Consider the following 56,374-nt stretch of genomic DNA (forward strand, 5'->3'; position numbering starts at 1 on the left):
GCGCCAATGGTACTACTGCCTAAGCAGTGGAAGAGTAGGTCGTCGCCAGGCATTGAAGCCTGTGTGGGAAGAAGAACCCATTCATGATTTCGTCCCAACGGGACACGCAACCCTCGCCATAAGCGGGGGTTCTCGCGTCTCCAACGGACACTCCATCAAAGCCCACTTTGATGGTCCTTGGCGCGGGGTGGAGCAGCCCGGTAGCTCGTCAGGCTCATAACCTGAAGGTCACAGGTTCAAATCCTGTCCCCGCAACCAACCCTCACCAAAGCCCCAGACCACCCGGTCCGGGGCTTTCGTGCGTTTGGGCCCGCACGCCAATCCACAGCGCAACCGCATTGCAGAACCGCCCGGACTTGCGCTGCCAAATCCGCGGGATTGGATTGACTTGACCGCCGCTGTATATCCGCTCAAGTCGCCTCAAGACGCAACGCCGCCGAGCGACGGCCACGAGCATCATCGAACCTGACGGCGGCCGCACCACCGCAGGTTGAAAGCTAAAAGATCTGCTGATTTTCACCCGCGTATGGCTGGGCTGCGACCGCCTCGTCCAAGCATCGCAGCCCGTCGGTCGCGACCAAGCCATTCAGAGCTACGAGGGCGGAAAAGGCCTATCATCCGCGCCGTTCTGATCGTTGCGTGCGCTGACCCGGACCAACGCGCCGGGGCCGCCGCTGACGGGGGCAGGAGATCGATAGAGCAGGGTCGCTATGGCGCGGGCATGCTGTCCAGATCAGGATAGAGCTGGAGCGTTTCGTGCCGGTGTTCGCTCGAAGCACCGTGGGGTCGCGGAGGGAGCGAGTAGTAGGTGACGGTGGCCCGCCGATCGAGCCGGGCGATAGGAGCGCTGCCGCTAGCATTGGCGCCGTAGGATGCGCTGAGAGGCGGTACGGCGTCGAAACATACGCATCCACGATCGAAGCTCCCTGCGTGCTGGCGGCCGACCTAGGAGCCCTTAAAGACGGCATGTCCTTGTGTCCGAAGGTGTATCCCCGAAGTATGGCGTAAGATCCCCGCAAGACCTTCAAACATGTCCCGGTTGGCAGGCCTCGGCACCGCCATCATCTGGCTTCGCCATCGGCGCATCGCCCGCTCGCAGGCGAAGTACGTGTTTGCGCGGGTTTGATGGCGGAAAGGTCAGGCCGGCGCGCGCATCGCGATGCAAAGGTCCTGCTGGGACTGCCGGGCTGTCCTCCGAACCTGAGCGCCTCGTGGTCAATGAAACGCCGCGGCTTGGGGAAAGACGACCTCGGGCCGTCCGCAGCCGATCGACTGCGGATCGCCGCCGGGCGGCACCCGGGTCGGCGTGATAATGCTGTTGTACCTCCGGCAAGCCGATGCGCGGGCCATCGCCGGAGACCTCAGAGGATTATAATGAAAGCGACACCGCCTGCTAATGTTCAAGACCGGGTAAGCGCCACATGCGAAAACATACCCAGAGCAGCCCAGCGGCATGCTCCTCGTTTCCATCTCGGTCTCAACTGCATATCGCAGGAGAAAATGGTGCCCAGAAGAGGACTCGAACCTCCACGACCTTGCGATCGCCAGCACCTGAAGCTGGTGCGTCTACCAATTCCGCCATCTGGGCACGGGGTAGGTGGCGGCCTTTAGGGGGCGGCCATGTGCCTTGTCAACACGCCTTTTGGGGGGCAAGGGGGCGATTGTCAGGACAGCGACGAAAAAAAAGGCCCGAGGCGCATGCAGGACAAGCTGGTTACGATCTTCGGCGGCGGCGGTTTCGTCGGTCGCTATGTGGTGCAGGCGCTGCTGCGCGGCGGCGCCCGGGTGCGTATCGCCGAGCGGGATCCGCGTCATGCCTGGTTCCTGCGCCCGCTGGGCGGCCTCGGCCAGACGCAGTTCGTCGCGGCGGACGTGACCAAGCCGGAGACGGTCGCGCGCGCCGTCGCGGGCGCGGATGCGGTGATCAACATGGTCGGCATCCTGTCCGGCAATTTCGAAGCGCTGCACGTCGGTGGCGCGCGCAACGTCGCCGAGGCAGCGGCTGCGGCGGGCGTCGAGACGCTGGTTCATATGTCCGCGATCGGCGCCGACCCTGAGGCGCAATCGGGCTACGGCAGCAGCAAGGGCCGCGGCGAGGCGGCGGTGCGCGCGGCCTTCCCGGGCGCGGCGATCATCCGCCCCTCGATCGTGTTCGGGCGTGAGGACCAGTTCATCAACCGCTTCGCCGGCATGGTCGCCAAGTCGCCGGTGGTGCCGGTGCTGCGCGCGCCGGTGAAGTTCCAGCCGGTCTTCGCCGCCGACGTCGGCGATGCGATGGCGAACGCGACCGGCGCGGCCTATGCGGGCCGCACATTCGAGCTCGGCGGGCCGGACGTGATGACGATGGGCGAGATCATCCGCTGGATCGCCGCGACGCTCGGCCGCAGCCCCTCGATCGTCGAGCTGCCGGATGCTGCCGGCGCCTTGCTCGCCGCGCTGCCGCTGGCGCCGATCACCAAGGACCAGTGGCTCATGCTCCAGCATGACAATGTCGTCGCAGCGGGGACGGAGGGGCTGGCCGCCCTGGGCGTCGACCCGACGCCGTTGCAGGCGGTCGCGCCCGACTGGCTCGTCCGCTTCCGGCGCACCGGTCGCTTCGGTCGCCGGGCTGCAACACTCGCCGCATAACGCGGACGGCCCCACCGCATCCCCGTTCGCCCCGAGCCTGTCGCCACCCCGCCCCACAGGTGCACGGGTGGCATCGACCGGACCGGGCGACCGGACATCCCATTACCGCCCCCGCCTTAAGGACCGCGCATGGACCTCCTCACCGTCATCCTCCTCGGCATCGTCGAGGGGGTCACCGAATTCCTGCCCGTCTCCTCCACTGGGCATCTGATCCTCGCCGGCACGCTGCTCGGCGTCCAGGACAAGGCGACCGCGACCTTCGACATCGTCATCCAGCTCGGCGCGATCCTGGCGGTCGTCGTCCTCTACTGGCGGCGGTTCTGGGATGTCGCGGTCGGCCTGTTCGCTAAGAAGCCCGGCGCCTTCGCCTTCGTGCGCAACATCGTGCTCGGCTTCCTGCCGGCGATGGTCATCGGTCTCGTCGTCTACAAGGCGGTGAAGGCGCTGCTGGAAAGTCCGACGGTCGTCGCGGTCGCGCTGATTGTCGGTGGCATCGCGATCCTCGTCATCGAGCGGCTGGTGAAGCAGGCGCGGATCGAATCGGTCGAGGCGATGCCCTGGTCGACAGCGCTGGGTGTCGGCGTCGTCCAGTGTCTGGCGATGATCCCGGGCGTCAGCCGCTCGGGCGCGACGATCATGGGCGCGCTCAGCATGGGGGTCGATCGGCGCGCGGCGGCGGAATTTTCCTTCTTCCTCGCCATTCCGACGATGCTCGCCGCCTCCGCCTACGATCTGCTGAAGTCGGGCGCGACGCTGGGGCAGGGCGAGTGGCTGAGCATCGCGATCGGCTTCGTAGTGTCGTTCGTCGTCGCCATTGTGGTGATCCGCTGGTTCGTCGGCATCGTCAGCCGGCACGGCTTCGCCCCCTTCGCCTGGTATCGCATCATCGTCGGCGCGGTGGCGCTCGTCGCGCTCCAGTTGCGTTAGGAGTTAAGGCGGACCTAATTTGGCGCGCTGCGACCTTGATGAGAGTCGATCGCAAAGATAATTGCCGATTTTAGGTCAGCAAATAAGCCATATCGGTCATTTTGCGCATGACATGGGCCACTCCGCTTCCTATTGCGGTCGTGAGGAGGCCTTATGGCGCACGATTCCATGCTGAAGTTCGTAGGCAGGCCGCAGGCCTATCCCGCCAAGCGTGACGCTGCAGCGCGGGCGGAGGATTTCGCCGAAATCGCCGCGCGCTATGCGCCTCCGGCGGCGGAGGATCAGGCCGGGCGCTGCTCGCAATGCGGCGTGCCCTATTGCTCGGTCCATTGTCCGCTGCACAACCATATCCCCGACTGGCTGCGCCTGACCGCCGAGGGGCGGCTGCGCGAAGCCTATGAGCTCAGCAACTCCACCTCGACCATGCCCGAAATCTGCGGCCGCATCTGCCCGCAGGACCGATTGTGCGAGGGCAATTGCGTCGTCGAATTCACCGGCCATGGCGCGGTGACGATCGGATCGGTCGAGAAGTTCATCACCGATACTGCGTGGGAAGAAGGCTGGGTTGAGCCGCTGGTGCCGGGGCCCGCGCGCGGCCAGTCGGTCGCGGTGATCGGCGCGGGGCCGGCAGGCCTGACGGCGGCGGAATATCTGCGTGGCCATGGCTATGAGGTCCACGTCTACGACCGGCACGACCGCGCCGGCGGGCTGCTGACCTATGGCATCCCCGGCTTCAAGCTCGAAAAGCCCGTCGTCATGCGCCGCGTCGAGCGGCTGAAGGCGGGTGGCATCGTCTTCCACGAAGGCTTCCGCGTCGGCGAGGATGCGAGCCTGGACGCATTGCGCCAGCGTCATGACGCAGTGCTGATCGCGACCGGCGTCTACAAGGCGCGCGCGCTCGACGTCGCGGGCGGCGACGACAGCCGCGTCGTTGCGGCACTCGACTATCTGATCGCATCGAACCGCAAGGGCTTCGGCGATGCGGTGCCGGCGTTCGATGGCGGCGCGCTGAACGCCGAGGGCAAGCATGTCGTCGTGATCGGCGGCGGTGATACCGCGATGGACTGCGTGCGCACCGCGATCCGCCAGGGCGCGGCGAGCGTGAAATGCCTCTATCGCCGCGATCGCACCAACATGCCCGGCAGCCAGCGCGAGGTCGCCAATGCCGAGGAAGAGGGCGCCGAATTCGTCTGGCTCTCCGCCCCCGCCGCCTTCGACGCCGACGGCACGGTGCGCGCGCGGAAAATGCGGCTGGGCGCCGCCGACGCCAGCGGCCGCCGCGCGCCCGAACCCGATCCCAGCGGCGACTTCACGTTGCAGGCCGATCTGGTCGTGAAGGCGCTGGGCTTCGATGCCGAGGATCTGCCAACGCTGTTCGGCGCGCCCGAACTGGGCGTCAGCCGCTGGGGCACGGTGCTGGTCGATGGCAAGACGCTGATGACGAGCCTCGACGGCGTGTTCGCCGCCGGCGACATCGTCCGCGGTGCGAGCCTGGTCGTCTGGGCCATCCGCGACGGCCGCGACGTCGCCGCGACGATGCACAAGTGGCTGAAGGCCAAGGCGAAGGCCGGGAGGGTCGCGGCGTGAAGACCATGAGGATCGCGGCGGCGCTGTGCGCCCTGATGCCGGGCGTGGCATCGGCACAGACCGCGCCATCGGCGCCGGTCGTCGCCACAGAGACGGCCCCGGCTTCGCAAGAGGCGCTTGTCGAGGCGCGCAAGGTTGCCGCGCGATTGTTGCCACCGGGCGTCTACAAAACCGTCATGTCGGGGTCGATGCAGGCGATCACGGGCAGCATGGGCGACGCGCTGAAAGCGATGCCGCTCCGCCAGATCGCGGAACTGGGTGGCCTGACACCGGCGGAGGCCAAGGCGCTCGACAAGGTCAACATCGCAGAGGTGATGGCGATCTACGATCCGTATTGGCAGCGGCGTCAGGAACTAACGATGCAGGCGATGTTCGGTGCGATGGGCGACTTCTTCACCACGATGGAGCCGACGCTGCGGGAGGCGATGGCACACGCCTACGCCGATCACTTCACCGTTGCCGAACTGACCGACCTCGACCGATACTTCTCGACCCCGACCGGCGCCAAATATGCCGCCCGCGCGACGACGATCATGACCGATCCTGCGGTGATGGCGTCGATGAAGGATATCATGCCCAAGATGATGCAGCAGATGCCGCATTTCATCGAAGCGGCGCAGAAAGCCACCGCCGGCCTGCCGCCGGTTCGTAAGCTCGACACTATGACACCCGCCGAACGCGCCAAGCTTGCCAAGGCGCTGGGTGTCGATCCGAGCAAACTCCACGATCCCAAGGTGACGTCATGATGACCGACCCCATGAAGACCGACCCCATGAAGGCCGACCAGCGCGCCTATCTCGCCGAACACGGCATGTACCGCCCCGATAGCGAAGGCGATGCCTGCGGCGTCGGCCTCGTCGCCGCCACCGATGGTCGCGCATCGCGGCGCGTCGTGCAGTCGGCGGTCGATGCGCTGAAGGCGGTGTGGCACCGCGGCGCGGTGGACGCCGACGGCAAGACCGGCGACGGCGCGGGCATCCACATCGACCTGCCGCATCGCTTCTTCGACGATGCGGTCGTCGCCAGTGGCCACAAGGTGCTGCCCAACCGCCTCGCGGTCGGCATGATCTTCCTGCCGCGTACCGATCTCGGCGCGCAGGAAACGTGCCGCACGATCGTCGAGAGCGCGATCATCGAGGCGGGCTACACGATCTACGGCTGGCGCCAGGTGCCCGTCGACGTGTCGGTCATCGGCATGAAGGCGCAGGCGACGCGGCCCGAGATCGAACAGATCATGATCGCCGGTCCGATGCCGGACGACGTCGATGCCGCCGAATTCGAGAAGAACCTGTATCTGGTCCGTCGCCGGATCGAAAAGCGCGTCATCGCCGCGCAGATCCAGGGTTTCTACATCTGTTCGCTGTCGTGCCGCTCGATCGTCTACAAGGGCCTGTTCCTCGCCGAGAGCCTGTCGGTCTTCTACCCCGATTTGCAGGACCAGCGGTTCGAATCGCGCGTCGCGATCTTCCACCAGCGCTATTCCACCAACACCTTCCCGCAATGGTGGCTGGCGCAGCCGTTCCGCTGCCTGGCGCACAATGGCGAGATCAACACGGTTCGCGGCAACAAGAACTGGATGCTCAGCCACGAAATCCGCATGGCGAGCCTCGCGTTCGGCGAGCATTCGGAAGACATCAAGCCCGTGATCCCGGCGGGCGCCAGCGACACCGCGGCGCTCGACGCGGTGTTCGAGACGATCTGCCGCTCCGGCCGTGATGCCCCGACCGCGAAGATCATGCTCGTGCCCGAAGCATGGCAGAAGGACACCGACGTCCCCGCCGACCACGCCGCCATGTATCAGTATCTCGCGTCCGTCATGGAGCCGTGGGACGGCCCCGCTGCGCTCGCGATGACCGATGGCCGCTGGGCGGTGGCGGGCGTCGACCGCAACGCGCTGCGCCCGCTGCGCTACACGCGCACCTCGGACGGTCTGCTGATCGTCGGATCGGAAACCGGCATGGTCGTCGTTCCCGAATCGACGATCGTCGCGAAGGGCCGGCTGGGGCCGGGCCAGATGATCGCGGTCGACCTGGACGAGGGCCGGGTGATGAACGACCGCGAGGTCAAGGACCGGATCGCCGGCGAGCATGACTATGCCGCGATGATCGGCGAATTCCACACGCTCGACGATCTGCCCGACGTGCCCGACGCGCTGGTCCGCTACGATCGCGCGAACCTCACCCGCCGCCAGGTCGCCGCCGGCCAGACGCTGGAGGATATGGAGCTGATCCTCGCGCCGATGGTCGAGACGGGCAAGGAGGCCGTCGGCTCGATGGGCGACGACACGCCGCTCGCCGTCATCAGCGACAAGCCGCGGCTGATCAGCCAGTTCTTCCGCCAGAACTTCAGCCAGGTGACGAACCCGCCGATCGACTCCTTGCGCGAACGCTATGTCATGTCGCTCAAGACGCGCTTCGGCAACCTCGCCAACATCCTCGATACCGAGGATCAGCGCGACCGCGTGCTCGTGCTCGATTCGCCGGTGCTCACCGGCCAGCATTGGGCGCGGCTGCGTGCGCACTTCGCGCGCACCGCGACCGAAATCGACTGCACCTTCGACGCCGATGGCGGCCCCGAAAAGCTGCGTGCTGCGATCCAGCGCATCCGCAACGAGGCCGAACAGGCGGTGCGCCAGGGCAAGAGCGAGCTGTTCCTGACCGACGAGCACGTCTCCGAAGACCGGATCGCGATCGCCGGCGTGCTGGCGGCGGCGGCGGTGCATACGCATCTCGTTCGCCGGGGCCTGCGCTCCTACGCCTCGATCAACGTGCGTTCGGCCGAATGCCTCGACACGCATTATTATGCGGTGCTGATCGGCGTCGGCGCGACGACGGTGAACGCCTATCTCGCCGAAGCCGCGATCGTCGACCGCCACACCCGCGGCCTGTTCGGCGACCTGTCCTTGGACGAGTGCCTCAAGCGCCACCGCACCGCGATTGAGGAAGGGCTGCTCAAGATCATGAGCAAGATGGGGATCGCGGTGATCTCCTCGTACCGCGGCGGCTATAATTTCGAAGCGGTCGGCCTCAGCCGCAGCCTGGTCAACGACCTGTTCCCCGGCATGCCCGCGAAGATCAGCGGCGAGGGCTATAACTCGCTCCACTACAGCGCGATCGTTCGCCACGAACAGGCGTGGGACGAAGGCGTCGCGAAGCTGCCGATCGGCGGCTTCTACCGCCAGCGTCATACGGGCGAGACGCACGCCTATTCGGCGCAGCTGATGCACCTGTTGCAGACCGCGGTGTCGACCGACAGCTATACGCAGTATCTGCAATTCAGCCGCGGCGTCGCCGACCTGCCGCCGGTGTATCTGCGCGACCTGCTCCAGTTCAACTTCCCCGCCGAAGGCGTGCCGGTCGACCAGGTCGAGGCGATCACCGAGATCCGCAAGCGCTTCGTCACCCCCGGCATGTCGCTGGGCGCGCTCTCTCCCGAAGCGCACGAGACGCTGGCGATCGCCATGAACCGCATCGGCGCCAAGGCGGTGTCGGGCGAGGGCGGCGAGGACGTCAAGCGCTTCAGCCCGTACGAAAACGGCGACAACGCCAATTCGACGATCAAGCAGATCGCGTCGGGCCGCTTCGGCGTGACCGCCGAATATCTCAACGCCTGCGAAGAGATCGAGATCAAGGTCGCGCAAGGGGCGAAGCCCGGTGAGGGCGGGCAGCTGCCCGGTTTCAAGGTGACCGAATTCATCGCCAAGCTGCGCCATGCGACGCCGGGCGTGACGCTGATCAGCCCGCCGCCGCACCACGACATCTATTCGATCGAAGACCTCGCGCAGCTGATCTACGACCTGAAGCAGATCAACCCGCGCGCGCGCGTCTGCGTGAAGCTGGTGAGTTCCTCAGGCATCGGCACCGTCGCGGCGGGTGTCGCCAAGGCGCATGCCGACGTCATCCTCGTCGCCGGCCACGTCGGCGGCACGGGTGCGAGCCCGCAGACCAGCGTCAAATACGCCGGCACGCCGTGGGAAATGGGCCTCAGCGAGGTCAATCAGGTCCTCACCCTCAACGGCCTGCGCGGCCGAGTGCGCCTGCGCACCGATGGTGGCCTCAAGACCGGTCGCGACATCGTCATCGCCGCGATCCTCGGCGCGGAGGAGTTCGGCATCGGCACGTTGTCGCTGGTCGCGATGGGCTGCATCATGGTGCGCCAGTGCCATTCGAACACCTGCCCGGTCGGCGTCTGCACGCAGGACGAAGCCTTGCGTTCGAAGTTCGTCGGCACGCCCGAAAAGGTCATCAACCTGATGACCTTCATCGCCGAAGAGGTGCGCGACATCCTCGCTCGCCTGGGCGTGCGCAGCCTCGACGAGGTGATCGGCCGCACCGAATTGCTCCGCCAGGTCAGCCGCGGCGCCGAGCATCTCGACGACCTCGATTTGAACCCGATCCTTGCCAAGGTCGATGCGACCGATGCCGAGCGTCGCTTCAGCCTGTCGACCTTCCGCAACGACGTGCCCGACAGCCTCGATGCGCAAATCATCAAGGATGCCGCCGCCGTCTTCAGCCGCGGCGAGAAGATGCAGCTGACCTATTCGGTGCGCAACACGCACCGCGCGGTCGGTACGCGCCTGTCGAGCGAGATCACGCGCCGCTTCGGCATGAGCAAGCTCGCCGACGGCCACGTCACGATCCGCCTGCGCGGCTCCGCTGGCCAGTCGCTCGGCGCCTTCATGTGTAAGGGCATTACGCTGGAGGTGTTCGGCGACGCCAACGATTATGTCGGCAAGGGCCTGTCGGGCGGCACGATCATCCTGCGGCCGGCGGTGTCGTCCCCGCTCGCCAGCCAGGACAATACGATCGCGGGCAACACCTGCCTCTATGGCGCCACCAGCGGCACGTTGCTCGCGGCGGGGCAGGCGGGCGAGCGCTTCGCGGTGCGCAATTCGGGCGCGACCGTGGTGGTCGAGGGCTGCGGCGCCAACGGCTGCGAATATATGACCGGCGGCGTCGCGGTGCTGCTCGGCACGGTCGGCCAGAATTTCGGCGCCGGCATGACCGGCGGTATGGCCTTCGTCTACGATCCGCACGCGACCTTCGAACGCCGCGCCAATCCCGACAGCATCGTCTGGCAGCGTCTCGCCTCGGCGCATTGGGAAGGCGTGCTCAAGGACCTCGTCGAACGCCACGCCAAGGCCACCGACAGCAAATGGTCGAAGAGCCTGCTCGCCGACTGGGACCGGATCGCCGGTGATTTCTGGCAGGTGATCCCGAAGGAAATGCTCTCCCGCCAGACCCACCCGCTCGACGACACGGTCGAGGCGGTGGCGGCGGAATAGGGATCGACAACATTTCGTCATCCCGGCGCACGCCGGGATCCATGGAAGGCGGTGAGGCCGCGGTAGCGCGCATCATCAGCCGCATGCATCCATGGATTCCGGCCGGCGCCGGAATGACGAAAACGGGAAGCGTCCTTATCCCACCACCGTCGGCTGGCCCTGCATCTCGCGTCCCTGCTCGCCCAAGGCGTTGCGCAGCACGATCCCCAACGCCTCCTCAACGGTGACCTGCCAACGCGCAGCCAATGCGCGTAACCCGGCTTCGATCTCCGCATGGTCGATGTGGATCACGCCATCGATGATGCGAACACCGTCATCGAAGGCCATCACTGCTTCCCTCCATCCGCCCATGCTTCTAACACCGCAGGCATGTGGCAGCTCTACCAATTCCCCCTGTGCCCGTTCAGCCGCAAGGTGCGGCTGCTGCTCGGTGAAAAGGGCATCGGCTATCAGCTGGTGCGCGAATCGCCGTGGGAGCGGCGCGACGAGTTCATGGACATGAACCCCGCCGGCGAAACGCCGGTGATGGTCGACGCCAGCCGCCCGGGTGCGCCGCTGATCGATTCGATGGCGATCTGCGAATATTTCGAAGAAACGGTCGACAAGGCGGCGACGATCAACGGCACCGCCGCCAACCGCGCCGAGATCCGCCGGCTGGTGACGTGGTTCGACACGCATTTCTATCGCGACGTCACCGGGCCGCTGCTGCACGAGCGTGTCGTCAAGCGCCTCGCCCACCGCGCCTCGCCCGATGCCAAGGGCCTGCGCGAGGCGATGAAGGCGGCGGTCAGTCATCTCGATTACACCGATTACCTGCTCGATCACCGCAACTGGCTGGGCGGCGCGACGATGAGTCTCGCCGACCTCGCCGCCGCCGCGCAGATTTCGGTGGCGGACTATTTGGGCGGCATCGACTGGAAGGGGCATGACCAGACCGCGCGCTGGTATCGCGGCTTCAAGAGCCGTCCGAGCTTCCGGCCGTTGCTGTCCGAGCGGATGGAGCTAATCGGCCCTCCGGCGCATTATGACAATGTCGACTTCTGATCCGCTCGGCCCCGACCCGCTGACGTTCGCCGAATTCGAGCGGGTGGACATCCGCGTCGGTACGATCGTCGCCGCCGAGCCCTTCCCCGAAGCGCGCAAGCCCGCGATCAAGCTGCGCATCGATTTCGGCGAGGGCATCGGCATCAAGCGGTCGTCGGCGCAGATCACCACGCACTACACCCCCGAAGACCTGATCGGGCGTCAGGTCGCCGCGGTGGTCAACTTCCCGCCGCGCCAGATAGGGCCGGTCATGTCCGAAGTGCTGACGCTCGGCTTCCCCGATGCGGACGGCAAGGTGGTGCTGATCGCCCCCGATCAGCCGGTGCCGAACGGCGGCCGCCTCTTCTAATTAAGTCCTCCCCCGCCAGGGGGAGGTGGCATGCCGCAAGGCATGACGGAGGGGGAGGTCAGCGAAGCGCTTCGGTACTGGCGGCGTGAATGCCCGCCCCGTCACCGCCGTAGGTAGCACCCCGCATCGCGTCGCTTCGGCCAAGCTCTCATGCATCTGCCCAAACCCAGCCGTCACCCCAGCGCAGGCCGGGGTCTCCCGGTGAAGGCGTCCGCCAAAAGCTGCCAAAGACCACAGCCTGCGCCGGGGTGGCACCTACGGGCAGGCCGAGTTTCCCGCCCGTTCCGACAAAGGTGCCGCGAATCAGCTCCGCAGCACCGCACCCTGTTTCGCCGCCGCCGCGACGATCTTGTCGGCGATCGCCTTCAGCGCCTCGTCGGTGAAGCTCTTGTCGGCGGGCTGGAGCACCGCCTCCACCGCGACCGACTTGAACCCCTCGTCGACGCCGGCGCCGGTGAACACGTCGAACACGCGTGCCCCCGTGATCGCCGCCTTGTCCGCTGATCGCACCGCGCGCACCAGCGCGTCGGCGCTGACGCCCTGCGGCACCAGGAAGGCGAAGTCGCGGCGCACCGATTGCAGCGCCGGCGGCGCGAAGGCCGGGCGCATGAAGCCGCTCATGCGCTTGGCGGGTAGCGCATCGAGATACACTTCCACCGCGGCGACTGCGCCGTCGAGGTCGAACGCCTTGAGCAGGCTGGGGTGCAGCATGCCGAAGCGCGCCAGCACCGTCTTCGGCCCCAGCCGCAGCGTGCCAGACTGGCCGGGGTGCCACGCGTCGCCGGCCTCGCCCATCACCTGCAGATTGTCGACCGGCGCCCCCGCCGCGGCGAGCAGCGCCAGCGCCTCCGCCTTGGCGTCATAGGCGTCGAAGCCCGTCGCCTTGCCGCCACGCCAGCCGCGCTCGCGCGCATGGCCGGCCAGCACAACGCCCACGGTCGGATGCTCGCCATCGACCAGGTAGCGGCGGCCGATCTCGAACAGCCGCACGGTCGCGATGCCGCGCTTCAGGTTGCGTGCGCTCGCCGACAGCAGGCCGGGCAGCAGCGACGGCCGCATGACCTTCAGGTCTTCGCTGATCGGGTTGGCGAGGCTCCACGTGCCTCCGCCGAACGGCGCGGCCTGCGCTTCCGACAGGAAGCTCCACGTCACCGCCTCGTCCAGCCCGCGCGCGGCGGCGGCGCGGCGGACGCGGCGTTCCAGCTTCTGATCGGGCGTGGCGGTCGGGCGCGCGACGCCGGGCGTGCGCGGCAGCGCGACGGGCGCGACCTTATCGATCCCCTCGATGCGGATGACTTCCTCGACCAGATCGGCGGGGCCGTCGATATCCCGGCGCCACGTCGGCACGGTGACCGTCCAGTCGCCGTCGACCGTGAAGCCGAGCCGTTCGAGGATGTCGCGCTGCCGCTCCGGTGCGACCGCGAGGCCGCCCAGCGTTTCGGCGCGCGACGGATCGTAGCGAATCGTCCGCGGCGCCACCGGCGGTTCGCCCGCCCGCGTCACGCCGCTCGCCGTGCCACCGCAATAGTGCTGGACGAGGAAGGTCGCGATGGCCAAGCCGTCGTCGAGGAACGCCGGGTCGACGCCGCGCTCGAACCGCTGGCGCGCGTCGCTGGTGAGCGTGAGCGCCTGGCCCGTCCGTGCGATCGCGTCGGGCGCGAAATAGGCGCATTCGATGACGACGTCGGTCGTCTCGGCTGTGACGCTGGAATGCTCGCCGCCCATGATGCCGCCGATGTCATGAACGCCCGCCTCGTCGGCGATGACGGTCATGCCCTCACGCAGCGTATAGGTCTTGCCGTTCAGCGCCTCGATCGTCTCCCCGTCACGGGCGGACCGCGCGACGAGGCCGCCGGTCAGCTTCGCGCGGTCGTAGACGTGTAGCGGCCGGCCCAGATCGACGGTCATGTAATTGGTGATGTCGACCAGCGTCGAAATCGGCTTCTGCCCGATCGCGGTCAGCCGCTGGCGCATCCATTCCGGCGCCTGGCCATTGGTGAGGCCAGTGACCGCCTGCGCATAGAAAGCCGGGCAGCCGGCGGCGTCCTCGATCCGCACGTCCGGACCGGGGCCTTGCGCATCGATCGCGGGCACGGTCGGCGGCACCAACGTGCCGAGGCCGGCGGCGGCGAGATCGCGGGCGATGCCGTGGACGCCCATGCAATCCTGCCGGTTGGGCGTGATCGACACGTCGATGACCGGATCGTTCAGCCCGGCATAGTCGGGGTAGGGGGTGCCGACCGGCGCGTCCTCGGGCAGTTCGATGATGCCGTCATGGCCCTCGCCGATCTCCAACTCGCGCGCCGAACACATCATGCCGTTCGATTCGACGCCGCGAATCGCCGCGACCTTCAGCGTCACGTCCAGGCCGGGAACATAGGCACCCGGCGCGCCGAACACGCCGACGAGGCCGGCGCGTGCGTTGGGCGCGCCGCAAACGACCTGCATCGGACCGTCACCGGCATCGACGCTCAGCACCTGCAGCTTGTCGGCCTGCGGGTGACGCTCGGCGGACAGGATGCGCGCGACGCGGAACGCCTGCAGCGCCTCGCCCGGATTGTGGACGCCCTCCACCTCCAGCCCGATGCGCGTCAGGCCATCGACGATATCGTCGAGGCTCGCATCGGTGGTCAGGTGGTCCTTGAGCCAGGAGAGGGTGAATTTCATGTCGCTTTACCTTCGTCATCCCGGCGAAGGCCGGGATCCATGGACCCGGGCGGTGTGAGGCGCGCGGTCCGTGTCCCAATTGTTGTCCCGCTGTCCATGGATCCCGGCTTTCGCCGGGATGACGGACTAATGGGTGTCAGCCTACTGAGCCCCGACGCCGCCCGACAGCGTCGGCACGTCCAGGCTGGAAAAGCCGTAATGCTTCAGCCAGCGGATATCGCCGTCGAAGAAGGGCCTAAGGTCGTCCATGCCGTATTTGAGCATGGCGAGCCGGTCGATCCCGCAGCCGAAGGCGAAACCCTGCCATTCGTTGGGGTCCAGCCCGCACGCCTCGATCACCTTCGGATGGACCATGCCGGACCCGAGCACCTCCATCCAGCCGCCGCCCGATCCACCGATCACGCGCTTGCCCTTCTCGATCGTATAGCCGACGTCGACCTCCGCCGACGGTTCGGTGAACGGAAAATAGCTCGGGCGCAGGCGCAGCACGATGTCGTCGCGCTCGAAGAACGCCTTCAGGAACGTCTCCAGCGTCCACTTCAGGTGGCCGAGCGTGATGCCCTTGTCGATCACCAGCCCTTCGACCTGATGGAACATCGGCGTGTGCGTCGCATCCGAATCGGAACGATAGGTACGGCCCGGCGCGATGATGCGGATCGGCGGCTGCTGGTTCAGCATCGTGCGGATCTGCACCGGCGACGTATGCGTGCGCAGCAGCGAGAAGGTCGTGCGCTCGTCGAAGCTGCCGTCCGCCTTCGCGTCGATCCCCTGTTGCAAATAGAAGGTGTCGTGCATCGCACGCGCCGGATGCGTCTCCGGAATGTTGAGCGCGCTGAAATTATGCCAGTCGGTCTCGATTTCCGGCCCCGTCGCGACCGCGAAGCCCAGGTCGGCGAAGATCTCGGCCAGTTCGTCCATCACCTGGCTGACCGGGTGGACGGTGCCGGCGAGCGGCGCGTCGGCGGGCAGCGTCATGTCGAGCGTTTCGCTCGCCAGCCGCGCATCCAGCGCCGCGCGCTCCAGCGCCTCTTTGCGCGTGGCGATACCGGTGGCGACCGCCTCGCGCAGGCCGTTGATCCGCGGGCCTTCGACCTGGCGCTCCTCGGGGCTCATCTTGCCCAGCGTCTTCAGCAGCGTGGTGACGCTGCCCTGCTTGCCGAGCGCCTCGACCCGCACCGCCTCGAGCGCATCGAGGCTTGCGGCGGATTCGATCGCGGCGATCAGTTGGCCGCGCAGGGTGTCGAGGTCTTGCGTCACGTCATGCTCTCTTTCGTCGGGACCGGCAGCAGCGGGGCAAGCCCCAATCCGACGCCGAGATCGCCCCAGTCTTCGTTCTGCGCTTCGATCAACTCGATCTTCCACGCGCGCCGCCATTCTTTCAGCCGCTTCTCGCGCACGATGGCGGCTTCCATCGTGGCGTGTACCTCATACCAGACGAGGGCGTGGACGCCGTATGCCTTGGTGAAGCCGGGGATCAAGCCCTCGCGATGCTGGATGAGGCGTGCGAGCAGGTTTGAGGTGACGCCGATGTAGAGCGTGCCATGTCGACGGCTGGCAAGAATGTAGACGCAAGGCTGGAAGACGTCGCGCATGATGGGTTGCCCCTTCTCGCCCCCACCCCTCGTCATCCCGACGAAAGTCGGGATCCATGGAGGGGGTGTGGCCGATGGTAGCACGCAAACGCGAACGGCCCGAGTCCATGGATCCCGGCGTGCGCCGGGATGACGAAGGGAGAACCAGAACCAAAAAGGGCGCCGGTGTTGCCACCGACGCCCCTTCGCATTCCGTCCGTCAGGCGCGTTACGCGGCCTGGGGCAGAGCCGCCTTCGCCTGCGCGACGATCGCGGCAAAGGCCGCCGTCTCGTGCATCGCGATGTCGGCCAGGACCTTCCGGTCCAGGTCGATGTTGGCGAGCTTCAGGCCGTGCATGAACTGCGAATAGGTCAGGCCTTCCGCGCGGACGCCGGCGTTGATGCGCTGGATCCACAGACCACGGAAGGTCCGCTTCTTCACCTTGCGGTCGCGATACGCATACTGGCCGGCCTTTTCGACGGCCTGGCGAGCGATACGGATCGTGTTCTTGCGACGGCCGTAATAGCCCTTCGCCTGGGACAGGATGTTCTTGTGCTTGGCGCGAGTGGTTACGCCCCGCTTGACGCGTGCCATGTCCTGATCTCCTTACTTGAGGCCGTACGGCGCCCAGGCCTTCACCGTCGCGGTGTCGGCCTTCGACAGCACCTTGGTGCCGCGGTTCTGGCGGATGTACTTGCTGTTGTGCGAAATCAGGCGGTGGCGCTTGCCGGCGACGCCGTGCTTCAGCAGGCCGCTGGCGGTCAGCTTGAAGCGCTTCTTGACGCCGCTCTTGGTCTTGAGCTTGGGCATTTTGGTCCTTTCGCTATGAGCAGGCATGGACAGCCGCGGCAGCCCTTGATGGCCGGGCAGTCCTGTAGCGCCTCGCTCGGGAAGCGGGCCCCTTACCGCCGCCGCGCGCAAAACGCAAGGACGGGGGGACCGATGCGGAACCGGAACGAGGGCGCACGCGCTTGGCCCCTCGATGGAGACGCCCGCTTCCGCCCCGTCCCAGACGATCCCGCCCGCGCGCCGCCGCCGTGCGTGGCGAATCGCGCGCAACATCGTGCTCGCGGTCATCGCGCTAATCGTCGCGATCTGGCTTGTGCTCTATATCACCAAGGGCCGCTTCCTGCGCGCGTCCTTCGAACGATTCGTCGGCGGCCAGACGCATCGCGCGGTGCGGATCGACGGCGACTTCCAGCTCTATTTCGCGCCGTTCAAGATCAAGTTCGTCGCCGAGCGGATGACGATCGCGAACCCCGCCTGGGCCAGCCGCCCCTATCTGTTCGATGCGGCGCGGATCGACACGCGAATCGCGCCACTGTCGCTGCTCTGGGGCAAGCGCCGGCTCTATTGGCTCGATCTCGTCGACGGCAAGGTCGACCTCGAATGGAAGCCCGACCACAGCACCAACACCTGGACGTTCAGCGACAAGAAGGGCGGCAAGCCGCTCGATTTCCCGCGTATCGATGTCGCCAACGTGCGCGGCACGACCGTGCGCTACGTCGACCCGCGCATGCAGGTGACGGCCGACCTCGCCATCGCCGACATCCGGTCGACCGATGCGCGCATCGGCAAGTCGGTCGGCGTCACCGGCACCGGCCGTATCCGCACGGCGCCGTTCACGCTGACCGCGCGGCTGCTGACCCCCGATGCGACGGTGAACCGCGGCCAGAACCAGCTCGTCGCGCGGATGCGTGCGGCGGGGAACGTGATCGACGTCGCGGGCACCTTGCCCTCGCTCGCCGAGATCGAGCGCGTGCCGCTGTCGGTCGCCGCGCGCGGGCGCAACATGGCCGATCTGCTCGGCATCATCGGCGTCGCCATCCCCAATACGCGCACCTATCGCATCCGCGGCCAAATGGTGAAGGACGGCGCCGACTATCGCTTCACCCGCCTCACCGGCGTGGCGGGGGCGACCGACCTTGCCGGCACGCTCACCGTGACGACGGGCGAGCGGCTCCACCTCGACTCCACGCTCGCGACCAAACGCCTCGACATCATCGATGCCGCGCCCTTCATCGGCTATAATCCCGATATCGTCGCGACCAGGGGCGCGGAGGCCGCGGCGGCGGTGGCCGGGGCGGCGAGCGGCCGGCTGCTGCCCGATGCCGCGCTGCCGATCGCGACGATGCAGCGCTTCGATGCTGACCTCAAATGGACGGTCGGCGTCGTGCGATCACGCAACGTGCCGATCAGCAACGTCGACCTCACGCTGGCGCTGAAGGACGGGCGGCTGGCGCTGTCGCCGCTCACCTTCGCGATGGCGCGCGGCAATGTGGCGAGCGACGTGGTGTTTGACACGCGCGCCCGGCCGTCGGCGGTCCGCTACGACATCCGCCTGACGCCGACGCCGCTCGGCCGGCTGCTGAAGGGCTATGGCGTCGCAGAGGCGGGGACGACCGGCACGATCCACGGCCGCATTCGGCTGGACGGGCGCGGCGACACGATCCACGATTCGCTCAGCACCGCGCGCGGGCGTATCGCCTTCATCATCCCGCAGGGCGATCTGACGACCGGCAATGCGCAATTGTCCGAACTCGATATCGGCACCTTCGTGCAGAAGATGTTCGAGGATAAATTGAAGGAGCCGGTGCGGATCAACTGCGGCCTCGTCGGCTTCACCGTGCGTGGCGGCGTCGCAGCGGCGGACCCGATCCTGATCGATACGTCGAAGAACGTGATCCTCGGCCGCGGCGGCTTCAGCTTCCGCACCGAAGGCGTCGACCTCGCCATCCGGGCGGACGGCAAGAAGTTCAGCCTGTTCTCAGGGCAGTCGCCCGTCGGCATCGGCGGCACCTTCGCGCATCCCAAGCTCGACGTGATCAGCAACCAGCTGCTCGGCCGCGCCGGCGCGGGACTGGGGCTGGCGGTGGTCGCGACGCCCGTCGCGGGCATCCTCGCCTTCGTCGATGTCGGCGACGCCAAGGCCGCCGCCTGCGGCCCGGTGCTCGCCGGCGCCACCGCCGCGGCGCAACGCACCACCAAGGGCGCGCCCCGCGACGACGTCGGCCACGGTACGACCGCCAAGGAGGAAAACGGCAAGGCCTCCGGCGGCGAACGCAAGACCCAGCGCAAGAAGTTCCTGGGGATTTTCTGACGGGCGAGGGGAGGCTTCTAACAATCCGTCATTCCCGCGTAGGCGGGAATCCAGACACGCTACCCTCGCGCCTCCAGCCGCAACATCAGAGGGTATGGATTCCCGCCTCCGCGGGAATGACGGGCCGTGTGAGGCGCGCGTCCCGCACACCGACGGCCAAGGCGCGCTCTCCCACTTCCGTCATCCCGGCGAACGCCGGGATGACGGGTGGAAAGGGCGCCCCTCCACCACGCCGTCATTCCCGCGCAGGCGGGAATCCAGACACGCTGCCCTCACGCCTCCAGCCGCAACGTCAAAGGTTAAGGCCCGCCCCCGCCGCGGGAATGACGGACCCGTCAAACCTCAGTGATCATGCCCATGCGCCGCGCGCAACGCCTCCAGCACGTCGTCCGTCCGTGCCGGGTCGCCGATCGCCAGCACATGGCCCGCGCTCGTCGCGGTCAGCGGGTCGCCGTTCCAGTCGCACATCCGTCCGCCCGCGCCCTCGACCACCGGCACCAGCGCGGCAAAATCATACAGTTGCAGCCCGGATTCCGCGACCACGTCGAGATGCCCGCTCGCCAGCAGCCCGTAATTATAGCAGTCGCCGCCATAGACCGGCCCCTGCCGCGCATGCCCGCCAGAGGCGGCGGCGACGAGCGCCATGTAATGCGGCACGTCGCCATCCGCGAACAGGTGCGGGCTGGTGGTGGCGACGATCGCGCCCTCCAGCTGCGCGCAGGATCGCGTGCGGGCGGGCGCGCCGTTGAAGGTCGTCGGCCGGCCGGCGACGCCCAGCCAGCGTTCGCGCTGCACCGGCTGGTCGATGATGCCGAGCAGCGGCCAGCCATCCTCGACCAGCGCGATCAGCGTCCCGAAGATCGCGCGCCCCACCGTGAAGCTGCGCGTGCCGTCGATCGGGTCGAGCACCCATTGCCGCCCGGTCACGCCGTCCTTGGTGCCATATTCCTCGCCGACCACGCCGTCGCCCGGCGCCTCGGCATCCAGCAGCCGCCGCATCGCCGCCTCCGCCTCGCGATCGGCGCGGGTGACGGGGGAGCGGTCGTCCTTCAGCTCGACGCCATGGTCGGCGCGGAAATAGGGGCGGATCGCCGCGCCGGCGGCGTCGGCGAGGCGCTGGGCGAGCTGGATATCGGCGGCGGTAATCGGCATGATCGCAGCCCTATCGCGGGGCAGGGCCAGGCGCTAGGGTCCGGTCACGTCTTTGCGAGAGGATCCCTTCCATGCGCCTGTTTTCCGCCGCTATTGCCACGATCGCGCTTGTTGCCACCCCCGCCATCGCCGGCCTGCCGGTGGGTGCGAAGGCGCCGACCTTCGCCACGCGCGGCGCGGTCGCCGGCCAGGTCGTCGGCATCGATCTCGCCCAGCAGCTCAAGAAGGGCCCGGTCGTCCTCTATTTCTTCCCCGCGGCCTTCACCGGCGGCTGCAACGCCGAAGCGCATGCCTTTGCCGAGGCGATTCCCGAATTTCAGAAGGCCGGCGCGACCGTGATCGGCATGTCGGCCGACGACGTGCCGACGCTGCAGCGCTTCTCGGCGGAAAAGTGCGCGGGCAAGTTCGCGGTGGCGAGCGCGGGGCCCGCGGTGATCAAGAATTACGACGTCGCGCTCAACGCCGGCGGCCGCGCGCTGACCAAGCGGACCAGCTATGTCATCGGCCGCGACGGCAAAATCGCGTTCGTCCACGACGATATGAACCCTGCGCAGCATGTGGCGTTGACGCTCGCCGCGGTTCGTCGCCTCGCAGCGAAGTGAAGCCACGGAAACTTCCTGATAACATTTCGCGGGTACACATCGCGGAACACCGGAAAGGGCGTAGATGAACGGGCCGTTGGCAGCGCGAAAGGACGGCAAGGGTGATCTATTCACCCGAATCGGCGACTTTCTCGCGTCTCAGGGCCTCAGCCCCGAGCCGGCCCATTACACCTTCGCCTATGATGTCATCACCAATCCCGACGGCGCGATCGCCCAGGCGGTGATGCGGCTGACCGATGGTGGCTTTCGCCTCAGCCGCTCCGACATCGAAAAGCTTGGCGGGCGCGTGATGCTGGGGGCTGCGGTCCAGCCCGAAGCGGAGCCGCCGCGCCCCAGCTATCGCGATCACCAGTCGGAGGTCGAGGACGAGGCGGTACGCCTGGTCGAAGCGACCCAGGCGCAGGTCGACGATTTCGCGACGATGATGCGCGCGATGCAGGACCAGACGCGCGATTTCGGCGCGGACCTCGCCGAAAGCGCGGCGGCGATCGATACGGCGGGGCCGGCCGGCCTCGACGCGATCGCGCGCATCGCCGGCACGATGCTGGCCCGCGTGCGCGATGCCGAAGTGCGGCTCGATCAGGCGACGCGCGAGGCGGAAACGCTCCGCGCCAAGCTTGCCGAAGCGAACGACACCGCGCGCCGCGACGCGCTCACCGGCCTGCCCAACCGCCGCGCCTTCGGCGAGGCGTTCGACCATCGCCGCGAACTCGAAGGGCCCTTCTGCCTCGCAGTCTGCGACATCGACCGGTTCAAGCGGATCAACGACGCGCATGGCCACCAGATCGGCGACCGCGTCCTGTCCGCCGTCGCGCGCACGCTCAGCGAGGAATGCCAGAAATATCTCGTCGTCCGCCACGGCGGCGAGGAATTCGCGATTCTGATCCACGGCCTGACCCTCGCCGATGCCGCCGCGCACCTCGACGGGGCGCGCAGTGTCATCGCCGGCAAACGCTTCCGTCTGCGCGAAACCGACAAGCCGCTGGGCCAGGTGACGCTGTCGATCGGCGTCACCGCCGTACAGACCGGCGAGACGATCGATGCCGCGTTCGAACGCGCCGACCGCCTGCTGTACACCGCGAAGAGCGATGGCCGCGACCGGGTGTGTGCCGCCTGATATTGGCGTAAACCGCGCCATCGCCGTGGCGCAAATTCCCAAATTGATCTGAGCTGCCGAAGAAAACCGCGCAAATCCGCGATTTTTTGCATTTGGCACGATGGCTGCAAAGTCCCTGGCATGCGGCGACGAACGGTTCGCCCGCCGCAGCAAAAGGGAAACAGACCATGTCCATCCGCTTCGATATCGCTCAGCGCGCCGCCGTCTCGGTCGTTGCCGCTCTCGCCTTCGCCGGCCTCGCGATCAGCGCCGCCGTCCCCGTCCTGCCGATCGCCTGATCCGCGCAAGCCCTGAGGAGACGCATCATGTATCGCAGCTTCGCACTCGCGCTGTCCGCCTTCTGCACCACCGTCCTGGTCCTCGCCAGCCAGAGCACCGGCACGATCGGTTGACCGGCTGACGAGCTACCCGGCGGTTGCGACCGCCCCGATCGGCCCGACCGGCGCATCGTCGCCCCGGCTATAGGTGCCGATCAATACCCCGGCGGCGAGCACATGCCCCGCCATCGCCTCCAGTATCGCGGTACGGCCGGGCGTTTCGCCCGGATCGCCGACGCCTGCATCAAGCGCGAACAGCTGGAAGGCATAGCGATGGCTGCCATGACCGGTCGGCGGGTCGGGCGGCAGCCAGCCTTCGCGAAGATAGGAATTGCGGCCGACGTCGCGCTCGGGCGTTCCCGCGCCATCGCTGCGGATCGCGCCTTCCTCCAGCCGACCCGTGTCGGCGGGCATGCCCCAGACCACGGCGTGGACCAACGGTTGCGGCGCCGGTGCGTCGGCATCCTCGACCAGCAAGGCGAGATGCGCCGTGCCGTCGGGCAGCGGCCCCCAGACCAGCGGCGGCGACACGCCATCGCCGTCCGCGGTGAAGCGTTCGGGCAGCCGCGCGCCGTCGGAAAAGGCGGGGCTCATCAGCTCGATCCTCGGGATCGCCGTGCCCAGCGTGCCGCGCGCGATCGCCAGCTTTTCGGCGCCCGCGCGCACGTCGGACAGCGCCTTGCCCAGCCAGGCGGGGATATGTTCCAGCATCAGCCTTGCTCCTGCGGGCAATCGCCGGCGCGCATCGCCGGCGCTTTGTTTGCGGCGAACCAGCGGCTGCGGTCGCCCATCGTGTCGGCATCGTGGTAACATGCTTCCGCGCGCGATCCGTCGGCGCCCAGCACCAGCGTCCAATCGTTGTCGCCGCAATCGTGCGGCATGCAGCCGTGCGCGGCGATGCGGCCATCGGCGGTGCGGAAGATCGGCACGGTCACCGCGTCGCGGTTGACGAATCGCCGGCGAATACGCTCGTCGCCCACCGCATCGTTCAGTGCGCGCGCCACTTCGGTACGGTCGTAGAAGCCGACGCCATCGACGGCATCGGTCGGATATTTGCCGACATAGGCGGTCAGCGCATCGGCATGCGCCTGGCCGGGCAGAGGCTTGGGCATCTGCGTCGGCGGCGGGACGAAGCCTGCGGCGGCGGCATTGTCGGGGGCCTCCGCCTTGCGCGCGCCGCCGCAGGCCGCGAGGCAGAGGATCGGGGCAAGGCCCATGGCGAGAAGGATCGGACGCATCGTCATGGAACGCAAGACAGGCCCCGGCGGTTGCCTGTCGTATGACCGGGTCCGACGCCACCGATCTCGATCGCTTCGTCCGCGCGCAGGAAGGCGTTTGGAATCAGGCGCTTGCCGAGCTGCACGCCGGGCGCAAGGCCAGCCATTGGATGTGGTTCGTCTTCCCGCAGATCGCCGGTCTGGGCAGCAGCGCGATGGCGCGAACCTATGCGATCCGTGGTGCCGACGAGGCGCGTGCGTATCTGGCGCACCAATTGCTCGGCGGGCGGCTGATCGCGATGACACAGGCGGCCATCGCGGCGCCCGGCAGTGCGGAGGCGATGTTCGGCAGCATCGATGCGATGAAGCTGCGGTCGTCGATGACGCTGTTCGCCGCGGTCGCCGACGATCCGACACCGTTCGAAGCGGCGCTGGAGCGCTTCTACGACGGGCAGCGCGATCCCCGGACGCTGGCGCTGCTCAGCGAACGCTGACCAGCGTTACACCTTCGCCGAAAAGATCATCCGGCCCTGGCCCAGCTGCGCGAACACCTGCGACAGGTCGCTTTCGCCAACCGCGAAACAGCCCTGGCTGCGGCCGAGCATGCCGTGCGTGCGCAGCATGTCCTTGTTCGCATACCAAGCCGAATGCACCACGATCGCGCGCGCCAGCGCATTGTCATTGGTGGCGTCGAGCCCAATCAGCCGCTGCGAACGGCCATGCTTGCCGACATAATAATCGTCGGTGACGAACGCGCCTTGCGAAGTCGCGTTGGAATTGGGCTCGTTCGAAAAGCGCTTCAGATAGCCGGTGTGCGCCGGGTCCGATCCGCTGCCGTGCGCGACCAGGAACGACTGGCTCTTGCCCGACACCAGATCGACGAGGTGGAAGCGCGGTTCGGACGAGGACGCCGCCATGTCGGCGATCGCGATCCGGTCGCGGCGTGGGATGCGGCGGCCATGCTGGTTCAGCGCGGCCATCGCCTGGCGCATCAGATCGGGGCGCACGACGCGCGGCGAGGTGATGGCTTGCGCAAACATGCGCGGGCGCGGGGCCGGCAACGGCGGTTCGCTGACCGGCCGCAAATCGGCCTGGCTCAGGCGGCGGGTCGCGGCGGAAACCGTTCCCGGCATCGCCAACGTCGTCGCCAGCACCAATCCGTTCTTCAGCAGTGCACGACGATCGCGCGCGCCATCATTCTGATTTTGCATCGAATTTCCGTAATGCCCCGGTTCTTGCCCGCGAGACATCATATAGCAGCTTCGGACTTAATATTCTGCGGGTCCCAGCCCCAAGTCAGCGTTGCGGTTGCACGCTTCGGCGCGGGTTGGGCTCGATTGATCCGATTTGGCCATGGCACCAGCCGCGATATCGCGCGTTGAGACCCGCGAAAGGCAAACGAAAGTCAAGGGCGAATCGATATGGCACAGCGATCGACACGATGGTTTTCGGCGATGACCGCGGCGGCGCTGGTAATGGCGCTTCCGGCCCCCGCATTTGCGGCGGCGGCCAGCGATGCCCTGGCCCCGGAAGTCACGTCGCTCGCCCCCAATCGCTTCCTCTGGAACGACAGCGGTAGCAGCGAACCGGTCAGCATCGTCGTCTCGATCCCCGATCAAAAGGCCTATGTCTATCGCGGCACGATGCTGATCGGCGCATCCACCGTCTCGACGGGCAAGGACGGCAAGGAGACACCGGTTGGCGTCTTCCCGATCCTGCAGAAGTCGGAAAAGCATAAGAGCAACCTGTACGACAGCGCGCCGATGCCGTTCATGCAGCGCCTGACCTGGGACGGCGTCGCGATCCACGCCGGCATGAACCCGGGCTTCCCTGCCTCACACGGCTGCATCCGCGTGCCGACCGACTTCGCCAAGAAGCTGTTCGCGATCACTAGCCGCGGCACGCCGGTGCTGGTGACGGACGCGTCGGCCGCAGAGGGCTGGACGCTGCCCACCAACGCCGACGCCGCCGCGATGCAAAGCGAAACGGCGACCGCCAACGAGGCGTGGTTGCAGACCGCGTCGCGGTGAGCAGAGGCTGCCAACCTGGAATCCGTCATTGCGAGCGCAGCGAAGCAATCCAGAGCCGGACCAGGACGCCCTGGATTGCGTCGCTGCGCTCGCAATGACGTTCTACCAGGAATGGCCACGACCCTTGCCGCAGCCCCACACCTGACGCACAGCTGGAGCCCATGACCGACCTCGTCACCATCCGCTCCGGCGCATTGACCGCCGCGATCAACCCCGTCGGCGCCGAGCTGACGCATCTGCGCGACGCCGACGGCCGCGAGCTGATGACCAACGCGGACCCGGCCTTCTGGACCGGCCACGCGCCGATCCTGTTCCCGGTGATCGGCATGACGTACGAGAAGGCGATCCGGCTCGACGGCACATCCTATCCGATGGCCAAGCATGGCTTCGCGCGCCACAGCCTGTTCGACACGGTCGCGCAGTCCGACGCCAGCGTCACCTTCGCGCTGACCGACAGTGCCGAGACGCGCGCCTCCTACCCCTTCGCCTTCCGGCTCGAGATCACGTTCACGCTGCAGGATGCGACGCTCCACGTCGAGGCACGCATCCACAACCCCGCGACCGAGCCCATGCCGGCGAGCTTCGGCTTCCACCCCGCCTTCGCCTGGCCGCTGCCCTATGGGCAGGACCGCGCCGCCCACCGCATCGTCTTCGACGCCGACGAGCCCGACGCGCTGCGCGTCATCGCCGCCGACGGCACGATCGCCGCGGGCACGCGCCCGTCACCGCTCGACGGCCGCACGCTGACGTTGCGCGACGATCTGTTCACCGACGACGCGCTCGTGTGGGATCACGTCCGCTCCGACGCGGTGACCTATGGCGCGCCAGACGGCCCGCAATTGCGCATCGCCTTCCCTGACACGCCGATGCTCGGCATCTGGACCAAGCCCGGCGCGGCCTATGTCTGCGTCGAGCCCTGGCACGGCATCGCCGATCCCGAAGGCTTCACCGGCGACTTCCGCGACAAGCCGGGCGTGTTCGACGTGCCGGCCGGGGGCGACAAACACATCGCCATGCAGGTGACGCTGCTCGCCTGAGGAGAGTGACGTCGCAGGTCATCTTCGCTCGCCATGACGGACGACGATAGTGTCGGAACGTCCTGCGCGCGCCTACACCGTCACCTGTTCGCCCAGTTCCAGCACCTTGCCCGGCGGAATCTTCAGGAAGTCGGTCGGATCGCTCGCATTGCGCTGCATGAACATGAAGATGCGATCCTGCCACAGCGGCATGCCGACGTCCGCTTCGGGCTTCAATGTGTTGCGCCCGATGAAGAAGCTGGTCTTCATCGCATCCAGGCTGCGCATCTCGGTCTTGCCGCCGACGCCCAGGTCGGCGGGCACGTTCGGCGATTCCATGAAGCCGTAATTGAGCACGACGATCTCGAAATTATCGTCCAGCCGCTCGACGGTCGCGCGCATCTCGGGCTCCACGACCGGGCGGTCCGTCGTGCGGATGCTGACCACCAGGTTGCGCTCGTGCAGCACCTTGTTGTGCTTGAGATTGTGGAGCAGCGCGCCCGGCGCGGATCGCGGATTGGCGGTCAGGAACACCGCCGTGCCCGGCACGCGTTCGGGCGGCCGCTTGGCGAGCGCGGCGGCGAGGTCGGCGAGCGGGATGCTCTGCCGCGCCTCGAACGCGCGCACGATGCCCTTGCCGCGCACCCAGGTGTAGATCAGCAGGCCGATCGATGCCGCGATGACCAGCGGCACCCAGCCGCCCTCGATCACGCGCAGGATGTTCGCGCCGAAGAAGATGAGGTCGAGGCACAGGAACGGCAGCACCGCCGCCAGCGCCCACACCCGGTTCCAGTGCCACACGTGCCGCGCGACGAGGTAGCCGAGCAGAGTCGTCACCACCATCGTCCCCGTCACCGCGATGCCGTATGCTGCCGCCATCGCCGAGGATGTCTTGAACTGGATGATCAGCACCAGCACGCCGATCATCAGCAGCCAGTTGATCGCGGGGACGTAGATCTGCCCGACGAACGACGCCGACGTCTGCCGCAGCTTCATCCGCGGCAACAGCCCCAGCTGCACCGCCTGCTGCGTCAGCGAAAAGGCGCCGGTGATCACCGCCTGGCTCGCGATCACCGTGGCGAAGCCCGCCAGCACGATCAGCGGCCCGCGCATCGATTCGGGCGCCATCAGGAAGAACCAGTCCTGATTGGTGAACGGCTTGCCCGCAGCGGCGGCGGCCTCGAGGCGCGAGAGGGCAAAGGCGCCTTGCCCCAGATAGTTGAGCGTCAGCGCGGGGAACACGAGCAGCAGCCACGCGATGCGGATCGGCTTCTTGCCGAAATGCCCCATGTCCGCGGTCAGCGCTTCGGCGCCCGTCACCGTCAGGAACACCGCGCCCAGCACGAACAGCCCCACCGTGCCGTGGGTGCTGAGGAACTGGATGCCATAGGTAGGCAGCAGCACGCGAAAGATCGACAGCTCGTCGGCGATATGCCACGCGCCCAGCCCGCCGATCGTCAGGAACCAGACGATGCACACCGGCCCGAACAGCGACGCGACCCGCGCCGTGCCCTTCGATTGCAGGAAGAACAGCGCGATCAGGATCACGATCGTCAGCGCGCGGATCGTGCCTTCGTCAAAGAATGTGGCGGCGCTGGGGATGGTGCGCAGCCCCTCCATCGCCGACAGCACCGACAGCGACGGCGTGATGATCGCATCGCCATAGAACAGCGACGCGCCCGCCGCGCCCAGCACCAGCGCGATGCGGCTGCGCACGCCGATCGACTTGCGCGCCAGCGCTGCCAGCGCCAGCACGCCGCCTTCGCCGTGATTGTCGGCGCGCATCAGGAACAAGACGTATTTGACCGTGACGATCAGCGTCAGCGTCCACAGCGCCAAGCTGAGCACGCCGAGGATTTCGGACGGGTCGATGCCGTCGCCCGCCGATTGCTGCAGCGCCTCGCGAAAGGCGTAGAGCGGACTGGTGCCGATATCGCCGAACACGACGCCCAGCGCACCGACGGTCAGGCCGATCAGCGCGGGATGGGCCGACGCGGAATGCGCGCCCGTGGATTCGGAAGCGGGTGCTTCGACGGCAGCCGACATGGCGCGCTTTTACCCCTGTTCAATCCCCCGGCGCGGGAGGACGGCGCGCTTTACGCCGATTTGCCTGCCGCGCAAGAGGCTTTGGGTAAGGGCAGGGTAACGGCTTGATCGGGTAGGGGTTTGCAGGCATGGGCGGGCCATGGTTCCCTTTTCGTTCGGCGGTCAGACCCTGTGCGCGCTGCCGGATGGCGCCTTATGGTGGCCGGCACGTTCCGCGCTGCTGGTCGCGGACCTGCATTTCGAAAAGGCGAGCTGGTTCGCCGCCCGCGGCCAGATGCTGCCGCCCTATGATTCGCTCGCGACGCTGGCCGATCTCGCGCGCATCGTGACGGCGACGGGGGCGAAGGAACTTTGGTGCCTGGGCGACAGCTTCCACGACAGCGATGGCTGCGACCGGTTGCCCGCCGAAGCGCAGTTACGCCTGCGCGCGCTGACCGAGGGGCTGCGCTGGACGTGGATCACCGGCAATCACGATTCCGGACTGAAGGATCGCTGCGGCGGCACGGTGCTGGACGAAGCGACGGTCGACGGCCTGATCCTGCGCCACGAGGCGGATCCACATGACGGCCGCCCGGAACTGTCGGGCCATTTCCACCCCAAGCTGCGCCTCCACGTCCGCGGCAAGCAGGTCGCGCGCCGCTGCTTCGTCGCGACGCCGCGCAAGATCGTGCTGCCTGCCTTCGGCGCGCTGACCGGCGGCCTCGACGTCGACCACCCCGCGCTGGTCAAGGCCGTGGGGCAGGGCGCCGAGGCCCTGGTGCCCGTCGAACAACGCCTCCTCCGCTTCCCCATCGCGGCCTGACGCACACCCCCCCGTCATCCCGGCGAACGCCGGGATCCATGGACACGATGCGGGCAGCGTGGCGCACATCACCAGCCACGCCAAAACCATGGATCCCGGCCTCCGCCGGGATGACGAGGATGGGGCATCCCGCACCACCCCCCGTCATTCCCGCGAAGGCGGGAATCCAGACGGGCTAACCGCGCGGCTCTATCGCCGTGGTTCAGAGGTTATGGATTCCCGCCTACGCGGGAATGACGGGGAAGGGGAGGCACGAACGCCCGAACCAACAAACACGCCCTCACCGCGCCAGCGCTGGAAACCCCGCCTTGAACGCCGCGACCTTGGGCTTGTCCCAGCGCACGATATACGGGTGCATCGGATTCCGGTCGTAGAAGCGCTGGTGATAGTCCTCCGCCGGGAAGAACCCGCCCTGTTCGATCCGCGTCACGATCGGCTTGGGAAAGCTCTTCGCCGCTCCCAGTTGCGCGATATAGGCGCGCGCCACCGCGGCCTGCCGCGCGTCCTGCGGGAAGATGGCGGAGCGATAGCTCGGCCCCGTGTCCGGACCCTGCCGGTTCAGCTCGGTCGGATCATGAGCGATGGAGAAATAGATGCGCAGCAGCGTCGCATAGCTGACGACACGCGGATCATAGGTCACGCGAATCGCCTCGGCATGGCCGGTGCGCTCGGTCGACACCTGATCGTAGGTCGCGGTCGCGCGGCTGCCGCCCGCATAGCCGGCGATGACGGTCCTGACGCCCTTCACCCGCTCGAACACCGCCTCCATGCCCCAGAAACAGCCGCCCGCGAACACCGCGGTCTGCGTGGCCGTGGTGGCGGGGACATCGATCTTGGCGACCGGCAGCGGCACCGCGCGCTCGGCGGCGGCAAAGCCGGTGGAGGCGAACAGGGCGCCCGCCAGAGCGGCGCCGGGCAGCAGAACTTTCAGCATGACGCTGATATGGTGAGGAAACTGCGTCCGTCCAGAGCCAGGGGCCTGAGCGGTCTGGCGCATTCGTCTCGCCCGGTAAGGCTTACTGCGCCTGCACGATCGGCGACGCGGCCGGGATCGGCTGCGCATGCTGCGCGCTCGCCGGCTGCAGCGTCACGACGCCGATCGCGCCGATCGCGAACCCGCCGAGGAACTTCCAGAAGAAGCGGCTGTTGAACATGTTGCGCATAACGCACCCTTGTCTTGTCGTTCGTTGGGGCGACGACGAACGTCGTCTTGCCCGGTTTCAGCGGCCCAGATGGTCGTCCGGACCGCCACTCTCAAGCGCGTTTATAGAAACGCTGGATTAACGCGGCGTGGCCGCTCCGTTCATCGCCCGTCAGGGTTTGCGGCCGATACGGATGGAGTTATCCGCCAAAAGCCACCCGTCACCCCGGACTTGATCCGGGGTCCCGCTTCTTACTTGCCACAGCCAATGAAGCGGGACCCCGGCTCAAGGCCGGGGTGACGGTGAATGTTGGAACGAGCCGCCCCTCAGCGCAGATCCGCGCACGCCTGCTGGATGCGCGTGCACGCCTCGCGCAGCAGGTCGTCCGACGTCGCGTAGCTGATCCGCATCGCCGGCGACAGACCGAACGCCGCGCCCTGCACCGCCGCGACCTTCGCATCGTCGAGCAGATAGCCGACGAAATCCTCGTCCGTCTCGATTCGGCGCCCGTTCGGCGTCGTCTTGCCGATCAGCGGCGCGAACGACGGATAGACGTAGAAGGCGCCTTCCGGCGTCGGGCAGGTCATGCCCTCGATCTGGTTGAGCATGCCGACCACCAGGTCGCGCCGCCCCTGGAATGCCGCGGCGCGCTCCTTCAGGAAATCCTGCGGCCCGGTCAGCGCCGCCACGGCCGCGGCCTGCGCGATCGAACAGGGGTTGCTGGTCGACTGCGACTGCAGCTTCGCCATCGCCTTGATCAGCCACGGCGCGCCGGCCGCAAAGCCGATCCGCCAGCCGGTCATCGCGTACGCCTTCGAACAGCCGTTGACGGTCAGCGTCCGCTCGTACAGCTCCGGGCACACTTCGGCGATCGTCGCGAAGCGGAAGCCGTCATAGACGATATGCTCGTACATATCGTCGGCGAAGATCCACACATGCGGGTGCCGCGCCAGCACCGCGCCCAGCGCCTTCAGTTCGTCGACGGTGTAGGCCGCGCCCGTCGGGTTCGACGGCGAATTGAGGATCACCCACTTGGTCTTGGGCGTGATCGCCGCTTCCAGCGCCTCCGGCGACAGCTTGTAATCCTGCTCCGGCCCGGCGACCGCGAACACCGGCGTGCCGCCCGCGAACTGCACGACGTCGGGATAGCTCACCCAGTATGGCGCGGGGATCACCACCTCGTCGCCCGGATCGACGCTGGCGACGATCGCGTTGAACAGTGTGTGCTTGCCGCCGACGTTCACCGTCACCTGATCGGGCGTGTAGGTGAGATTATTGTCGCGTGCGAACTTGGCGACGATCGCCTGCTTCAGCTCGATCGTGCCGTCGACGTTGGTGTATTTCGTCTTGCCGTCGCGGATCGCCTGGATCGCCGCGTCCTTGACGAACTCCGGCGTGTCGAAATCGGGCTCTCCAGCGCCCAGGCCGATCACGTCGACGCCCGCGCGCTTCAGCTCGAGCACGCGGCTGGTGATCGCGAGCGTGGGCGAGGGGCTGATGCGGCCGAGTGCGGCGGAGGGCTTCATGGGACGGGCCTTGGATGGCGGAAGGACTGCGCGCGCCTATAGACGCAAGGCCTCGCTTTTCGCAATCGCAACAACCGCCGGCATCAGCCCGCGCAGCGCGTTTCCGACGAAAAATTGCCCGCCGAGGTCCTCTGGCGACACATTCGCCTCCACCGCCCGCCCCGAATCGATCAATCCTGACCGCAGCACGCCGGGCAGCAGGCCGAGCGCCAGTGGCGGCGTGCGCAGCGGTCCGTCGCCGTCGCCGACGAACAGCGAGGTGAAGCTCCCCTCGGTCAGCAGCCCGTCCGGCCGCACGAACACCACCTCGTCCGTCCCCGCCGCCACCCGCGCCGCGTCGTAGAAGCCGCGATCGCTCGTCTTGTGCCGCAGCCGGAAATCGCTCGGGTCGACCGGCAGCGCCACCACCGCCACCCGCAGCGGCGCCGCGAAGGGCGCGGGCATCGCCGCCACCTCGATCGCGGTCGCGCCGCTCTGCGCCAGCAGCAGCCGTACCCGCGCGGGGCCGCGCAATCGAAAGGTCGCCGCCTGCAGATCGTTGCGCGTGCCGTGCCGGTCGAAGCGGAAGCCCAGCGCCCTGGCGCTCGCGGTCAGCCGGGCGAGATGCGCCTCCAGCAGCGGCAACCCCTCGTCGGGATCGAACGCCATCGTCTCGATCAGGTCGAGCGGCGCCTGTCCGCGCGTCACGAACGCGCCCTTGGCGAGGCACTCCGCATATTCCTCGTCGACCCGGCTGTCGGCGACCACGCCCGATCCCAGCCCCAGCGTCGCCATATCGGCCCCCGCCGGCACCGCCAACGTACGGATCGCCACGTTGAACGCCGCATCGCCGTGCGGATCGATCCGCCCGATCGCGCCGGTATAGATGCCGCGTGCTTCGGGCTCGACCGCGGCGATCACCTCCATGCTGCGCTGTTTTGGCGCGCCGGTGATCGACCCGCACGGGAACAACGCCGTCAGCACGTCCACCGCATCCGCCCCATCCGCCAGCGTCGCGGTGACGGTCGACGTCATCTGATGCACCGTCGGATAGCGCTCCACCCGGAACAGTTCGGGCACCGCGACGCTGCCCGCCTGCGCCACGCGCGACAGGTCGTTGCGCATCAGGTCGACGATCATCAGATTTTCGGCGCGCTGCTTGGGATCGCCGGCAAGCGCATCCGCCAGCGCCGCATCTTCGGCCGGCGTCTCCCCCCGCACCGCCGTCCCCTTCATCGGCCGGCAGGTGAGCGCATCGCCCTCCAGCGTGAAGAACAATTCGGGCGACAGCGACAGCAGATGGCGCTCGCCGGTCGCCACCAGAGCTCCATGGCCTGCCGCCGCCTCGCGCCGCAGCCGCGCGTACAGCGCCGCCGGATCGCCCGCGATCGCCACGTCGGTGCGGATCGTCAGGTTCGCCTGATAGATATCGCCCGCCCGGATCAGCGCCGTCACCGCGGCAAAGGCGGCATCATAGGCCTCGCGGTCGCCCCGCGGCTGCGGCGCGCTCGCCCAGGCCCCGGCCGGATCGGGCAGCCATTCCGCGACGTCGCCCGCGCTCAGCGCACGATACCCCTCGAACAGCCCGAACCACAGCAACGGCCCGTCGCCCTCGCGCACCGGCACCGTGCGCAACGCCAGCGCCGCTCCCGCTTCATAGGTCAGATAGCCCGCCGCATGCAGGCCCCGCCGCCGCGCGCCACGCAGCCGTGCCAGCGCCGGCAGCACCGCCTCGCGCGTCGCGGCGACGACGACCTCGACCGGATCGGTATAGAGCCGCGCACCTGCCCCCCCGTCCCGGGCATCATCCAGCAATACGAAGGGCGCAGCGATCATCCCGGTCCAAATGCACAGGCGATGCCGCCGGGTGCAAGCGACGATTGCCGCCCCAGCCCCACGCGCCTATCTCTTTGGGCATGACCGATACGCCCCCCTTACGCGCCGCGATCATTCAGGTGACGCCCTTCCAGCAGAATTGCACGCTGATCTGGTGCACCCAGACGATGAAGGCGGCGATCGTCGATCCGGGCGGCGACCTGCCGCGCATCAAGGCCGCGGTCGCGCAGGCGGGCGTCACGGTCGAAAAGATCCTGCTTACCCACGGCCATATCGACCACGCCGGCGAGGCCAAGCCGCTCGCCGACGAGCTGAACGTGCCGATCGAAGGCCCGCACGAGGCCGACCGCTTCTGGCTTGCCCGCCTCGACGATGACGGCAAGAATTACGGCATGGCCGGCGTGACCTTCGAACCCGACCGCTGGCTGGTCGAAGGCGACACGGTCAGCGTCGGCAACTTGCAGCTGGACGTCTACGAAACCCCCGGCCACACCCAGGGCCATGTGATCTTCCACCACGCGCCCTCGAAATTCGCGCAAGTGGGCGACGTCTTGTTCCAGGGTTCGGTCGGCCGTAGCGACATGCCCGGCGGCAACCACAAGCAATTGATCGAAACCATCGTCACCAAGCTCTGGCCCCTGGGCGACGACACCACCTTCATTCCCGGCCACGGCAACCCGAGTACGTTCGCCCACGAACGCGCCAACAACATGTTCGTCAGCGACCGGGCACTGGCGGCGTAGGCGTTCAACGGCGAGCCGGCTCCCGGATGACGCTGAATTGCGTAACCAACTGAACGCGGAAGGTCGCAACGCCTTTGACTGCCGCCCCGGCGGGGTCGCGTGCCGGTGTGAACAACGTCTTGTTCAGCACCGGGCCGCATGCGGTCTTAACGACGGTTGACGCCGTCCTATCTGTGACCGCCCGGCAGTCCGTAATCGATCCGTCGGGCGATACGGCCACGCGGAATGTTGCGTCGATGTCGGCTTTTCCGGATGTTGCGGCGAGCGTGACGAGATCGCGGTTCGGAATCCATTCGTCCCGGCTTTTGACGGCGATCGGGGGCCGGCCGCCCGGAGCGAATTGCGCAGCGTCTGCCCCCCAGGCGATCAGCTGATCCGCGCTGCAGGCACGAAGGGCCGCAATGGCCTTGGCGGCGTTCGGAATGGATACCGTCCCTGCCACCTTCGACCCGATCGTCAGCGCTATCGTATCTGCGCCTGCCATATCGTCGAGCACAGCCGGCTCTACACCCTCCATGCGCGCCACGGTCCGTCCGTCCGGCAAGACCGACGCGCGGGTAAGGCCCGCCAGCGACGCCTGCGAGGGCGCGAATAGCAGCGAACCAGGCCCAAGCGGTGCCGCACCCTGCCGCTCGCCATTCAGGATGAAGACCCGATAGCTATCGCTGCCCGGTATGGTGTCTACGATCAAAGACGCCGCCGCCGGGTCGCCGCTTCGCTCCAACTGGCAATGGGCCGGATTGATCTTTACGGCCCAGCGGGGGACAGGCTGCGTTTGGGGCGCGCCCGTCTGTAAGGTGAGAAACGCGCCCACCAACACTGTTACCATCATTCCACAGTCCTCCCCGAACTTCGTCGAGAATGGCATAGCGATCTCGCGACCGGCAAGCCGAACGAAGCCGGACGAACCGACGGAGTTTCAGACTGATATCACCCCTCCACCGGCAACAGCTTCCCCGTCTCCGATCAGACGTTTCGGGAAAGCGCAATCGGGAACGGATTTCGGGAATGCAGACCCTGCAGGTCTCCGTCAGCGCGATGGGCGTAGTCTGCTTCCCATTGGAGATTCGTTTTCGGGAACGCAGCAAGAGTGTCGATTAGTCTCTAAATCAGGCTGATGGCATAGGCTTGGAATTCCGTATCGCGGGTCCAGCCTGCTTTTTCATACACTGATTGTGCAACAACATTAGCCACAGCAGTCGAAAGCGACAGCCGCGACGCTCCGACCGCTCGGCCATATTCGCAAGCTGCATTCAGCAGCGCTCGACCTGCCCCGGTGCGGCGAGCAGCGGGGGACACAAATAGATCATTAAGAATGAACGTCCGCGCCATTCTCACCGACGAGAATGATGGGAATAGCTGAGTGAAGCCAACTGCTTGATCTACATCGCAAGCAACGAAGACTACCGATTGTTGGTGCTCAAAACGATCTTGTAGAAATGCTCGTGCGCCATCAGGATCGGAAGCTTGTTTATAGAACTGTCGGTAGGCGTCGAACAACGGAACCAATGCATCTAGATCATTGATAGTAGCCTGACGAACGATCAAAGACGCTGCCTCCTTCAACAACCTCATCGTCACCCTATGTCCCGAGCGCGTGGGCCATGCCAATCTTTAATCTGAGATACCTCAAGCACCAGCATTCACAGAACACCATCGTTTTCAGGAAAGCAGGCGCCGCGCCTTGCGCGCTCAGGTCCAATCATCCCGCCATGAGGCGAACCGCAGCCTCCTGACCGCCAACGCTCTTGCGAACGGCGCCGCCTCGCAAGCGTCACGCCGGCGCTGTCCTACACGCCCCGGCTCGTATATACCCACGCCATGCGCAATCCCCGCCCGCTCGCCACCCGGACCTCCGGGCGGGCTGCGGGGGTGCGTTCCGGACGATTACGTACCGTCCACTTCGTCCACTTCCGCGGCCCCGAATCGCCCCGGAGCCTCCGCGAATCAGACGGTCGGCGCACCGTCGACCGGCACGACCTCCATCACCGGCGCGGCTTCGTAGGTGTAGGCGATCGTCATGCCCCACAGCGCGAGGCCGACCAGGATCACCCAGGTCAGCAGTGCGCCGCCCGCCCGCCAGGGGTTGGGGGCGGGGCGGTCCATGCCGAGGGCGTGGGCGATGCGGCCCGCGACGAACAGGCCGCCGGTGATCGCCAGCCAGCGCGGCGATCCGCCCGCCGCCTCGATCAACGCCATCAGGATCAGCACGAACGGCGTATATTCGACGAAATTGGCCTGGGCGCGGGTGCGGGCGAGCAGCCGCTCGTCGCCGCCGTCGCCGATCAGCACCTTGCCCTTCAGCCGCAGCTGCACGATTCGCATCGCCAGCACGACATTGCCGATTCCGGCGGCGGCGGCGACGGTGAGCGTGACGGGCAGCAGCATCGGCGTAAGTCTCCTCGGGCGGGCCGCGCCGTGATGCCTTGCGCCCGCCAAGCTTGCAACAGCGCGGAAATTCGCTATAGGCCCGCGCTTCGCGATGCGTCCGGTTCTCGGTGGCGTCCGGCGGTCGGCGCCTTGCCGATGGCTGGATCGTGCCGTACGGGGCATCTGATTTCGTACGTCGATTTTAGAACAAGGTGCCGAAATGGCCGTCCCCAAGCGAAAGACCTCTCCCTCGAAGCGCGGCATGCGCCGTGGCCACGACTCGCTCAGCGTCGCGGCGTTCCAGGAGTGCCCGAACTGCGGCGAACTGAAGCGTCCGCACAACCTGTGCACCGCCTGCGGCCATTATAACGGTCGCGAGATCGTCTCGGTCGAGGGCTAACGCCCTCTTTACCCACTGGATACACGCGCAACCATGCCCGACACTTCCTGGATCGCCGTCGATGCGATGGGCGGCGACGAGGGGCTGGCGGTCATGCTGGCTGGCGTCGCCGCGGCACGCCGCCGGTTCGAGGGCATGCGCTTCTTCCTGGTGGGTGACGAGGCGAAGGTGGCCGAGGGGCTGAAGGCCCATCCCAACCTCGCCCATGCCAGCGAGATCGTCCACGCTCCCGAAACCGTGGGGTCGAGCGACAAGCCGAGCCAGGCGATCCGCCGGTCCAAGACCACGTCGATGGGCATCGCCATCGATCTGGTGAAACAGGGTCGCGCCGGCGCCGCCGTGTCGTCGGGCAACACCGGCGCGCTGATGGCCATGGCGAAGCTCGCGCTGCGCACGCTGCCGGGCATCGATCGCCCAGCGCTTGCCGCGCCGCTGCCGACGCTGGGCGACAATGACGTCGTGATGCTCGATCTCGGTGCGAATACCGAGGTGGATGCGCGCAATCTCGTCCAGTTCGCGGTGATGGGTGCGGCCTATGCGCGCACCATCCTCGATCTCGACAGCCCCCGCGTCGCGCTGCTCAACATCGGCAGCGAGGACCAGAAGGGCACCGACGAGATTCGCGACGCCGCCGCCGTGCTGCGCGGCCAGACGCACCTGCCGCTGACCTTCACCGGTTTCGTCGAGGGCAACCAGCTTGCCCGCGGCAACCACGACGTCATCGTCTGCGACGGTTTCGCCGGCAATATCGCGCTCAAGACCGCCGAAGGGACGGCGCGCTTCGTCGCCGATCTGCTCAAGCGCGCGTTCCGCAGCTCGGTCCGCTCGAAGGTCGGCTTCCTGATCTCGCGTCCGGCGACCGAGCTGCTGCGCGACCATCTCGATCCAAATAATCACAATGGCGCGGTCTTCCTCGGGCTCAACGGCATCGTCGTGAAGAGCCACGGCAGCGCCAACGAACGCGGCGTCGCCACCGCGATCGGCAATGCCGCCAAGATGGTGCGCGCCGACCTCACGCGCCGCATCGCCGACGACCTCGGCAATTTCGAGAAAAAGGCAGTCCACGCATGATCCGCTCGGTCGTTCTCGGTACGGGTTCGGCCCTTCCGGAACAGCGTGTGTCGAACGCCGATCTGGCGGAGCGACTCGACACCAGCGACGAATGGATCGTCGAGCGGACCGGCATCCGCTTTCGCCACATCGCCGGCCCGCACGAAACGACCTCGACACTCGCCGCAGCAGCCTGCCGCGCCGCGCTCGACGCGGCGGGGATCACCGCGCAGGACATCGACCTGATCGTCCTCGCCACCGCGACCCCCGACCAGACCTTCCCGGCGACCGCGACCAAGGTGCAGGCGATGCTCGGCATCGACGATTGCGTCGCCTTCGACATCGCGGCGGTCTGCTCGGGCTTCCTCTATGCGGTGCAGGTCGCCGATTCGATGCTGCGCACCGGCGTTCATCGTCGCGCGCTGGTGATCGGTGCCGAAACGTTCAGCCGCATCCTCGATTGGGAAGACCGCACCACGGCGGTGCTGTTCGGCGACGGCGCCGGCGCGATCGTACTGGAAGGGCAGGAGAGCGAGGCCGAGGGCGGTCGCGGCATCCTCGCCACGCGCCTGCACGCCGATGGGCGCCACAACGAATTGCTCTATGTCGATGGCGGTCCGTCGACCACGGGCACCGTCGGCAAGCTACGCATGAAGGGCCGCGAGGTGTTCCGCCATGCCGTCGTCAATCTGGCGTCGGTGTTGCAGGAATCGCTGGATATCGCCGGCCTGACGCCGTCGGCGGTCGACTGGGTCGTGCCGCATCAGGCCAATGCCCGCATTCTCGAGGCGACCAGCCGCAAGCTCGGCCTGCCGGCGGAGAAGGTCGTCGTGACCGTCGATCGCCACGCCAACACCTCCGCCGCGTCGGTGCCGCTGGCGCTGGATACGGCGACGCGCGATGGCCGCATCCAACCGGGCCAGATTGTGGTATTGGAGGCCATGGGCGGCGGCTTCACGTGGGGGGCCGCGGTCCTGCGGATGTAATCCGCCATTTTGAGTAGTTTTTCGTGCAAGCGTTTCCACGCCGTGTAACAAAGTCACTTTCGGACATGTCTGTGCTGGTGTAGCTCCCTCCAAGGGGCTGTTTTGACAGAGTGGAGTGGGAAACGTGTTGATGACACCGGTGGGCACGTTGACGCGAGCGGATCTGGCCGAAGCCCTGCATCGCCAGGTGGGACTGGCGCGATCGGACTCGGCGCGCTTGGTGGAACAGATTCTCGGCGAGATGTGCGAGGCGCTGTCGCGCGGCGAGAACGTCAAGATTTCGGGGTTCGGCACCTTCGTGCTGCGTGACAAGGGCGAACGGATCGGCCGTAATCCTAAGACGGGGGTCGAGGTGCCGATTGCACCGCGGCGGGTCCTCACCTTCCGCGCCAGCCAGATGATGCGCGACCGCATCGTCGCGGCCAGCTGACCCGGATGGTCTCCCGCACCGACAAGGCGCGTGGAGCGTTTCGAACGATCGGCGAGGTTTCGGCGGAAACCGGCCTCGCCCACCATATCCTGCGCTATTGGGAAACGCGTTTTCCCCAGCTCAGGCCCGTCACGCGCGCGGGCAACCGGCGCTATTACCGGCCGGAGGATGTCGCGCTGGTCCGCCGCATCGATACGCTGCTCAACCGGCAGGGCTATACGATCCGCGGCGTCCAGCAACTCCTCGCCGATGCGGATCGCGCGCCGCCGCCAGCGCCCGCCGACGAACAGGCGGACCTGACCGCCATGCTGCTCGCGATCCGCAACCGGATCGCCGATGCGTTACGGCAGGACGAATCGATCAAGCCTCGGTGATGGTTTGGCTTTTGGGGAACAGGCCATCGCGCAGCAGCGATGCGGCCTGGTCGGCCACCGCAGCAATGTCGCGATCCTCGCTCCACACGCCGTACCGCAAGCCTAAAAACACGTTCATTCCCATGATCGCCCAGGCGTGAACATCATCCACATCCCCCCGCACCTCCCCCCGCTCCGCCGCGGCGCGTAGCCGCGCTTCGATTCGCTCCGCTGTGGAGGCGTAGTGGGCGCGGAAACTATCCGAATCGACGAATTCGGCCTCGTCGATGATGCGATAGATTTCCTTGTGGTCGCGGACGAAGCCGATGAATTCGGCAAGGCCTGCCCGTTCCGCCGCCAGTCCATCCGGCGCCGCCCGAACCGCGGGGGCAACATGATCGCGGACCTGCGCCGACATGTCGGTGACGAGCGCACGGAACACCGCGTCCTTCGAATCGAAATAGGTGTAGAAGCTGCCGAGTGCGATGCCGGCGCGACGCGTGATGCCGCTGACCGACGCATCGTGAAACCCGCGCTCGCCAAACTCCACCGCCGCCGCATCGAGCAGCGCGCGCAGCGTCCGTCGTCCCCGCGCCGTCCGCGGTGTCTTGGCGGTGGTGGGTGAGTCGGCGGTGTCGGCTGCGTCTGCCGCTGCTTCGGTCATAATCGTTCCTCCCCCAAAGACCGAAGTTGAAACCCGGTTCAGGTTTCAGTATAGCGGGTGCAAGAGGGCGTACAAGCCGGGTCAACCGGGCAGGCGCCGATCAGGAGGGGAAAGCTATGAATCGGCGTGCATCCACGATCCTCAAGCTCGGCGCGAGCGCCGCGGCGCTGCTGGCGACGCCCGCGATAGCGCAGACGGCCCCGGCCGACGCCCCGCAGAGCGCGGCAGCGGAGACGGCGCCCGATACCAGTGCGACGCCGCCCCAGGATAATGGGGACATCGTCGTCACCGCGCGCCGCCGGTCCGAAACGCTGCAAAGCGTACCGATCGCCGTCACCGCGTTCAGCGCGGACAAGCTCGATAAGATTGGCGCGGTCGATCTGACCGACATTCAGAACGTCACCCCCAACACCACGCTGAAAACCGCCCGTGGCTCCAACTCGACGCTTGCGGCCTTCATTCGCGGTGTCGGCCAGCAGGATCCGGTGCCGGGGTTCGAGGCGGGCATCGGCATCTATCTGGATGACGTCTATCTCAACCGGCCGCAGGCGGCGGTGCTCGACATCTATGACGTCGACCGGATCGAGGTGCTGCGCGGGCCGCAGGGCACGCTCTATGGCCGCAACACGATCGGCGGCGCGGTGAAATATGTCACCAAGCGGCTGCCGAACGAGACCGAGCTGCGCGTGAAGGCCAATTACGGGTCGTACGATCAGGCCGATGGCATCGTTGCGCTGTCGACGCCGATTGGCGACATGTTCAAGGTCGGCGTGGCCGGTGCGCGGCTGAGCCGGGGTGGCTTCGGACGCAACACCAACCTGAATATCGACAATTACAACAAGGACATCTGGGCGGGTCGCGGTACGATCGAATTCGAGAGCCCGGATACGCGGCTGTTCGTGCGGATCACCGGCGATTACACGCACGACCTGAGCAATCCGCGCAACGGCCACCGCCTGATCCCGGGCCTGCTGTCGGGCGCGCCGGTGCTGGCGAACGTGTTCGACACGCGCGCCGGGCTGAACTTCCCCAAGCAGGACATCCAGGCGGGTGGCCTGTCGATGACCGCGAATGCGCAGCTGACCGATCACCTGACGCTGCGCAGCATCAGCGCGTGGCGCAAGGACACGAGCTTCACGCCGATCGACTTCGATTCGCTGCCCGCGACCGACGTCGACGTGCCCGCGGTCTATCGCAACGAGCAGACCAGCCAGGAATTCCAGCTGCTCTATGCGTCCGAAAAGCTCAACGGTCTGGTCGGCTATTATTACCTCGGCGCGAAGGCGGCGACGGGGTTCGGCGTGCTGCTGTCGACGACGCTGCCGGGGTTCGACGCCTATACCGCGGGCGACGTGCGGACCGAGACGTCGTCGATCTATGGCGACTTCACCTATGATTTCACGCCGCAGTTCAGCCTGTCGGTCGGCGGCCGCTATACGTGGGACCAGCGCAACGCCTTCGTCTTCAAGGCGAATTATATCGGCCTGACCAGCGAGTTCGGCGGCACGCCGACCCCGTTCGGCGCTCCGGCGACGAATTTCCGTGGGGTCGCCAATTTCAAGCGCTTCACGCCGCGCGTGTCGCTGAGCTTCAAGCCGGCGACCGATCACCTGCTCTATGCCTCCTATTCGGAAGGCTTCAAGGGCGGCGGTTTCGATCCGCGCGGGTCGGGCACGTCGGCACCCGCCGCTGTGCCGGGCCGTCCGACCTATCAGGAAATCTACAACTACCTGTTGTTCAAGCCGGAAACGGTGACCAGCTATGAAGCGGGGTACAAGGGCGCGGCGTTCGACCGGCGGCTGACCTGGGCGCTGGCGGGCTTCTACGCCGATTACACCGACGTGCAGATCCCGGGTTCGGTCGGATGCCTGCAAAACGGGGTGCAGAGCTTCTGCGGGATTACCACCAACGCGGCCAAGGCGCGGATCAAGGGCATCGAGCTGGAAAGCACCGCGGTGCTGGCGCGCGATTTCGCCGGGATCGGATCGTCGGTCGCGCTCAACGGGGCGGTGGGGTATATCCATGCCCGCTACCGCACCTTCATCGGCCCGACCGGGGTCGATGTCGCCAATGTCCGCGTGTTCCAGAACACGCCCGACTGGACGGCGAGCGGCACGCTGACCGGCAATGTGCCGCTGGGCGATGGCCTCGTTACCGCCAATTCGACCGTGTCGTATCGCAGCCTGACGCACCAGTTCGAGACGGCGAGCCCGTTCCTCGACCAGCCGGGCTATACGTTGCTGGATGCGGGCCTGACCTATGCGTTCGGCGAGGGGCGGCGGTACACGATCGGCGTGTACGGCAAGAACCTGACCGACGTGCGCTACAAGACCAGCGGGTATCAGTATATCGCCAGCACCATCGCCGGCGTGCCGATCCGGAATGCGGCGGGTGGCTATACGCCGACGCTGGGCAAGGAGGGCGTTGCGACGGCCTTCTACGGCAATCCGCGGCAGGTGTTCGTCAGCGTCGGGGCGAAGTTCTAAGGTTTGCAATGTCCCTTCGTCACCCCGGACTTGTTCCGGGGTCCACCGGGCCGCATGGGGACGGCAAGAGGCTCCGGCCTCCCCCCTCGCCGCAGAGTGGACCCCGGAACGAGTCCGGGGTGACGGGTGGGCGGGGCTAGCGCGCGGGAATACCTATGCATGCCATGACACCCACCCCCCGCTACCGTGCGCTCGTGCTGGCGATGCTGCTGGTCGTCTACACGTTCAACTTCCTCGACCGGCAGATCCTCGGCATCCTGGCGGCGCCGATCAAGGCAGACCTGAAGCTGACCGACACGCAGCTGGGGCTGCTGGGCGGGGCGGCGTTCGCGTTGCTCTATTCGACGCTCGCCATCCCGCTGGCGCTGGTCGCCGACCGGACGAGCCGCAGCTGGGTGATTACGATCAGCCTGGCAGTGTGGAGCGGCTTTACCGCGCTGTGCGGGTTCGCGACCGGTTTCTGGCAGTTCTTCGCGTTCCGCCTGGGCGTCGGCGTGGGGGAGGCGGGGGGCGTTGCGCCGTCCTATGCGATGATTTCGGACTACTTCCCGCCGCATCAGCGCGGGCGGGCGCTGTCGATCTATTCGCTGGGCATCCCGATCGGGCTGGCCGCGGGGGCGCTGCTGGGCGGGATATTGGCGGCGCATGTCGATTGGCGCTGGGCGTTCATCGTCGTCGGGCTGGCGGGCGTCGTCATCGCGCCGATCTTCCGCCTGGTGGTGCGCGAGCCGGCGCGCGGGGCGTTCGATCCGGTCGAGGCGACCGAGCGCACGTCGGTGTGGACGGTGTTCGGCATCCTGGCCGCCAAGCCGAGTTTCTGGCTGCTGAGCTTTGCCGCGGCGTTCAGTTCGCTGTGCGGCTATGGCCTCGCCTTCTGGGTGCCGTCCGTCCTGATCCGGTCATTCGGGTTCAGCCTGCTGACCGCGTCGCAATATATCGGGTCGCTGCTGCTGATCGGCGGCACGATCGGCGTGTTCGCGGGCGGATGGCTGGCCGATCGGATGGGCGGGCGCGATCGCGGCGTCTATGCCAAGCTGCCCGCGGTGGCTTGGGCGATCACCGTACCGCTCTATGCCGCGGGGCTGATGAGCGGATCGCCGGCGCTGTCCTGGTTCCTGTTCCTGATTCCCAATGGGCTCAACATCCTGTGGCTGGGGCCGGTGACGACCGCGGTCCAGCATCTGGTGCCGCCGCCGATGCGCGCGACCGCCTCGGCCAGCTTCCTGCTGATCAACAATCTGATCGGGCTGGGGCTGGGGTCGACGATCATGGGGCGCGTGTCGGATGCGATGACCGCGGCCTATGGGGCGGACGCACTGCGCTATGCGACGGTCTATGCGCTGGGGTTTTATGTCGTCGCGGCGGGGTTGATGCTGTGTGCGGTGAAGCCGCTGCGGCGTGACTGGGTAGGGTGAGAAAGAGCCATGTCCGTCATTTTCGCGAAGGCGGGAATCTATAACCGCTTCCGTCTGAGGAGTCATCGCCAGCGTTAGCGCGTCTGGATTCCCGCCTTCGCGGGAATGACGGGGTGGGGGTGTGGCACCCTTGCTCGCTGTAGGACAGCCCCTGTCAAATCGTCGTGTGATGTGAAGATGTTGAACGCACCGGCGTCCAACACCCCTTTCGTCATCCCGGCGGAGGCCGGGATCCATGGACAGCGCGCCATGGCCGTTGGCGCGCCGCCGTTGCCGCCCCGCCTCCATGGATCCCGGCGTTCGCCGGGATGACGGAGAGGGGAGGTTAGCGTTCGCGGGTCGCGGCGAATTTCACCTTGTTGTAGCGGTCGGCGATGTAGCCGACTTCCCAGGCGCTTTTGGCGAGGAAGACGGGGTTGCCGTCGCGGTCCTTGGCCATCGCCGAGCGGTTGAGGTCGGTGAAGGCCTTGAGGTCGGCGGGGTCCTGCGCGGAGACCCAGCGCGCGGTTTCGAAGGGGGCGGGTTCGAGGCCCGCGGCGACCTTATATTCCACCTCCAGGCGGCTGAGCAGCACTTCGAGCTGGAGCTGGCCGACGACGCCGATGATCCAGTTGCTGCCGATTTCGGGGTAGAAGACCTGCGTCACGCCCTCTTCGGCCATGTCGTCGAGCGCTTTACGCAGCTGCTTGGTCTTGGTCGGGTCCTTCAGCTGGACGCGGCGCAGGATTTCGGGCGCGAAATTGGGCAGGCCGGTGAAGCGGACGTCGGCGCGCTCCGACAAGGTATCGCCCACGCGCAGCGTGCCGTGGTTAGGGATGCCGATGATGTCGCCGGGGAAGGCCTCGTCGGCGACTTCGCGATTCTGCGCGAAGAACAGGATCGGCGAATGGACCGCGATCGGCTTGCCGTGCCCGGTGGGGGTGAGCTTCATGCCGCGTTTGAACGTGCCCGAACACAGCCGCATGAAGGCGATGCGGTCGCGGTGGTTGGGGTCCATGTTCGCCTGCACCTTGAATACGAAGCCGGTGACTTCGTCGTTGTCCGGTGCGACGGGCGCGGGTTCGGCAGGCTGCGCGCGCGGCGGCGGGGCATGCTCGGCGAGCGCGCCGATCAGTTCGGCGACGCCGAAGTCCTTGAGCGCGGAGCCGAAATAGACCGGCGTCAGGTCGCCGTTGCGATAGGCCTCGCCATCGAACTCCGCATAGCCGGCCTGGGCGAGTTCGATCTCCTCGGCCCAGCGGTCGGACAGCGTGGGGTCGGTTTCGGTCTTGCCGAGAAAGGCGCGGCTGTCGCCTTCGGGGCGGCTGATCGTGTTGGTGGTGAGGTCGAGCACGCCCTCGAACTCGCCGCCCATGCCGACCGGCCAGCTCATCGGTGCGACGTCCAATGCCAGCATGTCGGCGATCTCGTCGAGCAGTTCGAAGACCGGACGGCCTTCGCGATCGACCTTGTTGACGAAGGTGATGATCGGGACGGACCGCAGGCGGCAGACCTCGAACAATTTGCGCGTCTGCGGCTCGATGCCCTTGGCGGCGTCGATGACCATGACCGCGGAATCGACCGCGGTGAGGGTGCGATAGGTGTCTTCGCTGAAGTCCTCGTGGCCCGGCGTGTCGAGCAGGTTGAAGGTGATGCCGTCACGCTCGAATGTCATCACCGACGAGGTGACGGAGATGCCGCGCTGCTGCTCGATCTTCATCCAGTCGGAACGGGCGCGGCGGTTTTGCCCGCGCGCCTTCACTTCGCCGGCCAAGTGGATGGCGCCGCCGAAATAGAGCAGTTTTTCGGTGAGCGTCGTCTTGCCCGCGTCGGGGTGGGAGATGATCGCGAAGGTGCGGCGGGGGGAGGTCACAGGCAGTCTCGGGCGGCTGCGCGGGCCGATTCGGCACCGCGGAAGTGGACGAAGTGGACGGTACGTAAGTGTCGAAAACGCCCTCCGCGACGGGCCCGCCGGGTGAGGGGCGGGGTGCGGCGGGCATGGGTCATGCGGGCCCTTTGCCAGATTTGTGGCGTGTAGGACAGAGGGGGGTGTGCACCGTCGTCATTCCCGCGAAGGCGGAAATCCATAACCTCTGACGTATCGATGGAGCCGATGGGCTTGCCAGTCTGGATTCCCGCCTTCGCGGGAATGACGGAGAGGGGTTTTGCGGCTGCTTGGCAAGACGTGGGCGGACGTGGAATGTCCGCTTCTGGGCATTAGCAGACGTCCAAAAATTGCGGTATTCGGTCCGTGCCAGCGTAGCTCAATCGGATGGAGCACCGGTCACAACCGGAGGTTGCGGGTTCAAATCCTCGCCGCTGGCGATGTCCGCTTCTGGGCGGAGAGACATTCCCGATATCCCCGCCCCCCTAATCGATCCGCATAGCTTCCGCCGCCAGCGCTTCCGCCTCGATCAGCAGCGCGTCGTCGGCGGAGCCGGTCGAGACCTTTTCGCGGCCGATCAGGGTGAGGACGGGGACGGCGAGCGGGGTGATGCGGTCGAGGTCGACGTGGAGCATCGTGTCGGCGGCGCGGTCGAGCAGATGGGCCAAGCGGCCGACGTCGGTCATGCGGGCGCGGGCGTCGTCCCAGGCGGCTTGCAGGAGCAGGTGCGTGGGTTCGTATTTACGCAGCACGTCGTAGATGAGGTCCGTCGAGAACGTCACCTGGCGGCCGGTCTTGCGCTTGCCGGGGTGCTGGCGTTCGACGAGGCCGCCGATGACCGCGACCTCGCGGAAGGCGCGTTTGAGCAGGTGGCTCTGCTGCACCCAGTCGACGAATTCATGTTCGAGGATGTCGGGGCTGAACAAAGCGGCGGGGTCGGTGATCTTTTCGAGGCCGTAGCAGGCGAGCGCATAGTCGTTGGCGACGAAGCCCAAGGGCTTCAGCCCCTCCGCCTCCATGCGGCGGGTGACGAGCATGCCCAAGGACTGGTGCGCATTCCAGCCTTCGAAGCTGTAGGCGACCATGTAATGGCGCCCTTCGCGCGGGAAGGTTTCGACCAGCAGCTGGCCGGGGCGGGGGAGGGCGGAGCGTTTCGCCTGGAATTCCAGCCAGTCGCGCACGTCGGGCGGGAAGCGATGCCATTGCTCCGGTTCGGCGAGGAAGTGGCGGACGCGGGTGGCGAGGTTGGTCGACAGCGGCATGCGGCTGCCGCCGTAGGTGGGGATGCGCGCAGGCTTGCTGGAGGCGCGGACGATGAGGTCTTCGGTGTCGATGCTCTGCACTTCGCAGGACAGGCCGGCAAAGAAGAAGGTGTCGCCGGGGCTGAGCTGCGCGGCGAAGCCTTCCTCGACCTTGCCGAGGTGGCGGCCGTTCTTGAAGCGGACGTTGAGCATCGTCGCCTCGACGATGATGCCGGCGTTGAGGCGGTGCTGCGTCACGAATTTGGGGTGGCTGACGCGCCAGAGGCCATCGGGGTCCTGCGTCAGGCGCTTGAACCGGTCGTAGGCCTTCAGGCTGTAGCCGCCGTCGCTGATGAAGTGGAGCACGCGGTCGAAGGTTTCGTCGTCGAGCGCCGAATAGGGAAGGGCGGAGCGGATTTCGTCGAGCAGCGCGGCCTGATCGAACGGTGCGGCGCAGGCGAGCGCCATGACGTGCTGGGCGAGCACGTCGAGCGCGCCGGGGCGGAAGATGTCGGGGTCGAGCTCGCCCGCCTCTACGGCGTCGAGCGCGGCGCGCGCTTCCAGATATTCGAAGCGGTTGCCGGGGACGAGGATGCCCTGCGACGCTTCGTCGAGGCGGTGGTTGGAACGGCCGAGGCGCTGCAGCAGGCGGCTGGAGCCCTTGGGCGCGCCCATCTGGATGACGCAATCGACATTGCCCCAGTCGACGCCGAGGTCGAGGCTGGCGGTGGCGACCAATGCGCGCAGCCGGCCCGATGCCATCGCACCTTCGACCTTGCGGCGCGCTTCGAGTGCGAGGCTGCCGTGGTGGACGCCGATCGGCAGGCTGTCGGTGTTCACCTTCCACAGATCCTGGAAGATCAGTTCGGCGAGGCTGCGGGTGTTGCAGAAGATGATCGAGGTCTCATGCGCCTCGATCTCCGCCATCACCTGTTGCGCGGCGTAGCGGCCCGAATGGCCGGACCAGGGCACGCGGTCTTCGGGGAGCAGGATGGTGATGTCGGGATCGGCGCCGGCTTCACCCTGGACCAGCGCGACCTCACCGATGTCGCCGTCGGGGGCGAGCCAGGCGCGATAGCCGTCCGGGTCGGCGATTGTGGCGGAGAGCGCGACGCGGCGTAAAGCAGGGCTGATCCTTTGCAGGCGCGCCATGCAGAGCGAGAGGAGGTCGCCGCGCTTGCCGGTGGCGAAGGCGTGGACTTCGTCGACGACGATCGTCTTCAGGCCGGCGAACATCGTGACGCTGTCGGGGTAGCTCAAAAGCAGCGACAGTGATTCGGGGGTGGTGAGCAGGATCTGCGGCGGCCTCACCCGCTGGCGCGCCTTGCGGTCGCTGGGCGTGTCGCCGGTGCGGGTCTCGACGCGGATGTCGACGCCCATTTCGTCGAGGGGGGTGACGAGGTTGCGCTGGATGTCGACCGCGAGCGCCTTCAGCGGCGAGACGTAGAGGGTGTGGAGGCCTTCCGTCGGCTGCTCGATCAGCTCGGCGAGCGTGGGGAGGAAGCCGGCGAGCGTCTTGCCCGCGCCGGTGGTGGCGACGAGCAACGCGTGGCGGCCGGCGCGGGCCTCGCGCAGCATGTCGAGCTGGTGGCGGCGGGGGTGCCAGCCGCGGGAGGCGAACCAGTCGGTCAGCGGCTGGGGGAGGTCCATCATGGTGTATGTAGGGTGGCGTCGGGCCGCTTCCATCCTTTCGTCACCCCGGACTTGTTCCGGGGTCCACTCCGCGGCGAGGGGGATGGCTAGAGCCTCTTGCCTTCCCCCCCGTGGCCTGGTGGACCCCGGAACGAGTCCGGGGTGACGAAGAGGGGTTGGACGGGACACCGCGACCCATCTGGCGCGTAGTAGCGGGATGGCACGATTGGGCGACTGGCTGGAACCGCACCCGCACGGGATCTACGTGAAGCCCGCCGATGCGTGGATCGATCCGTCGGAGCCCGTGGCCAAGGCGCTGGTGACGCATGGCCATGCCGATCACGCGCGCGGCGGGCATGCCGCGGTGTGGGCGACGCCGGAGACGCTGGCGATCATGGATGCGCGCTATGGGCCGCAGGCGGGGCATGCGATCGCCTATGGCGAGAGCATCCGGATGGGCGAGGTCGAGGTCGGCTATGTTCCCGCGGGCCATGTGCTGGGGTCGGCGCAGATCGTGCTCGATTATCGCGGCGAACGGGTGGTCGTGTCGGGCGACTATAAGCGCCGGCCCGATCCGACCTGCGCGGCGTTCGAGCCGGTCCGGTGCGACGTGTTCGTCACCGAGGCGACGTTTGCGCTGCCGGTGTTCCGCCATCCCGATACCGGTGACGAGATCGACAAGCTGATCGACCGCCTGCACGCCAACCCCGATCGCTGCGTGCTGGTCGGGGCCTATGCTTTGGGCAAGGCGCAGCGGGTAATCGCCGAGTTGCGCGAGCGTGGGCACGAAGCGCCGATCTACATCCATGGCGCGTTGCAGCGCTTGTGCGACCTGTATGCCGAACATGGCGTGCGGCTGGGCGAGCTGTTGCCGGTCGCCGACGCAAAGAAGGCGGACATGGCGGGGCATGTCGTGATGTGCCCGCCCGGTGCGCTCAACGACCGCTGGTCGCGGCGGCTGCCCGATCCGATCACCGCGATGGCGAGCGGCTGGATGCGGGTGCGCCAGCGCGCCCGGCAGAAGAATGTCGAGCTGCCGCTGATCCTGTCCGACCATGCCGATTGGGACGAGCTGACGACCACGCTGACCGAAATCGCCCCGCGCGAAGTGTGGGTGACGCATGGCCGCGAGGAGGCGCTGGTCCATTGGTGCGAGCAACGCCAGATGAAGGCGCGTGCGCTGGCGCTGGTCGGGTTCGAGGATGAGGACGATTGATCCACTTGCGATCTACATGCATGGTAATATAACTGTGCATATAGATTGGGGAGGCGGAGAATGTCTGGTGACGTCATCAGCGAACGCGGGCTGCTGTTCCTAGGCAGCCGCATGCGGCGATTGGGCGAACGGATGCAGGCGGACGTCGCCCGCGTGATCGAACAAGCCGGGTTGCCGCTCCAGCCCAGCCATTATCCGCTGCTCGCGACGCTGGACCGCGAAGGGCCGATGACCATCGGTGCGATGGCCCAGTCGCTGGGCCTCAGCCAGCCGGCGGTGACCCGCAGCGTCGCGCGACTTGCTGAGCTGGGTTTAGTCGCAACGACGAAGGTCCATCGCGATCAACGCCACAAGACGGTCGCGCTCACCGAGCAGGCACAGGCCGTGCTGGCGCAGTCGGCGGCGACCGTCTGGCCGCGCGTCGAGGCAGCGGTGGCGGAGGTGTGCGGCGATGGCGCACGGCCGTTGCTCGCCCTGCTGGCGAGGCTGGAGCGGGGACTCGATGACGCATCGCTCGACCGACGCGCGCCGATGCTGACGGTGCTGCCGTTTTCCGACGACCTCGCCCCGGCGTTCCACGACATCAACGCACAGTGGATCGAGACGATGTTCACGCTCGAACCGACCGATCGCGAGGTGCTGGAACAGCCGCGGGCGCGCATCATCGCGCCAGGTGGCGATATCCGCTTCGTCGCCGCGGAGGGGCTGGGTGTCGTGGGGGCGTGTGCGTTGCAGAAGACCGGGGAGCGCCGCTTCGAATTGACCAAGATGGGCGTCCTGCCTGAAGCGCGCGGACGCAAGGCGGGCGAGTTCCTGTTACGCGCGATGATCGCGCGTGGGGCCGAGTTGGGCGCGGAAACGCTGTACCTGCTGACCAACGCGCGCTGTGCGCCGGCGATACATTTGTATGAGAAGGTCGGCTTCGTGCATGATGCCGAAATCATGCGCGATTATGGTGGCCGCTATGCCCGCTGCGATGTGGCGATGCGGTATCGGTTCCCGGAATAGGGCCGTCGATCCAGACCGGAAGAGGGCCTGCCGGCGGCGCAATTGCCTACCCCGTCATGCCGGACTTGATCCGGCATCCCGCTTCTCTCTTGGCGACGACGTAAGAAGCGGGACCCCGGCTCACGGCCGGGGTGACGGAAGAGGGGTGGCGCCGGTTGCGTGACGGGGGCGGGTGGATCAGGCGAACTGGTCGGAGAGGTCGCGCCAGTTGGGGTTGCCCCGTTCGATCAGGGCGATCTTCCAGTCGCGGTGCCAGCGTTTGAGGCGCTTTTCGTGGGCGATGCAGTCGGCGATCGCGTCGCTGCGTTCGGCCCAGACGAGGCGGTGCAATCCGTAGCGGCGGCAGAAGTCCGATCCGTCGCCGGTGCGATGCTGGTGGATGCGGGCGGCGAGATGCGCGGTGACGCCGACGTACATCGTGCCGCGGTAGCGGTCGCTCATGATGTAGACCCAGCCGCCGCGGTCGTGTGCCATGCGGGGATGGTGCGAACGGGCCAGTGATGAGTCAAGATCGGATGGTTTTATGGGGCGTGTGTTCGACTGAAGAAGGGAAGAAGCGGGACCCCGGGTCGAGCCCGGGGTGACGAAGGGGGGCTTAGTTGGTTTGCCGGCTGGGAGGCTCGCTCGCGATTTGTCCCCGGCTTCTCCCCCCAAACGTCACCCCGGGCCTTGAGCCGGGGTCCCGCTTCTTCCGCAGTCGAGGAAGGCTAGGTGGGGTTAACCCCCCAACGCCCGCGCGCGGCGGCGTTGTACCGAGCTGCCGATGCCCATCGCTTCGCGGTATTTGGCGACGGTGCGGCGGGCGATGTCGAAGCCTTTGGCCTGGAGCAGCTCGACCAGTGTGTCGTCGGACAGGATCTTGGCGCCCTCGCCGGCGATGAGTGCGCGGATTGCGCTCTTCACCGCTTCGGCCGACACCGCGTCACCGCCGTCGGCGGCCTGGATCGCGCTGGTGAAGAAGTATTTGAGTTCGAAGACGCCGCGCGCGCAGCTTAAGTATTTGTTGCTCGTCACGCGGCTGACGGTCGATTCGTGCATCTCGATCGCCTCGGCGACCTTGGCGAGCGTCATCGGTTTGAGGTGCGCGACGCCTTGCAGGAAGAACGCCTCCTGTTGCTTCACGATCTCGGTCGCGACCTTGATGATCGTGCGCTGGCGCTGGTCCAGCGCCTTGATGAGCCAGTTGGCGGAGGCGAGCGCGTCGGACAGCCAGGCCTTGGAACTCTTGTCCTGCGGGCCGTGGCTGAGTTCGTGATAATAGCGGCGGTTGACGAGGACGCGCGGCAGCGTCGCGGCGTTGAGTTCGATGCCCCAGCCCGCCTTGGTCTTCATCACGAACAGGTCGGGGGTGACGGCGGGCGCGGGTTCGCCGCCGTAGCGGCAGCCGGGCTTGGGATCGTAGCTGCGCAGCTCGCGGATCATGTCCGCCATGTCCTCGTCGTCGACGCCGCACATGCGCTTGAGGCGGGCGAGCTCGCCGCGCGCGAGCAGATCGAGATTGTCGATCAGCCGCGCCATGCAGGGGTCGTAGCGGTCCGCCTCCTTCGCCTGGAGCGCGATGCACTCGGCGAGGTCGCGCGCGCCGACGCCGGTGGGATCGAGCGTCTGGATCTGCGCGAGGACATGTTCGACGCGGGCGAGCGCAGTGCCGAGGCGATTGGCGATGTCGAGCAAGGGTACGGTGAGGTAGCCCGCCTCGTCGATCTGATCGATCAGATGCTGAGCGATGAACCAGTCGGGGCCGTCGATGACCGCACCGGCCTGGGCGAGTAGGTGGTCGGCAAGGCTCTTGTCGCCCTCTGCAAACGAATCGAAATCGATGCCGTCTTCGCCACCGATGCCACCGCCGCCCGATCCGCCGTTGAGGCCCAATGCACCGTCGAAGCCGCCGCCGCCGTCGGCGACGCTGTCCTGCTGGTGGCTTTCGGTGGCATAGTCGACGTCGAGCGGATCGGCCTTGGCGGCACCGGTGACGAGGTCGTCGGCGCCGGCGGGCTCGTCCCGCTCGATGCGTTCGGGGCGGACGACCTCTTCGGTCTGCGCGGCTTCGAGCAGCGGGTTCTTCTCGATCTCTTCGGCGATGAAGCCTTCGATCTCGAGGTTGGACAGCGCGAGCAGCTTGATCGCCTGCTGCAGCTGCGGCGTCATCACCAGCGATTGCGTCTGGCGGATGTCGAGGCGCGGGGCGAGGCTCATGACACGCCCCTATTCCTCCCCCGCCAGGGGGAGGTGGCGCGCGCAGCGCGACGGCGGGGGAGGATAGGCCGCAGCCGTTTCGGGTCCTCCCCCTCCGTCAGCCTGACGGCTGCCACCTCCCCCTGGCGGGGGAGGACTGATGGGGAGGCCGTCTCCATATCCCTACAGCGAGAAGCCCTCGCCGAGGTACAGGCGGCGGACGTTGGCGTCGGCGACCAGTTCTTCCGGGCTGCCGGCGAACAGCACGCGGCCGTCGTAGATGATGTAGGCGCGGTCGACGATGTCGAGCGTTTCTCGGACGTTGTGGTCGGTGATGAGCACGCCGATGTCGCGGCGCTTCAGGTCCTTCACCAGATCGCGGATGTCGGCGATCGAGATGGGGTCGATGCCGGCGAAGGGTTCGTCGAGCAGCATGATCGACGGATCGGCGGCGAGCGCGCGGGCGATTTCGGCGCGGCGGCGCTCGCCGCCCGACAGCGCCATGGCGGGACTGGTGCGCAGGCGGGTGAGGCCGAATTCGTCGAGCAGTTTGTCGAGCTTGGCGGGGCGCTTGGACTTGTCGGGTTCGGAAAGTTCGAGGACCGCGCCGATGTTCTTTTCGATCGACAGGCCGCGGAAGATGCTGGTTTCCTGCGGCAGATAGCCGAGGCCCAGGATCGCGCGGCGGTACATCGGCAGGCGGGTGATGTCCTCGCCATCGAGCATGATGCGGCCCGAATCGGGCTTCACCAGCCCCATCACCGAATAGAAACAGGTCGTCTTGCCCGCGCCATTGGGGCCGAGCAGGCCGACCACCTCGCCGCGGTCGACCGAGACGGAGACGTCGGTGAGGACGACGCGCTTGTCGTAGGACTTGGCGATCGAGATCGCCTGCAGGCCGCGGTTGGCGGGCGCTTCGTGGATCGCTTCGGCGGTCTGAAGGTCGGTCACGGCGTCCATCGGCTGATGCCTCGCATCAAAGGGTTAGTAGAGCGTTGCGCGTTGGCAAGCTTCGTGCATGCGGGGCACGTCATGGCGCGGGGAGCGCGCGGAGGGAAGCCCCCTTGCGATGGGTGGGGGCGGGGGTGGTTCATTCCTCCCCCGCCAGGGGGAGGTGGCGCCGCCGAAGGCGGTGACGGAGGGGGAGGTAAGCGGTGTGCCTCGGTATGAAGGGGGCCGCTTACCTCCCCCTCCACCATTCGGCTGGCGCCGAATGGTCCCCCTCCCCCTGGCGGGGGAGGAGTTTTGGAAGGTCAGTTGCGCTTCGGGACCGAGAAGGTGCCCGTCACGCGGCCGTTGGGGGCGGCGCTGGTCGTCGCGCCCGGCGCGCCGGCGGAGCCGCGGACCGAGGAGCCATCGATCACCGCGCGGCCGGTGTCGAGGTTGATCGTCAGGCGGCCGCCGTTGACGGTGTTGCCGCCCTGCGTCAGCGTGACCGCGCCGAGCATCGTGATGACGCGGCGGTTGAGATCGTAGATGGCATATTGCGCCTTGGCGGTCTGGTCAGGCCGCTTGACCGTGACGCCGCCACTTGCGTCGAGACGCGACACCTGCGGGTTCCCGCCGATCACCTGGCCCGTGTAGAAGACTGTCATGCGCGCCGCGGTAAGCGTCATTTCCGCCTGGCGGACATTGACGTTGCCCGACAGGACCGCGCGATTCGCCTTGTCCTGCAATTCGATCGTGTCCGCGCCGAAATCGATCGGCGCGTTCGAATTGTGCGCGGTCTGCGCGGCCAGAGGGGCGGCCACAGCGAGGACGGCAGGGATGAGGAAGGGGAGCGCGCGCATGGGCGGCTATTTCGTCCTTCCCGGCACGATCCGCAAGCGGGCATTGCCGGTGAGCCGCACGGTGCGATCGTCGAGGTTCGCGTTCAGGCGATCGGCGCTGAAATTCCCCTGCGTGACGGTTCCGGTGACCTTGCCGTCGCTCTGCATCGTCTTGGATTTCAGATCGATCGTCGCGTCGCTGGTATCGAGGCGATAGTTGTTGGGGCCGCGTACCGCGATCGGGCCGTCGACCTTCATCTGTTCGGTCTTGAGGTCGTAGCGCCCCTGATCGGCGCGCAGCGTTGCCGGGCCGTCCTGCAATTGCAGATCGGCGGCCATGCGGTTGATCTCGACGATCGGGACGCTGCTGCTCTGCTGCACCGCCGAGCCGGCGTTGAGCGTGAACGCCTGCCCCTTGTCGTCCTGCCCGCGATAGGTCGCGGCCTGCAGCTTCATGCGTTCCTTGGCGACTTCGACCTTGTTCTTGTCGAGCACGAAGGAGACTTCGTTGCTGGCGGTAAGCGGCGCCATGACGAGGAAGGCGGCGAGGACGCCGATCGCGATCGGCAGCCCGCTGTTGAGCAGGGTGATCAGCCGGTCGTGGCGGCTGCCGGGCGCGGCCCAGCGCTGGC

50 protein-coding genes and 3 tRNA genes (1 of these 53 cut by a window edge) are annotated in these 56,374 nt (G+C 67.1%); 26 read left to right on the forward strand and 27 right to left on the reverse strand.

The window, feature by feature from the left end:
• The first annotated feature begins 181 nt into the window (after positions 1–181).
• Positions 182–258 (forward strand) — tRNA-Met (locus ACP7A3_RS06205).
• Positions 259–1,501: 1,243 nt separating this feature from the next.
• Here the strand turns inward: ACP7A3_RS06205 and ACP7A3_RS06210 are convergent.
• Positions 1,502–1,588: transfer RNA gene (locus ACP7A3_RS06210), tRNA-Leu, on the reverse strand.
• Between the two features lie 110 nt (positions 1,589–1,698).
• On the opposite strand from ACP7A3_RS06210, the gene ACP7A3_RS06215 reads away from it, so the two are divergent.
• The 5 genes from ACP7A3_RS06215 to gltB all read left to right on the forward strand — a co-directional run bounded on the left by ACP7A3_RS06215 (position 1,699) and on the right by gltB (position 10,426).
• Positions 1,699–2,628 carry a complex I NDUFA9 subunit family protein gene (locus ACP7A3_RS06215; protein ID WP_426256455.1) on the forward strand — a complete coding sequence of 310 codons (930 nt, stop codon included), beginning with the start codon at positions 1,699–1,701 and terminating at the stop codon, positions 2,626–2,628.
• 129 nt (positions 2,629–2,757) lie between these two features.
• Positions 2,758–3,555, forward strand: coding sequence for an undecaprenyl-diphosphate phosphatase (locus ACP7A3_RS06220; protein ID WP_017977248.1), 798 nt, complete (start codon positions 2,758–2,760; stop codon positions 3,553–3,555).
• Positions 3,556–3,708: 153 nt separating this feature from the next.
• Positions 3,709–5,142: an NAD(P)-dependent oxidoreductase gene (locus tag ACP7A3_RS06225; RefSeq protein WP_063687128.1), complete on the forward strand. Its 1,434-nt coding sequence runs from the start codon at positions 3,709–3,711 to the stop codon at positions 5,140–5,142.
• A gap of 5 nt (positions 5,143–5,147) precedes the next feature.
• Positions 5,148–5,888, forward strand: coding sequence for a DUF2059 domain-containing protein (locus ACP7A3_RS06230; protein WP_426256566.1), 741 nt, complete (start codon positions 5,148–5,150; stop codon positions 5,886–5,888).
• Positions 5,885–10,426 (forward strand): glutamate synthase large subunit, encoded by a 4,542-nt coding sequence (gltB, locus tag ACP7A3_RS06235; RefSeq protein ID WP_426256456.1) that lies wholly within the window; start codon positions 5,885–5,887, stop codon positions 10,424–10,426. Before ACP7A3_RS06230 ends, gltB begins: the two co-directional genes overlap by 4 nt.
• 135 nt (positions 10,427–10,561) lie before the next feature.
• Here the strand turns inward: gltB and ACP7A3_RS06240 are convergent, their stop codons facing one another.
• On the reverse strand, positions 10,562–10,753 hold the full coding sequence (locus ACP7A3_RS06240) for a hypothetical protein (protein WP_426256457.1): 192 nt from the start codon (positions 10,751–10,753) through the stop codon (positions 10,562–10,564).
• A 42-nt stretch (positions 10,754–10,795) separates the two neighbouring features.
• Here ACP7A3_RS06240 and ACP7A3_RS06245 point away from each other — a divergent pair, with 42 nt between their 5' ends.
• Together ACP7A3_RS06245 and ACP7A3_RS06250 are read left to right on the forward strand one after the other, a co-directional pair.
• Positions 10,796–11,470, forward strand: coding sequence for a glutathione S-transferase family protein (locus tag ACP7A3_RS06245; protein ID WP_017977253.1), 675 nt, complete (start codon positions 10,796–10,798; stop codon positions 11,468–11,470).
• Positions 11,451–11,819: a tRNA-binding protein gene (locus ACP7A3_RS06250; protein WP_426256458.1), complete on the forward strand. Its 369-nt coding sequence runs from the start codon at positions 11,451–11,453 to the stop codon at positions 11,817–11,819. The genes ACP7A3_RS06245 and ACP7A3_RS06250 overlap by 20 nt, the downstream gene beginning before the upstream one ends.
• Before the next feature lie 303 nt (positions 11,820–12,122).
• Here ACP7A3_RS06250 and pheT read toward each other — a convergent pair whose 3' ends face one another.
• The 5 genes from pheT to rpmI all read right to left on the reverse strand — a co-directional run bounded on the left by pheT (position 12,123) and on the right by rpmI (position 16,868).
• Positions 12,123–14,486, reverse strand: a complete 2,364-nt coding sequence (gene pheT, locus ACP7A3_RS06255) for a phenylalanine--tRNA ligase subunit beta (RefSeq protein WP_426256459.1) — start codon at positions 14,484–14,486, stop codon at positions 12,123–12,125.
• 141 nt (positions 14,487–14,627) lie between these two features.
• Complete coding sequence (gene pheS / locus ACP7A3_RS06260; protein ID WP_426256460.1) at positions 14,628–15,743, reverse strand: phenylalanine--tRNA ligase subunit alpha; 1,116 nt, start codon at positions 15,741–15,743, stop codon at positions 14,628–14,630.
• The gene (locus tag ACP7A3_RS06265; RefSeq protein ID WP_426256461.1) at positions 15,740–16,078 is read right to left on the reverse strand and encodes a GIY-YIG nuclease family protein; all 339 of its coding nucleotides are present in this window, start codon (positions 16,076–16,078) and stop codon (positions 15,740–15,742) included. The genes pheS and ACP7A3_RS06265 overlap by 4 nt, the downstream gene beginning before the upstream one ends.
• Before the next feature lie 208 nt (positions 16,079–16,286).
• On the reverse strand, positions 16,287–16,652 hold the full coding sequence (rplT, locus tag ACP7A3_RS06270; RefSeq protein WP_017977258.1) for a 50S ribosomal protein L20: 366 nt from the start codon (positions 16,650–16,652) through the stop codon (positions 16,287–16,289).
• Between the two features lie 12 nt (positions 16,653–16,664).
• Positions 16,665–16,868: a 50S ribosomal protein L35 gene (gene rpmI / locus ACP7A3_RS06275; RefSeq protein ID WP_017977259.1), complete on the reverse strand. Its 204-nt coding sequence runs from the start codon at positions 16,866–16,868 to the stop codon at positions 16,665–16,667.
• A gap of 172 nt (positions 16,869–17,040) precedes the next feature.
• Between rpmI and ACP7A3_RS06280 the strand changes: the two genes are divergently transcribed.
• Positions 17,041–19,158, forward strand: coding sequence for an AsmA family protein (locus ACP7A3_RS06280; protein ID WP_426256462.1), 2,118 nt, complete (start codon positions 17,041–17,043; stop codon positions 19,156–19,158).
• Positions 19,159–19,500: 342 nt separating this feature from the next.
• On the opposite strand, the gene ACP7A3_RS06285 is transcribed toward ACP7A3_RS06280, so the two are convergent.
• Positions 19,501–20,310 (reverse strand): inositol monophosphatase family protein, encoded by an 810-nt coding sequence (locus ACP7A3_RS06285; protein WP_426256463.1) that lies wholly within the window; start codon positions 20,308–20,310, stop codon positions 19,501–19,503.
• A 71-nt stretch (positions 20,311–20,381) separates the two neighbouring features.
• Between ACP7A3_RS06285 and ACP7A3_RS06290 the strand changes: the two genes are divergently transcribed.
• The gene (locus ACP7A3_RS06290; protein WP_017977262.1) at positions 20,382–20,912 is read left to right on the forward strand and encodes a peroxiredoxin; all 531 of its coding nucleotides are present in this window, start codon (positions 20,382–20,384) and stop codon (positions 20,910–20,912) included.
• Between the two features lie 64 nt (positions 20,913–20,976).
• Positions 20,977–22,029, forward strand: a complete 1,053-nt coding sequence (locus ACP7A3_RS06295) for a GGDEF domain-containing protein (protein ID WP_017977263.1) — start codon at positions 20,977–20,979, stop codon at positions 22,027–22,029.
• A 404-nt stretch (positions 22,030–22,433) separates the two neighbouring features.
• Here the strand turns inward: ACP7A3_RS06295 and ACP7A3_RS06300 are convergent, their stop codons facing one another.
• Together ACP7A3_RS06300 and ACP7A3_RS06305 are read right to left on the reverse strand one after the other, a co-directional pair.
• Positions 22,434–23,057 (reverse strand): YbhB/YbcL family Raf kinase inhibitor-like protein, encoded by a 624-nt coding sequence (locus tag ACP7A3_RS06300; RefSeq protein WP_426256464.1) that lies wholly within the window; start codon positions 23,055–23,057, stop codon positions 22,434–22,436.
• The gene (locus tag ACP7A3_RS06305) at positions 23,057–23,590 is read right to left on the reverse strand and encodes a hypothetical protein (protein WP_043061299.1); all 534 of its coding nucleotides are present in this window, start codon (positions 23,588–23,590) and stop codon (positions 23,057–23,059) included. Before ACP7A3_RS06305 ends, ACP7A3_RS06300 begins: the two co-directional genes overlap by 1 nt.
• 35 nt (positions 23,591–23,625) lie before the next feature.
• On the opposite strand from ACP7A3_RS06305, the gene ACP7A3_RS06310 reads away from it, so the two are divergent.
• Entirely contained in the window at positions 23,626–24,057 is a 432-nt protein-coding gene (locus ACP7A3_RS06310; RefSeq protein ID WP_426256465.1) for a DUF1810 domain-containing protein, read from the forward strand.
• Positions 24,058–24,063: 6 nt separating this feature from the next.
• On the opposite strand, the gene ACP7A3_RS06315 is transcribed toward ACP7A3_RS06310, so the two are convergent.
• The gene (locus tag ACP7A3_RS06315) at positions 24,064–24,774 is read right to left on the reverse strand and encodes a murein L,D-transpeptidase catalytic domain family protein (RefSeq protein ID WP_017977268.1); all 711 of its coding nucleotides are present in this window, start codon (positions 24,772–24,774) and stop codon (positions 24,064–24,066) included.
• A 210-nt stretch (positions 24,775–24,984) separates the two neighbouring features.
• On the opposite strand from ACP7A3_RS06315, the gene ACP7A3_RS06320 reads away from it, so the two are divergent.
• Both ACP7A3_RS06320 and ACP7A3_RS06325 read left to right on the forward strand, forming a co-directional pair.
• Entirely contained in the window at positions 24,985–25,593 is a 609-nt protein-coding gene (locus ACP7A3_RS06320) for a L,D-transpeptidase family protein (protein ID WP_294219415.1), read from the forward strand.
• A 161-nt stretch (positions 25,594–25,754) separates the two neighbouring features.
• Positions 25,755–26,630 (forward strand): aldose 1-epimerase family protein, encoded by an 876-nt coding sequence (locus ACP7A3_RS06325; protein WP_426256466.1) that lies wholly within the window; start codon positions 25,755–25,757, stop codon positions 26,628–26,630.
• A gap of 72 nt (positions 26,631–26,702) precedes the next feature.
• Here ACP7A3_RS06325 and ACP7A3_RS06330 read toward each other — a convergent pair whose 3' ends face one another.
• On the reverse strand, positions 26,703–28,655 hold the full coding sequence (locus ACP7A3_RS06330) for a potassium transporter Kup (protein ID WP_043061294.1): 1,953 nt from the start codon (positions 28,653–28,655) through the stop codon (positions 26,703–26,705).
• Between the two features lie 139 nt (positions 28,656–28,794).
• Here ACP7A3_RS06330 and pdeM point away from each other — a divergent pair, with 139 nt between their 5' ends.
• The gene (gene pdeM, locus ACP7A3_RS06335) at positions 28,795–29,457 is read left to right on the forward strand and encodes a ligase-associated DNA damage response endonuclease PdeM (RefSeq protein WP_426256467.1); all 663 of its coding nucleotides are present in this window, start codon (positions 28,795–28,797) and stop codon (positions 29,455–29,457) included.
• Between the two features lie 280 nt (positions 29,458–29,737).
• On the opposite strand, the gene msrA is transcribed toward pdeM, so the two are convergent.
• The 4 genes from msrA to pabB form a co-directional block, all read right to left on the reverse strand.
• Positions 29,738–30,391, reverse strand: coding sequence for a peptide-methionine (S)-S-oxide reductase MsrA (msrA, locus tag ACP7A3_RS06340; RefSeq protein WP_426256468.1), 654 nt, complete (start codon positions 30,389–30,391; stop codon positions 29,738–29,740).
• 82 nt (positions 30,392–30,473) lie between these two features.
• Entirely contained in the window at positions 30,474–30,620 is a 147-nt protein-coding gene (locus ACP7A3_RS06345; protein ID WP_017977274.1) for a hypothetical protein, read from the reverse strand.
• Positions 30,621–30,925: 305 nt separating this feature from the next.
• The gene (locus ACP7A3_RS06350; protein WP_426256469.1) at positions 30,926–32,125 is read right to left on the reverse strand and encodes a pyridoxal phosphate-dependent aminotransferase; all 1,200 of its coding nucleotides are present in this window, start codon (positions 32,123–32,125) and stop codon (positions 30,926–30,928) included.
• A 36-nt stretch (positions 32,126–32,161) separates the two neighbouring features.
• Positions 32,162–33,940 carry an aminodeoxychorismate synthase component I gene (pabB, locus tag ACP7A3_RS06355; protein ID WP_426256470.1) on the reverse strand — a complete coding sequence of 593 codons (1,779 nt, stop codon included), beginning with the start codon at positions 33,938–33,940 and terminating at the stop codon, positions 32,162–32,164.
• 80 nt (positions 33,941–34,020) lie between these two features.
• Between pabB and ACP7A3_RS06360 the strand changes: the two genes are divergently transcribed.
• Positions 34,021–34,683, forward strand: a complete 663-nt coding sequence (locus ACP7A3_RS06360) for an MBL fold metallo-hydrolase (RefSeq protein ID WP_017977277.1) — start codon at positions 34,021–34,023, stop codon at positions 34,681–34,683.
• 4 nt (positions 34,684–34,687) lie between these two features.
• On the opposite strand, the gene ACP7A3_RS06365 is transcribed toward ACP7A3_RS06360, so the two are convergent.
• From ACP7A3_RS06365 to ACP7A3_RS06375, 3 genes are all read right to left on the reverse strand, one after another.
• A complete protein-coding gene (locus tag ACP7A3_RS06365) occupies positions 34,688–35,515 on the reverse strand; it encodes a hypothetical protein (RefSeq protein WP_426256471.1) in 828 nt (275 codons plus the stop codon).
• Between the two features lie 272 nt (positions 35,516–35,787).
• Positions 35,788–36,231, reverse strand: coding sequence for a GNAT family N-acetyltransferase (locus ACP7A3_RS06370; protein WP_426256472.1), 444 nt, complete (start codon positions 36,229–36,231; stop codon positions 35,788–35,790).
• A gap of 399 nt (positions 36,232–36,630) precedes the next feature.
• Entirely contained in the window at positions 36,631–37,071 is a 441-nt protein-coding gene (locus tag ACP7A3_RS06375) for an MAPEG family protein (protein ID WP_294216576.1), read from the reverse strand.
• A gap of 202 nt (positions 37,072–37,273) precedes the next feature.
• Between ACP7A3_RS06375 and rpmF the strand changes: the two genes are divergently transcribed.
• From rpmF to ACP7A3_RS06400, 5 genes are all read left to right on the forward strand, one after another.
• On the forward strand, positions 37,274–37,453 hold the full coding sequence (rpmF, locus tag ACP7A3_RS06380; protein ID WP_017977281.1) for a 50S ribosomal protein L32: 180 nt from the start codon (positions 37,274–37,276) through the stop codon (positions 37,451–37,453).
• A gap of 33 nt (positions 37,454–37,486) precedes the next feature.
• Positions 37,487–38,524, forward strand: a complete 1,038-nt coding sequence (plsX, locus tag ACP7A3_RS06385) for a phosphate acyltransferase PlsX (protein ID WP_017977282.1) — start codon at positions 37,487–37,489, stop codon at positions 38,522–38,524.
• Positions 38,521–39,489, forward strand: coding sequence for a beta-ketoacyl-ACP synthase III (locus ACP7A3_RS06390; RefSeq protein WP_426256473.1), 969 nt, complete (start codon positions 38,521–38,523; stop codon positions 39,487–39,489). The genes plsX and ACP7A3_RS06390 overlap by 4 nt, the downstream gene beginning before the upstream one ends.
• Before the next feature lie 130 nt (positions 39,490–39,619).
• Positions 39,620–39,919, forward strand: coding sequence for an integration host factor subunit alpha (locus tag ACP7A3_RS06395; RefSeq protein WP_331360932.1), 300 nt, complete (start codon positions 39,620–39,622; stop codon positions 39,917–39,919).
• Between the two features lie 5 nt (positions 39,920–39,924).
• On the forward strand, positions 39,925–40,293 hold the full coding sequence (locus tag ACP7A3_RS06400; RefSeq protein WP_426256474.1) for a MerR family transcriptional regulator: 369 nt from the start codon (positions 39,925–39,927) through the stop codon (positions 40,291–40,293).
• On the opposite strand, the gene ACP7A3_RS06405 is transcribed toward ACP7A3_RS06400, so the two are convergent.
• Entirely contained in the window at positions 40,280–40,936 is a 657-nt protein-coding gene (locus ACP7A3_RS06405) for a TetR/AcrR family transcriptional regulator (RefSeq protein ID WP_426256475.1), read from the reverse strand. The genes ACP7A3_RS06400 and ACP7A3_RS06405 overlap by 14 nt on opposite strands.
• A gap of 116 nt (positions 40,937–41,052) precedes the next feature.
• On the opposite strand from ACP7A3_RS06405, the gene ACP7A3_RS06410 reads away from it, so the two are divergent.
• Together ACP7A3_RS06410 and ACP7A3_RS06415 are read left to right on the forward strand one after the other, a co-directional pair.
• Positions 41,053–43,422 (forward strand): TonB-dependent receptor, encoded by a 2,370-nt coding sequence (locus tag ACP7A3_RS06410; protein WP_426256476.1) that lies wholly within the window; start codon positions 41,053–41,055, stop codon positions 43,420–43,422.
• 155 nt (positions 43,423–43,577) lie between these two features.
• The gene (locus ACP7A3_RS06415) at positions 43,578–44,837 is read left to right on the forward strand and encodes a spinster family MFS transporter (RefSeq protein ID WP_426256477.1); all 1,260 of its coding nucleotides are present in this window, start codon (positions 43,578–43,580) and stop codon (positions 44,835–44,837) included.
• Between the two features lie 325 nt (positions 44,838–45,162).
• Here the strand turns inward: ACP7A3_RS06415 and ACP7A3_RS06420 are convergent, their stop codons facing one another.
• The gene (locus ACP7A3_RS06420) at positions 45,163–46,689 is read right to left on the reverse strand and encodes a peptide chain release factor 3 (protein WP_426256478.1); all 1,527 of its coding nucleotides are present in this window, start codon (positions 46,687–46,689) and stop codon (positions 45,163–45,165) included.
• A gap of 380 nt (positions 46,690–47,069) precedes the next feature.
• On the opposite strand from ACP7A3_RS06420, the gene ACP7A3_RS06425 reads away from it, so the two are divergent.
• Positions 47,070–47,141, forward strand: a tRNA-OTHER gene (locus ACP7A3_RS06425).
• Between the two features lie 45 nt (positions 47,142–47,186).
• Here the strand turns inward: ACP7A3_RS06425 and ACP7A3_RS06430 are convergent.
• Positions 47,187–49,595 (reverse strand): ligase-associated DNA damage response DEXH box helicase, encoded by a 2,409-nt coding sequence (locus ACP7A3_RS06430; RefSeq protein ID WP_426256479.1) that lies wholly within the window; start codon positions 49,593–49,595, stop codon positions 47,187–47,189.
• A gap of 196 nt (positions 49,596–49,791) precedes the next feature.
• Between ACP7A3_RS06430 and ACP7A3_RS06435 the strand changes: the two genes are divergently transcribed.
• Together ACP7A3_RS06435 and ACP7A3_RS06440 are read left to right on the forward strand one after the other, a co-directional pair.
• Positions 49,792–50,790 carry a ligase-associated DNA damage response exonuclease gene (locus tag ACP7A3_RS06435; RefSeq protein WP_426256480.1) on the forward strand — a complete coding sequence of 333 codons (999 nt, stop codon included), beginning with the start codon at positions 49,792–49,794 and terminating at the stop codon, positions 50,788–50,790.
• Positions 50,791–50,850: 60 nt separating this feature from the next.
• Positions 50,851–51,798, forward strand: a complete 948-nt coding sequence (locus tag ACP7A3_RS06440; RefSeq protein ID WP_426256481.1) for a bifunctional helix-turn-helix transcriptional regulator/GNAT family N-acetyltransferase — start codon at positions 50,851–50,853, stop codon at positions 51,796–51,798.
• 177 nt (positions 51,799–51,975) lie between these two features.
• Here ACP7A3_RS06440 and ACP7A3_RS06445 read toward each other — a convergent pair whose 3' ends face one another.
• The 5 genes from ACP7A3_RS06445 to lptC form a co-directional block, all read right to left on the reverse strand.
• Positions 51,976–52,272, reverse strand: a complete 297-nt coding sequence (locus ACP7A3_RS06445) for a GIY-YIG nuclease family protein (protein WP_426256482.1) — start codon at positions 52,270–52,272, stop codon at positions 51,976–51,978.
• Between the two features lie 243 nt (positions 52,273–52,515).
• On the reverse strand, positions 52,516–53,994 hold the full coding sequence (rpoN, locus tag ACP7A3_RS06450) for an RNA polymerase factor sigma-54 (protein WP_426256483.1): 1,479 nt from the start codon (positions 53,992–53,994) through the stop codon (positions 52,516–52,518).
• Positions 53,995–54,156: 162 nt separating this feature from the next.
• Entirely contained in the window at positions 54,157–54,933 is a 777-nt protein-coding gene (lptB, locus tag ACP7A3_RS06455; RefSeq protein ID WP_043061280.1) for an LPS export ABC transporter ATP-binding protein, read from the reverse strand.
• A 293-nt stretch (positions 54,934–55,226) separates the two neighbouring features.
• Positions 55,227–55,763: an LptA/OstA family protein gene (locus ACP7A3_RS06460; protein WP_017977296.1), complete on the reverse strand. Its 537-nt coding sequence runs from the start codon at positions 55,761–55,763 to the stop codon at positions 55,227–55,229.
• A gap of 6 nt (positions 55,764–55,769) precedes the next feature.
• Positions 55,770–56,374, reverse strand: the 3' portion of a protein-coding gene (gene lptC / locus ACP7A3_RS06465) for an LPS export ABC transporter periplasmic protein LptC (RefSeq protein WP_426256484.1). The gene runs 55 nt beyond the window's last position; only the last 605 of its 660 coding nucleotides appear in the window; its start codon lies off the right edge, out of view — the gene reads right to left on this strand; the stop codon is at positions 55,770–55,772.

Origin of the sequence: Sphingomonas sp. DC5200-1, assembly GCF_049897245.1 — a bacterium.
Taxonomy (GTDB): Bacteria; Pseudomonadota; Alphaproteobacteria; order Sphingomonadales; family Sphingomonadaceae; genus Sphingomonas; species Sphingomonas aquatilis.

Coding starts and splice junctions, on each gene's coding strand:
- ACP7A3_RS06215 (WP_426256455.1), top strand. CDS start 1,699: ATGCAGGACAAGCTGGTTACGATCTTCGGCGGCGGCGGTTTCGTCGGT.
- ACP7A3_RS06220 (WP_017977248.1), top strand. CDS start 2,758: ATGGACCTCCTCACCGTCATCCTCCTCGGCATCGTCGAGGGGGTCACC.
- ACP7A3_RS06225 (WP_063687128.1), top strand. CDS start 3,709: ATGGCGCACGATTCCATGCTGAAGTTCGTAGGCAGGCCGCAGGCCTAT.
- ACP7A3_RS06230 (WP_426256566.1), top strand. CDS start 5,148: ATGAGGATCGCGGCGGCGCTGTGCGCCCTGATGCCGGGCGTGGCATCG.
- gltB (WP_426256456.1), top strand. CDS start 5,885: ATGATGACCGACCCCATGAAGACCGACCCCATGAAGGCCGACCAGCGC.
- ACP7A3_RS06240 (WP_426256457.1), bottom strand. CDS start 10,753: ATGGCCTTCGATGACGGTGTTCGCATCATCGATGGCGTGATCCACATC.
- ACP7A3_RS06245 (WP_017977253.1), top strand. CDS start 10,796: ATGTGGCAGCTCTACCAATTCCCCCTGTGCCCGTTCAGCCGCAAGGTG.
- ACP7A3_RS06250 (WP_426256458.1), top strand. CDS start 11,451: ATGACAATGTCGACTTCTGATCCGCTCGGCCCCGACCCGCTGACGTTC.
- pheT (WP_426256459.1), bottom strand. CDS start 14,486: ATGAAATTCACCCTCTCCTGGCTCAAGGACCACCTGACCACCGATGCG.
- ACP7A3_RS06265 (WP_426256461.1), bottom strand. CDS start 16,078: ATGCGCGACGTCTTCCAGCCTTGCGTCTACATTCTTGCCAGCCGTCGA.
- rplT (WP_017977258.1), bottom strand. CDS start 16,652: ATGGCACGCGTCAAGCGGGGCGTAACCACTCGCGCCAAGCACAAGAAC.
- rpmI (WP_017977259.1), bottom strand. CDS start 16,868: ATGCCCAAGCTCAAGACCAAGAGCGGCGTCAAGAAGCGCTTCAAGCTG.
- ACP7A3_RS06280 (WP_426256462.1), top strand. CDS start 17,041: ATGGAGACGCCCGCTTCCGCCCCGTCCCAGACGATCCCGCCCGCGCGC.
- ACP7A3_RS06285 (WP_426256463.1), bottom strand. CDS start 20,310: ATGCCGATTACCGCCGCCGATATCCAGCTCGCCCAGCGCCTCGCCGAC.
- ACP7A3_RS06290 (WP_017977262.1), top strand. CDS start 20,382: ATGCGCCTGTTTTCCGCCGCTATTGCCACGATCGCGCTTGTTGCCACC.
- ACP7A3_RS06295 (WP_017977263.1), top strand. CDS start 20,977: ATGAACGGGCCGTTGGCAGCGCGAAAGGACGGCAAGGGTGATCTATTC.
- ACP7A3_RS06300 (WP_426256464.1), bottom strand. CDS start 23,057: ATGCTGGAACATATCCCCGCCTGGCTGGGCAAGGCGCTGTCCGACGTG.
- ACP7A3_RS06305 (WP_043061299.1), bottom strand. CDS start 23,590: ATGACGATGCGTCCGATCCTTCTCGCCATGGGCCTTGCCCCGATCCTC.
- ACP7A3_RS06310 (WP_426256465.1), top strand. CDS start 23,626: ATGACCGGGTCCGACGCCACCGATCTCGATCGCTTCGTCCGCGCGCAG.
- ACP7A3_RS06315 (WP_017977268.1), bottom strand. CDS start 24,774: ATGCAAAATCAGAATGATGGCGCGCGCGATCGTCGTGCACTGCTGAAG.
- ACP7A3_RS06320 (WP_294219415.1), top strand. CDS start 24,985: ATGGCACAGCGATCGACACGATGGTTTTCGGCGATGACCGCGGCGGCG.
- ACP7A3_RS06325 (WP_426256466.1), top strand. CDS start 25,755: ATGACCGACCTCGTCACCATCCGCTCCGGCGCATTGACCGCCGCGATC.
- ACP7A3_RS06330 (WP_043061294.1), bottom strand. CDS start 28,655: ATGTCGGCTGCCGTCGAAGCACCCGCTTCCGAATCCACGGGCGCGCAT.
- pdeM (WP_426256467.1), top strand. CDS start 28,795: ATGGTTCCCTTTTCGTTCGGCGGTCAGACCCTGTGCGCGCTGCCGGAT.
- msrA (WP_426256468.1), bottom strand. CDS start 30,391: ATGCTGAAAGTTCTGCTGCCCGGCGCCGCTCTGGCGGGCGCCCTGTTC.
- ACP7A3_RS06345 (WP_017977274.1), bottom strand. CDS start 30,620: ATGCGCAACATGTTCAACAGCCGCTTCTTCTGGAAGTTCCTCGGCGGG.
- ACP7A3_RS06350 (WP_426256469.1), bottom strand. CDS start 32,125: ATGAAGCCCTCCGCCGCACTCGGCCGCATCAGCCCCTCGCCCACGCTC.
- pabB (WP_426256470.1), bottom strand. CDS start 33,940: ATGATCGCTGCGCCCTTCGTATTGCTGGATGATGCCCGGGACGGGGGG.
- ACP7A3_RS06360 (WP_017977277.1), top strand. CDS start 34,021: ATGACCGATACGCCCCCCTTACGCGCCGCGATCATTCAGGTGACGCCC.
- ACP7A3_RS06365 (WP_426256471.1), bottom strand. CDS start 35,515: ATGATGGTAACAGTGTTGGTGGGCGCGTTTCTCACCTTACAGACGGGC.
- ACP7A3_RS06375 (WP_294216576.1), bottom strand. CDS start 37,071: ATGCTGCTGCCCGTCACGCTCACCGTCGCCGCCGCCGCCGGAATCGGC.
- rpmF (WP_017977281.1), top strand. CDS start 37,274: ATGGCCGTCCCCAAGCGAAAGACCTCTCCCTCGAAGCGCGGCATGCGC.
- plsX (WP_017977282.1), top strand. CDS start 37,487: ATGCCCGACACTTCCTGGATCGCCGTCGATGCGATGGGCGGCGACGAG.
- ACP7A3_RS06390 (WP_426256473.1), top strand. CDS start 38,521: ATGATCCGCTCGGTCGTTCTCGGTACGGGTTCGGCCCTTCCGGAACAG.
- ACP7A3_RS06395 (WP_331360932.1), top strand. CDS start 39,620: ATGACACCGGTGGGCACGTTGACGCGAGCGGATCTGGCCGAAGCCCTG.
- ACP7A3_RS06400 (WP_426256474.1), top strand. CDS start 39,925: ATGGTCTCCCGCACCGACAAGGCGCGTGGAGCGTTTCGAACGATCGGC.
- ACP7A3_RS06405 (WP_426256475.1), bottom strand. CDS start 40,936: ATGACCGAAGCAGCGGCAGACGCAGCCGACACCGCCGACTCACCCACC.
- ACP7A3_RS06410 (WP_426256476.1), top strand. CDS start 41,053: ATGAATCGGCGTGCATCCACGATCCTCAAGCTCGGCGCGAGCGCCGCG.
- ACP7A3_RS06415 (WP_426256477.1), top strand. CDS start 43,578: ATGCATGCCATGACACCCACCCCCCGCTACCGTGCGCTCGTGCTGGCG.
- ACP7A3_RS06430 (WP_426256479.1), bottom strand. CDS start 49,595: ATGATGGACCTCCCCCAGCCGCTGACCGACTGGTTCGCCTCCCGCGGC.
- ACP7A3_RS06435 (WP_426256480.1), top strand. CDS start 49,792: ATGGCACGATTGGGCGACTGGCTGGAACCGCACCCGCACGGGATCTAC.
- ACP7A3_RS06440 (WP_426256481.1), top strand. CDS start 50,851: ATGTCTGGTGACGTCATCAGCGAACGCGGGCTGCTGTTCCTAGGCAGC.
- ACP7A3_RS06445 (WP_426256482.1), bottom strand. CDS start 52,272: ATGGCACACGACCGCGGCGGCTGGGTCTACATCATGAGCGACCGCTAC.
- rpoN (WP_426256483.1), bottom strand. CDS start 53,994: ATGAGCCTCGCCCCGCGCCTCGACATCCGCCAGACGCAATCGCTGGTG.
- lptB (WP_043061280.1), bottom strand. CDS start 54,933: ATGGACGCCGTGACCGACCTTCAGACCGCCGAAGCGATCCACGAAGCG.
- ACP7A3_RS06460 (WP_017977296.1), bottom strand. CDS start 55,763: ATGCGCGCGCTCCCCTTCCTCATCCCTGCCGTCCTCGCTGTGGCCGCC.